The organism is Pseudomonas sp. GW823-FHT02C05 (assembly GCF_058797595.1).
The window spans coordinates 666,463-722,458 of record NZ_JBXAJU010000004.1; the positions used below are offsets into that span (position 1 = coordinate 666,463).

Consider the following 55,996-nt stretch of genomic DNA (forward strand, 5'->3'; position numbering starts at 1 on the left):
CAACTCGTCAACGCTCACTTCGCCCTGTTCATTGAGCAAGGCGAGGATATTGTGGCGACGTTGAGGTGTGTTGCGTTTTGACATGATGGCTTTAAGTTTCGATTCGAAAGATAACGGAAGCAATAAAAACCCAAGATCGAAACTTCGTCAAGCGCGCAGGTGAAAAAAATCGCCGGCAAGCCGGCTCCTACAGATGGGTGTAAGAGCCAGCTTGCCGGCGAACAGGGTTCCGCGGTTGTGGATAACCTCAGTCCTTCTTGATCTTCTCCGGCCGTTTCCAGCCATCGATGTTCTTCTGCCGGGCGCGGCCGACCGCCAGTTGAGCCGGGGCCACATCCTGGGTGATGGTGGAACCGGCAGCCGTGGTGGCGCCGGAGGAGATATCCACAGGTGCTACCAACGAGTTGTTGGAGCCGATGAACACGTCTTCGCCCATGATCGTCTTGTGCTTGTTCACCCCATCGTAGTTGCAGGTGATGGTGCCGGCGCCAATGTTGGTGCGCGCACCGATCACCGCGTCGCCCAGGTAGGTCAGGTGGCCGGCCTTGGCACCCTGGCCCAGGTGGGCATTCTTCAGTTCGACGAAGTTACCCACATGAGCCCTGGCTTCCAGCACGGTACCGGGACGCAGCCGAGCGAACGGACCGGCATCGCTGCCCTCGCCCATCACCGCGCCATCGAGGTGGCTGTTGGCCTTGATCACCGCGCCCTTGCGCAGGGTGCTGTCCTTGATCACGCAGTTGGGGCCGATGATCACGTCGTCCTCGATCACTACCCGGCCTTCGAGAATCACGTTGATGTCGATCAGCACATCACGGCCAACAATGACTTCACCACGCACATCAAAACGTGCCGGGTCGCGCAAGGTCACGCCCTGGGCCATCAACCGGCGGCCAGCCCGCAGCTGGTAGTGCCGCTCCAGCTCGGCCAGTTGCTTGCGGTCGTTGGCGCCCTGCACTTCCATGGCGTCGTGGGGCTGCTCGGTGGCGACGATCAGGCCGTCGCTGACCGCCATGGCGATCACGTCGGTGAGGTAGTACTCGCCCTGGGCGTTGTTGTTGGACAGCCGGCCGGTCCAGTCGCCCAGGCGCTTGCCGGGCACTGCGAGAATGCCGGTGTTGCCTTCGGTGATGGCGCGGGTGGCTTCGTCAGCATCCTTCTGCTCGACAATGGCGACGACTTTGCCGTCGGCATCACGAACGATGCGCCCGTAGCCGGTGGGGTCGTCCAGCTCGACGGTAAGCAGGCCCAGTTGCTCCGGCCCCACCTGCTTGAGCAGGCGCTGCAGGGTCTCGACTTCGATCAGCGGCACGTCGCCGTAGAGGATCAGCACCGTGTCAGCAGTGATAAAAGGCACGGCCTGGGCCACCGCATGGCCGGTGCCCAGTTGCTTGTCCTGCAACACGAAATTCAGGTCATCGGCCGCCAAACGCTCACGCACCGCATCCGCACCGTGGCCGATCACCACATGGATACGCTGTGGGTCGAGTTGCCGGGCGCTGTGGATAACATGCCCGAGCATGGAGTTGCCGGCGACCGGGTGAAGAACCTTGGGCAGCGCCGAACGCATGCGGGTGCCCTGGCCTGCGGCGAGGATAACGATTTCGAGAGACATGACTGGCTACCAATCCTGGGTGGTCGGCGACTGCGACCAGAGGGGGTGAATGGCGGAAAATAAAAAGGGTAGCCGAGGCTACCCTTTTTAATCAATCACACAGAAAGCCTGCGGCTTAGCCGCCGAACTTCTTGCGGATCTGCTGGACGGTACGCAGCTGAGCTGCGGCCTCGGCCAGACGTGCAGCAGCAGAACCGTAGTCGAAATCTGCGCCTTTTTCATTCAGGGCCTTCTCAGCAGCCTTGACGGCTTCCTGAGCGGAGGCTTCGTCCAGGTCGGCAGCACGTTGCACGGTGTCGGCAAGAACCTTGACCATGTTCGGCTGAACCTCGAGGAAACCACCGGAGATGTAAAACACCTCGGCTTCCCCGCCCTGCTTGATCAAGCGGATCGGACCTGGCTTCAGGTTGGTGATCAGCGGTGCGTGACCCAGAGCGATACCAAGATCACCCAGTTCACCGTGCGCAACCACCATCTCCACCAGACCGGAGAAGATTTCCCCTTCCGCGCTGACGATATCGCAATGGACTGTCATAGCCATCTGCTTGCCTCAACCTAAATTAGCGCCCGTTGCCGGGCGCCGGGATTACAGTTTCTTGGCTTTCTCGATCGCTTCGTCGATGCCGCCGACCATGTAGAACGCTTGTTCTGGCAGGTGGTCGTAGTCACCGTTGAGGATGCCTTTGAAGCCAGCGATGGTGTCTTTCAGGGAAACGTATTTGCCTGGAGAACCAGTGAAGACTTCAGCCACGAAGAACGGCTGCGACAAGAAGCGCTGGATCTTACGAGCGCGGGATACCAACTGCTTGTCGGTTTCCGACAGCTCGTCCATACCCAGGATCGCAATGATGTCCTTCAGCTCTTTGTAACGCTGCAGTACGTACTGAACGCCGCGAGCGGTCTCGTAGTGTTCGTTGCCGATCACGTTCGGGTCCAGCTGACGGGAAGTCGAGTCCAGTGGGTCTACCGCTGGGTAGATACCCAGGGAAGCGATGTCACGGGACAGAACGACGGTGGCGTCCAAGTGGGCGAAGGTGGTCGCTGGCGACGGGTCGGTCAAGTCGTCCGCAGGTACGTATACCGCTTGGATCGAGGTGATCGAGCCTTGCTTGGTCGAAGTGATACGTTCTTGCAGAACGCCCATCTCTTCAGCCAGGGTCGGCTGGTAGCCTACTGCGGAAGGCATACGGCCCAGCAGTGCGGATACTTCGGTACCGGCCAGGGTGTAACGGTAGATGTTGTCGACGAACAGCAGAACGTCGTTACCTTCGTCACGGAACTTCTCGGCCATGGTCAGGCCGGTCAGGGCTACGCGCAGACGGTTTCCCGGCGGCTCGTTCATCTGGCCGTAGACCAGTGCCACTTTGTCCAGAACGTTGGAGTCCTTCATCTCGTGGTAGAAGTCGTTACCCTCACGAGTACGCTCACCCACACCGGCGAACACGGAATAACCGCTGTGCTCGATGGCGATGTTACGGATCAGTTCCATCATGTTTACGGTCTTGCCTACACCGGCACCACCGAACAGACCGACTTTACCGCCCTTGGCGAACGGGCAAACCAGGTCAATTACCTTGATCCCGGTTTCCAGCAGGTCGTTGCCGCCTGCCTGTTCTGCGAAGGAAGGTGCTGGACGGTGGATGCCCCAACGCTCTTCTTCACCGATAGGACCGGCTTCGTCGATTGGGTTGCCCAGTACGTCCATGATCCGGCCCAGGGTCGCTTTACCGACCGGTACGGAGATGGCTGCGCCAGTGTTGTTGACGTCCAGACCGCGCTTCAAGCCTTCGGTGGAGCCCATCGCAATGGTACGCACCACGCCGTCGCCCAGCTGCTGCTGAACTTCCAGAGTGGTTTCGGCGCCTTGAACCTTCAAGGCGTCGTAGATGCTCGGTACGCTGTCGCGTGGAAATTCCACGTCGATAACGGCGCCGATGATTTGAACGATACGTCCGCTACTCATAGCTGGATCCTCTGAATATTTGAACCGTTAAACCGCGGCAGCGCCGCCGACGATTTCCGAGATCTCTTGGGTGATCGCAGCCTGACGCGCCTTGTTGTAGATCAGCTGCAAATCGCTGATCAAATCACCGGCGTTGTCGGTAGCGTTCTTCATTGCGATCATCCGCGCCGCTTGTTCAGCTGCGTTGTTCTCGACCACCGCCTGGTAGACCTGCGACTCCACGTAACGGACCATCAAGCCGTCCAGCAGCTCCTTGGCATCCGGTTCGTAGAGGTAGTCCCAGTGGTGCTTGAGTTCTTGATCCGGGGTTGCCTCCAGTGGAATCAACTGCTCCACGGTCGGCTGCTGGGTCATGGTGTTGATGAACTTGTTGGATACCACGGACAGGCGGTCAATCCGGCCTTCCAGGTACGCATCCAGCATCACCTTGACGCTGCCGATCAGATCATTGATCGACGGCTCTTCACCCAGATGGCTGATAGCTGCAACGACGTTACCGCCGAAGTTGCGGAAGAAGGCCGCACCCTTGCTACCGACCACACACAGATCGATCTCGACGCCTTGTTCGCGGTTTACCGCCATGTCCTTGACCAGGGCCTTGAACAGGTTGGTGTTCAAGCCACCACACAGACCACGGTCACTGCTCACCACAACGTAACCGACGCGCTTGATAGCACGGTCGATCATGAACGGGTGACGATATTCCGGGTTGGCGTTGGCCAGATGACCAATAACCTGGCGGATGCGCTCCGCATAAGGACGGCTAGCAGCCATGCGCATTTGTGCCTTGCGCATTTTGCTGACCGCCACTTTTTCCATGGCGCTGGTAATTTTTTGCGTGCTTTTGATGCTCGCAATCTTACTGCGAATCTCTTTTGCGCCTGCCATGTAACACCTATCAGGTTAGCAAGCGGGAGCCTTGCGGCTCCCGCTGCGGCTTACCAGGTTTGGGTGGCTTTGAACTTCTCGATACCGGCTTTCAGGCCAGCGTCGATTTCGTCATTGAAGTCACCCTTCACGTTGATCTTCGCCATCAGGTCGGCGTGATCGCGGTTGAAGTAAGCAATCATGGCCTGTTCGAAGCTACCAACTTTGGCAATCTCGACGTCCGTCAGGAAGCCACGTTCAGCGGCGTACAGGGACAAGGACATGTCGGCGATGGACATCGGCGCATATTGCTTCTGCTTCATCAGCTCGGTAACGCGCTGACCATGCTCAAGTTGCTTACGGGTCGCTTCGTCCAGGTCAGAAGCGAACTGGGCGAATGCCGCCAGTTCACGGTACTGAGCCAGAGCGGTACGGATACCACCGGACAGCTTCTTGATGATCTTGGTCTGAGCGGCACCACCCACACGGGATACCGAAACACCGGCGTTCACAGCAGGACGGATCCCGGAGTTGAACATGGCCGATTCCAGGAAGATCTGACCGTCGGTGATGGAGATCACGTTGGTCGGAACGAACGCGGAAACGTCGCCAGCCTGGGTTTCGATGATCGGCAGAGCGGTCAGGGAACCGGTCTTGCCAGTCACTGCGCCGTTGGTGAACTTCTCTACGTACTCTTCGGAAACGCGGGATGCGCGCTCCAGCAGACGGGAGTGGAGATAGAACACGTCACCTGGGTAGGCTTCACGGCCTGGTGGACGGCGCAGTAGCAGGGAAATCTGGCGGTAGGCCACTGCTTGCTTGGACAGATCGTCATAAACGATCAGCGCGTCTTCACCGCGGTCACGGAAGTATTCGCCCATGGTGCAACCGGAGTACGGAGCCAGGAACTGCAGTGCTGCAGATTCCGAAGCGCTCGCTGCAACGATGATGGTGTTAGCCAGTGCACCGTTTTCTTCGAGCTTGCGAACCACGTTGGCGATGGTCGATTGCTTCTGACCGATAGCCACGTAGACGCAGAAAATGCCGCTGTCTTTCTGGTTGATGATCGCGTCGATCGCCAGAGCGGTCTTACCGATCTGACGGTCACCGATGATCAGCTCACGCTGGCCACGGCCGACTGGGATCATGGCATCGACAGCCTTGTAGCCAGTCTGTACAGGCTGGTCTACCGACTTACGCCAGATCACGCCTGGAGCAACTTTCTCGACCGCGTCGGTCTCGGTGTTGTTCAGCGGACCTTTGCCGTCAACGGGGTTACCCAGTGCGTCGACTACGCGACCCAGCAGTTCCTTACCAACCGGAACTTCGAGGATGCGGCCTGTGCACTTGGCGCTCATGCCTTCAGCCAGACTGGTGTACGCGCCCAATACAACGGCACCTACGGAGTCTTGCTCCAGGTTGAGGGCCATACCGTAGACGCCGCCCGGAAACTCGATCATCTCGCCGTACATAACGTCGGCCAGACCGTGAATCCGCACGATGCCGTCAGATACGCTGACGACAGTGCCTTCGTTACGGGCTTGGGAGGTCACATCGAGCTTTTCGATGCGGCCCTTGATAATTTCACTTATTTCGGAAGGATTGAGTTGCTGCATTGCTCTGCTGCCCCTTCAAACTCAAGATTTCAATGCTTCGGCAAGGTTCGCGAGTTTGCCGCGAATCGAGCCATCGATAACCAGGTCGCCGGCGCGGATTACGACGCCACCAATAAGGCTGGCATCCTCCGCAGCGTGCAGTCGCACTTCCCGGCCGAGCCGTGCACTGAGAACCTTGGCGAGTTTGTCTTGCTGTTCTTGGTTCAATGCGAACGCACTGGTCACATCCACATCCACCGATTTCTCTTGTTCGGCCTTGTACAGGTCGAACAGAGCGGAGATCTCCGGCAACAGCAGGAGACGGTCGTTTTCGGCGGCAACGTGAATGAAATTCTGTGCCTGTGCATCAAACTTGTCGCCACACACTTCGATAAAAGTGCTGGCCTTTTCTGCGCTCGTCAGTCGCGGGGCCTTAAGCACGCGCTGCATGGTGTCATCTTGTGACACCGCTGCAGCCAGGCCGAGCATGGCTGACCAAGAGGCCAGCTGCTGGTGGGCCTGAGCGTGCTCGAAGGCCGCCTTAGCGTAAGGTCGGGCCAACGTGGTCAGTTCTGCCATGATCGCCCTCGCTTAAATTTCAGCAGCCAGTTTGTTAACCAGCTCTGCGTGCGCGTTTTGATCGATTGTGGCACCCAGGATCTTCTCTGCGCCGTTGACTGCCAGGCTGCCCAGTTGGGCGCGCAGCGCGTCTTTGACGCCGTTCAGTTCCTGTTCGATCTCGGCCTGAGCCTGAGCCTTCACACGTTCAGCTTCGACACGAGCCTGTTCACGGGCTTCGTCGACGATCTGAGAACCGCGCTTCTTGGCTTGCTCAATGATTTCAGCTGCCTGAGCTTTAGCTTCGCGCAGTTGCTGACCCGCTTTATCTTGGGCCAGTTCCAGGTCACGAGCTGCTCGGCTGGCAGCGTCCAGTCCATCCGCGATCTTCTTTTGACGTTCGTGCAGAGCTGCAATGACCGGAGGCCAAATGAACTTCATGCAGAACAATACAAAAATTAAGAACGCAACGGACTGGCCAATCAGGGTTGCATTAATGTTCACGCCAACACCTCGCTCGTTCGTTGTCCGTCACACCAATCAACTCGAAGAATCGAGTGATTAGCCAGCGAGTTGACCAACGAAGGGGTTTGCGAAGGTGAAGAACAGAGCGATACCAACACCGATCATGGTTACGGCGTCGAGCAGACCGGCAACGATGAACATTTTAACTTGCAGCATTGGAACCATTTCTGGCTGACGCGCTGCGCCTTCCAGGAACTTGCCGCCCAGCAGGCCGAAACCAATTGCGGTACCCAGTGCGCCCAGGCCGATCAACAGTGCAACAGCGATAGCGGTTAGACCAACTACAGTTTCCATCTTTCCTCCCGACTTTTACGTCGTATGGTTTAGGTTTTTTAGATTAAAGCGGTAAAACAAATCGTTTCATTGACCCGAGATGGGCCCCCTCTCGCCGCAACGAGAGGGACATCAGACTAGTCGAGACTGGTCTTAATGGTTCTCTTCGTGCGCCATCGACAGGTAGACGATGGTCAGCATCATGAAGATAAAGGCCTGCAGGGTGATGATCAGGATGTGGAACACAGCCCACGCCCATTGCAGAACCACACCCATGCCGCTGAGCCACAGCAGGCCGCTGCCGAACATCACAGCGATCAAGATGAACACCAGTTCGCCGGCATACATGTTGCCGAACAGACGCAGTGCCAACGAGATCGGCTTGGCAACCAGGGTCACGAATTCAAGCAGGAAGTTCACCGGAATCAGCAGCGCCTGAACCAGGATGTTCTTGCTGCCGAACGGGTGCAGGGTCAGTTCGCCGATGAAGCCGCCGATGCCCTTGACCTTGATGCTGTAGAAAATGATCAGCGCAAACACCGACAGGGCCATGCCCAGGGTGGCGTTCGGGTCAGTGGTGGATACGGCACGGAACGGAATGTGCTGGTCGCCGGAGATCAACATGGCCAGTTGTGGAATCCAGTCCACCGGTACCAGGTCGATGGCGTTCATCAGGAACACCCAGACGAAAATGGTCAGAGCCAACGGTGCGATCACCGGGCTGCGGCCGTGGAAACTGTCCTTCACGCTGCCATCGACGAAGCCAACCATGACTTCAACGAAGTTCTGCAAAGCGCCCGGCACGCCGGAAGTCGCCTTCTTGGCCGCCATGCGGAACAGAAGAATGAAGATCACACCCAGTGCGACAGACCAGCCGAGGGTATCGACGTGGAATGCCCAGAAGCCCATTTCCTTGGCTTCTGCTGCGGAGTGGGCAAAGCCCCAGCTCCCATTGGGTAGCTGACCGAAGGTCAGGTTCTGCAAGTGGTGCTGGATATAGCCCGAAGCGGTTGTTTCTGCTGACATGGTTGCCTCAAACGCCCTAAGGTCTCGAAAGTCTTGTTCTCATTAGCAGGGGAGCGAACCAGCTGACCAGTTGGGTCAGCACGAAGACGCCGAATACAGCCAGCGGCGCCAATGGCTTCACACCTGCAAACGTCAGTGCAAACAGCACCGCCGTCAAAATCAGTTTGCCCGCCTCACCGGCATAAAAAGACCGGACGATGGCTTGGGCCGCTCGGGCGCCGGAAAACCGAAATGCCCTGTGAGCGAAATACACATTGGGTAGCAAGGCTATCAGTCCTCCGCAAAGGCCTGAGTATCCGGCTACGACTCCACGCCATTGCCAGAGCGCCAGAGCGGCTATCAGTAAAATGATCAACTGAGCCATTAAAACCGGAAAAACCGCCAAGCGATGAAACGGCAAGCGGTTTGGCGTGCGGGTTTCCATCGCTCTTGCTCCTCAAGGGTCGGCTGCCAGAATTCATTAACTTGGCATAATTTGTGCCGACAAAATGCGCGCAGAGTATAGGGGCGGTTCAGCCCCTATTCAACTGCCGGGTAGTGATTTCCGACTGCGCGCTACATAAGGAAATGTTTCAGCGGATGTGAGCGAGGACGCCTTGCAGCTCATCCAGGGAGTTGTAGCCGATCACCAGCTGACCTTTACCCTTCTTGCCGTGGCGGATCTGCACCGCAGAGCCCAGGCGCTCGGCCAGACGCTGCTCGAGACGGGCGATATCCGGGTCTGGCTTGACCGGTTCAGCAGGTTCCTGTTTGCCGCTCAGCCACTGGCGAACCAGGGCCTCGGTCTGGCGCACGGTGAGGCCTCGTGCGACAACGTGTCGCGCCCCTTCAACCTGTTGATTTTCCGGCAATCCGAGCAATGCACGGGCATGACCCATTTCCAGGTCGCCGTGGGACAGCATGGTCTTGATCACCTCAGGCAAGGCGATCAGGCGCAGCAGGTTGGCCACGCTAACGCGGGACTTGCCCACGGCTTCGGCGACCTGTTGCTGAGTCAGCTGGAATTCCTGCTGCAGGCGCTGCAGGGCCACCGCCTCCTCGATGGGGTTGAGGTCTTCACGCTGGATGTTCTCGATCAGAGCCATGGCGATGGCGGTTTCATCCGGCACATCGCGGACCATCGCCGGGATGGTTTCCTGACCAGCCTGCTGGCTGGCGCGCCAGCGGCGCTCGCCGGCAATGATCTCGAAACGACCACCACCGATGGGCCGGACCACGATCGGCTGCATCACGCCCTGGCTCTTGATCGAATTCGCCAGTTCTTCCAGCGCTTGCGGGTCCATGTCCCGACGCGGCTGGTACTTGCCGCGCTGGATCAGGTCCAGGGGCAAGTGTTGCAGCTCACGCTGGTCGGCCTGCACCGCTTGTTCTTCCAGTGCGCTGACAGTCGGACCACTCAACAGTGCATCCAGTCCACGTCCGAGACCTCTTTTCTTGACGGCCATGGGGATTCCTTAAGTTGGCTGGGCGGCTGCGACGCGCGATTGTTTACGTTGCCGGCGAACCATCTCGCCCGCCAGGGCCAGGTAGGCCAGCGCGCCACGGGATTGTTTGTCGTACGCCAACGCCGGCATACCGTAGCTCGGCGCTTCGGCCAAACGGATGTTGCGCGGAATCACGGTGTCATACAGCTGATCGCCGAAGTGTTCCTTGAGCTGCGCGGAAACATCGTTCATCAGGCTCAGGCGCGGGTCGAACATGGTGCGCAGCAAGCCTTCGATCTTCAGCTCCGGGTTGAGCAGTTCGGCGATGCGCTTGATGTTATCCACAAGGTCGCTCAAACCTTCCAGCGCGTAGTACTCGCACTGCATGGGGATAATGACCCCATCGGCGGCGACCAGGGCGTTGAGGGTGAGCATCGACAGCGACGGCGGGCAGTCGATCAGGATGTAGTCGTAGTTTTCACGGATTGGCGCCAGGGCGCTGCGCAGACGGCTTTCCTTCATCTGCATTTCCAGCAGCACCACCTCCGCGGCCGTCAGGTCGCGGTTGGCCGGCAGCAACTGGTAACCGCCGTGCTCGGAGAAATGCATGGCCTGGGCCAGGTCGCACTCACCGATCAGCAGGTCATAGACCGAGTTTTCCAAACCGTGTTTATCCACACCGCTACCCATGGTGGCGTTGCCCTGTGGATCAAGATCGATCAACAGCACCCGGCGCTTGGTCGCTACCAGGGATGCTGCGAGGTTGATGCAGGTGGTGGTCTTGCCCACGCCACCTTTCTGGTTCGCTATCGCGAATACCTTAGCCATTCTTGCTTGTGTTCCCAATCATGCCGTGCGGCGCAGTATCAGCAGATGGCGTTGGCCTTGGCAACCGGGTACGGCCAAGGCGTGTTCGCTATCGAGGTGGAAGTCTGCCGGCAATGCTAACAGCTCATCCGAGGGATGGACGCCCTTCATTGCCAGCCAGCGTGTATCGCGGTCGCCCAGGTGGCGGGTCCAGCTGGTGAAGTTCTCCATGCTGCTGAACGCCCGGGAAATGATCCCGTTGAAAGGCTGCTCAGGGGTGAAGGCTTCGACCCGACTGTGGATAACTTGCAGGTTTTCGAGCTTGAGTTCGAGTTTGACCTGGGTCAGGAAGCGGGTTTTCTTGCCGTTGCTGTCCAGACAGGTGACTTGCGACTCGGGAAACAGGATCGCCAGCGGGATGCCGGGCATGCCGCCACCGCTGCCGACGTCCAGCCAGCGGCCGTTTTCGATGAACGACATCACGCTCAGGCTATCGAGCAGATGGCGGGAGACCATTTCATCGGGATCGCGCACCGCAGTGAGGTTGTAGGCCTTGTTCCACTTGATCAACAGGGCCAGGTAACCCAGCAGCAATTGGTGCTGGGTCTGGCTCAGCTCGACGCCGAGCTGGCGAGCGCCTGTGGATAACTCATCCGCGTGTTGTGGGGTGACCATAGAACTCAAGCGCTTTGCTCCAACTGACGGCCCGCGCCGCGTTTTTTCAAGTGAATCATCAACAGGGAGATCGCTGCCGGGGTCACACCGGGAATCCGCGAGGCCTGGCCCAGGGTTTCCGGGCGGGTCGCGCCGAGCTTGCTCTGGATTTCCTTCGACAGGCCGGAAATACCGCTGTAATCGATATCCACAGGCAATTTGGTGTCTTCACTGGCGCGCAGGCGAGCAATTTCGTCCTGCTGGCGATCGATGTAGCCGGCGTACTTGGTCTTGATCTCGACCTGTTCGGCGACCTGCGGATCTTCAGCGCCCTGCCCGGTCACTTCGACCAGACCAGCGTAGTCGATTTCCGGACGGCTCAGCAGGTTCAGCAGGTTGTATTCGTGGGTCAGCGGCGTGCCGAATTTTTGTGCAATGGCATCACCCTGCTCGGTACCCGGACGAACCCAGGTGGACTTCAAACGTTGTTCTTCCTGGGCAATGCCTTCGCGTTTCTTGCAGAAAGCGGCCCAGCGCACGTCATCCACCAGCCCCAGTTCGCGACCTTTTTCGGTCAGACGCAGGTCGGCGTTGTCTTCACGCAGGATCAAGCGGTATTCCGCCCGGGACGTGAACATCCGGTACGGTTCCTGGGTGCCCAGGGTAATCAGGTCATCCACCAGTACCCCGATATAGGCCTCGTCGCGACGCGGGCACCAGCTGTCTTTGCCCTGAGCACGCAGTGCCGCGTTGGCCCCGGCCAGCAAACCTTGGGCACCGGCTTCTTCATAGCCGGTGGTGCCATTGATCTGGCCTGCGAAGAACAGGCCACCGATGACTTTGGTTTCCAGGCTGTACTTCAAGTCCCGCGGGTCGAAGTAGTCGTACTCGATGGCATAGCCCGGGCGCACGATATGGGCGTTTTCCATGCCGCGAATCGACTGCACGATCTGCAGTTGCACGTCGAATGGCAGGGAGGTGGATATCCCGTTCGGGTACAGCTCGTGGGTGGTCAGGCCTTCGGGCTCGATGAAGACCTGGTGGCTTTCCTTGTCGGCAAAGCGATGGATCTTGTCTTCGATCGACGGGCAGTAACGCGGGCCAATACCTTCGATCACCCCGGAGTACATCGGCGAACGGTCGAGGTTCGAAGCAATGATTTCGTGGGTGCGGGCGTTGGTGTGGGTAATCCAGCAACTGACTTGCGGTGGATGCTGCTCTTTCGACCCCAGGAACGACATCACGGGAATCGGGGTATCGCCGGGTTGCTCGGTCATTACCGAGAAATCCACAGAACGGCCATCAATACGCGGCGGTGTGCCGGTTTTCAGGCGGCCGACACGCAGAGGCAGTTCCCGAAGTCTTTGCGCCAGGGCAATCGAGGGCGGATCACCAGCACGACCGCCGGAGTAGTTCTGCATACCGATGTGGATAAGTCCGCCGAGGAAGGTACCGGTGGTCAACACCACGGATTCGGCGAAGAAACGCAGGCCCATCTGGGTCACAACACCACGGACCTGATCCTGTTCAACGATCAGGTCGTCAGCCGCCTGTTGAAATATCCACAGGTTGGGCTGGTTTTCCAGAATCTCGCGAACAGCTGCCTTATACAGAATGCGGTCGGCCTGGGCGCGGGTAGCGCGCACGGCTGGGCCTTTGCGGCTGTTCAACACGCGAAACTGGATGCCGCCCTTATCTGTAGCCATGGCCATCGCGCCGCCCAGGGCATCGATTTCCTTGACCAGGTGGCTCTTGCCAATGCCGCCGATCGCGGGATTGCAGCTCATGGCACCGAGGGTTTCCACGTTATGCGTCAGCAACAGGGTTTTTGCCCCCATGCGTGCTGATGCAAGTGCTGCCTCGGTACCGGCATGACCGCCGCCGATGACGATCACTTCAAAACGGGAAGGGAAATCCACCACGCACCTCGTGCCTGCTTCAAGTAGGAGTAATTAGGAGTAGTTGTCGGGTTGGTTTCTGGACCAAGGCGGCAAGTATAGGGACTTCGACCTTTCTAAAGAACCCTTTGCACAAAATTTAACCAGCTGTGGATGACTGGCGGACAATAGAAATTAAAAGAGAGAGATTTATTAAAACCTTGTTTTTATGTTTATTCTTATACACCACCCTATCTGTGGATAGATCGCTACACACCGCTATTTACCTTGTGTACAGAGATTTTAAACTCTGTGATTAGGTAGCCATGAGGCCCTTGGATAACCGGTTTAAGCCTGTGGATGAATGGGGTGGTTATCCACAGGGGTGGTTTTCCTCAGTTTTGGAGCCCGGTTATCAACTGAGCTGAAGGGCAGTTATTCACAGGGCTTAATCCACAGAAAAACCTGCTTTCCACTGATAGACGCCCACAGCTACCCCCCTTCGCCCAGGGCAAAGAACGAAAATGGAAGCTGGATAACGCGAAAAGACAGGCCGCGAGCGCGACCTGCCGGTGGATAAATGACCGTTCAGGCCAGGTCGCGAGGCCACAAACGTGGAAACAGCTCATGCTCCAGAGCGGCGCCGGCGGCCAACTGTTCGACCAGGCCGGGGAACTCCGGTGAGGTTCGCCATGGTCTCGGGGCATGGCGCATGTCTTCTCCGAGAAAACGCAGGGAAAACGCCCGTCGCCGTCTATTTCCGCCTACACCGCCGGCCCCATGCAGGGTCAGCATGTGGAAAAACACTGCGTCGCCGGGCTGCAGTTCCCAGCCCAGAATGTTCCATGCTGAACGATCGGCCTCGATGTCCGGAAGATCAGCCAGGCTGCCCTCGGGGAACCACCTGGCCTGGTTGTCGAGAAAGGTTCGCGGCATCAGCCAGGGCCCCAGGTGCGAGCCGGCAATGAACTCCAGGGTCGATTCCCGGGCCACCGGGTCCACCGGCATCCACATGCTGCAGTTCTGACGGCCTTCGACGTTGTAGTACGGCTGGTCCTGGTGCCAGGGCGTGCGTTGCCGGGTATTGGGTTCCTTGACCAGCAGGTGGTCGTGATACAGGCGAGCCTGATCGCTGCCCATCAGTTGCGCAGCCACATGGCCAACCCGGCTCTGGAAGATGAACTGCCGATAGGCCGGGTTCTCTTGCCAGTTGCAGAAGTCCTCGAAGAACCAGCCAGGGTCGTCCGGACGGCTGGCGACCTTGGCCCGTTCGCTGGGAAACGCCAGGTTGTGCTCGATCCCCTGCTCCAGCAGGCCGACTTCATCGCTGCTGAACAGTTGGCGAATGCACACAGCGCCATCGCGCTGAAAGGCTTCAATGGTTGTAGGCGGCAACTCGAACGATCCCATGGGTTATCCCTTTTCCTGAGTTCCGATACCGGGCTCGGCGGCGGCCGAGCCGGTGGTATCCGGCTTGATCCATATCCAATAGGCCAGCGACAGCAGCGCCAACCAGCCCAGCCCCACATACAGAGCCAGGCGCGTATCGGCAAATGCGCCCAGCACACCGAAGATGAACAACATGAAAACCACGGCACAGGCCTGACCCGCAGTGCCCAGGGGCACCGGGAACTTCAGTTCGTGGATTTCCCTGGTACTCATGCCACGACGCATGGCCATTTGTGACAGCAGGATCATCAGCCAGACCCAGACCACGGAAAAGGTCACCAGCGAGGCAAAGATCAGGAACAGTTCCTGCGGGATCCAGTAGTTGAGCAGCACCCCCAGCAGCAATGCCACCGACATGACCAACACCGTCATCCAGGGCACGCCGAACCGGGAGGTCCTGGCGAACACTGCCGGCGCCTGCCCGATCGCCGCCATGCCATACATCATTCGCCCGGCACTGAAGATATCGCTGTTGATGGCCGAGACCACGGCGGAAATCACTACGATATTCAGCACCGTGGCCGCCGAACTGATCCCCAGGCTGCTGAAAATCTGCACGAACGGGCTGCCATGGCTACCGATGCTCGACCAGGGAGCCAGGGTCAACAGAATCAGCAAGGTCAGTACGTAGAAGATCAGGATCCGCAGCGGTACCGAGTTGATGGCCTTGGGGATCATGCGCTGCGGGTCCTTGGCCTCGCCGGCGGTGATGCCGATGACTTCGATTCCACCAAAGGCGAACATGACGATGGTGAAGGAGGCGATCATGCCCTCCACGCCATTAGGGAAAAAGCCGCCATATTCCCAGAGATTGGCCAGCCCTCCCCGGCTTTGTTCCTCCCCAAGCTGGATGCCGAAGAACAGCAGGGTAAAGCCGCCGACGATCATGGCCACAATGGCACCAACCTTGAGCAGCGACAGCCAGAACTCCAGCTCGCCGAACACCTTTACGCTGCACAGGTTCAAGGCGCCAATGCCCAGGACAATGCTCAGCACCCAGATCCAGCGGGGAGTATCGGGAAACCACAGGCCCATGTAGACGCCAAATGCGGTGACGTCAGCCAGGCACACCATGAGCATGGAAAAGGCGTAGCTCCAGCCGGTGAGAAACCCCGCAAAACGTCCCAGATAACTGCTGGCGTAATGTCCGAAAGAGCCTGAAACAGGGGTCCTGACTGCCATCTCTCCCAGGGCGCGCATGGTCAGGTAGATGGCTGCGCCGCCAATCAGATAGGCCAGCAGGACCGAAGGCCCCGCCCGTTGAATGGCGGCCGCCGAACCGTAGAACAAGCCTGTGCCGATGGCAGAGCCCAGGGCGATGAAGCGGATGTGCCGGGTGCTCAGGCCACGCTGTAGAACAGTGCCCGCGTCAGCCATTTCAGCTCCTTGAATGCAGGTTCATGAAGACCAGCCGGCTTCCAACCGTCGGCCCAGGCGACGCATGCCGGGGAATTTCCCGAGATGTATAAACCTGTACAAGAAATGGATGCAAATAGGGAACCAAGTCGGCGTTTATGCGAACTTCTGCGATATGACGGCTATTGGCTGATTAACCGGGGGATAAAGCGCTGATTTTCAGGCAGGCGCTGTTACTCAATGTCGCAGCGGGCTTGGATGGGGGATAAAGGTAACGCCCGCAGACGGAATCCCAGAGGGAGTTGTCCACAGGCGCTTGCTCGGAAGGATGATTACTTGCCGATGCAGAAGCTGGAGAAGATCCGCCCCAGCAGGTCATCGGAACTGAAGGCCCCGGTGATTTCCCCCAGCGATTGCTGGGCCTGGCGCAAGTCCTCGGCCAGCAGTTCGCCGGCACCTGCCAGGGTCAACTGTGCCCGGCCATGTTCCAGGGCGGCACTGGCGTAGCGCAATGCCTCCAAGTGCCGGCGGCGCGCACTGAAGCTGCTTTCGGACGTCTGTTCATAGCCCATGCAGGCTTTCAGGTGGTCACGCAGCAGTTCCAGCCCGCTACCCGCGGCCATGGCACTGAGGCTGATGGTGACATGGCCATCGTCACAGGTTTCCAGGGCAATGGGTTCACCGGTCAGATCGGCCTTGTTGCGAATCAGCGTGACCTTGGCCGGGTCTGGTCGCTGTTCGAGAAACTCCGGCCACAGGGCGAAGGGGTCCGCTGCTTCCACCGCGGTGGCGTCCACCACCAGCAACACCCGGTCGGCCTCGCTGATGGCCTTGAGGGCCCGTTCGACACCGATCTTTTCCACCTGGTCCTCGGTGTCCCGCAGCCCTGCGGTGTCCACCACGTGCAACGGCATGCCGTCGAGGTGGATATGTTCGCGCAGGATGTCCCGAGTGGTGCCGGCGATATCGGTGACAATGGCAGCCTCGCGCCCGGCCAGGGCGTTGAGCAGGCTGGATTTGCCGGCATTTGGGCGCCCGGCGATCACCACGGTCATGCCATCGCGCAGCAAGGCGCCCTGCCCGGCTTCACGCAGTACTGTGGATAACTCGTCACGCACTGCATCGAGCATGCTCAACACATGGCCATCGGCAAGGAAGTCGATTTCTTCCTCGGGAAAATCGATCGCCGCTTCGACATAGATCCGCAGGGCGATCAGTTGCTCGGTCAAGTTATGCACACGCTGGGAGAACGCCCCTTGCAACGAACGCAGGGCATTGCGCGCAGCCTGTGCCGAACTGGCCTCGATCAGGTCGGCAATGGCTTCGGCCTGGGCCAGGTCCAGTTTGTCGTTGAGGAACGCACGCTCGCTGAATTCTCCCGGCCGAGCCAGGCGGCAGCCCAGTTCCAGGCAGCGCTGCAGCAGCATGTCGAGAACAATCGGGCCGCCGTGGCCCTGCAGTTCCAGCACGTCTTCGCCGGTGAAGGAGTTCGGCCCGGGGAAATACAGGGCAATCCCCTCATCCAGGACTTCTTCTTGCTCACTGAGAAACGGCCCGTAATGGGCAAACCGCGGCTTCAGCTCACGGCCGCTGATGGCTTTGGCTGCCGCGCCCGCCAGGGGCCCGGAAATCCGTACGATACCCACGCCGCCGCGGCCCTGGGCGGTAGCAATGGCAGCGATGGTTTCACGAGGGACATTCATAACCCGACATCCAGACAAAAGTGACAGATAGCAAAACGCCCCACTAGGGGGCGTCTTGTGTGGTTATCCACAGCGTAGGTCAGGCAGCTGCTTTCTTGGTAGCCGCTTCGATCTTACGAGTGATGTACCACTGTTGAGCGATCGACAGGCAGTTGTTCACTACCCAGTACAGCACCAGACCCGCCGGGAACCACAGGAAGAAGAAGGTGAAGATGATCGGCATCATTTTCATCACCTTGGCCTGCATCGGATCCGGAGGCGTCGGGTTCAGCTGCTGCTGGATGAACATGGTGGCGCCCATGATGATCGGCAGGATGAAGAACGGATCCTTGATCGACAGGTCGGTAATCCACAGCATGAACGGTGCCTGGCGCATTTCCACGCTTTCCAGGAGTACCCAGTACAGGGACAGGAAGACCGGCATCTGCACCAGGATCGGCAAGCAGCCGCCCAGCGGATTGATCTTCTCTTTCTTGTACAGCTCCATCATCGCCTGGGACATTTTCTGACGATCGTCGCCGAATTTTTCCTTCAGCGCGGCCAGTTTCGGAGCCACTGCACGCATGCGTGCCATGGACTTGTAGCTGGCAGCCGACAGTGGGAAGAAGATCCCCTTGATCAGCATGGTCAGGAAGATGATCGACCAACCCCAGTTACCCACCAGGCTGTGGATATGTTGCAGCAGCCAGAAGATCGGCTGGGCAATGAACCACAGGAAGCCGTAGTCCACGGTCAGTTCCAGGCCTGGGGACAACTCTTTCAGCACGGCCTGGCTTTTCGGGCCGGCATACAGAATGGCACTGGTTTCAGCCTTGGCACCCGGAGCAACGGTCATCGAAGGGCCGGTGTAGCCGATGATGTAGTTGCCTTTGCTGTCTTTACGCGCCAGAACCTGGTTGTTCTCGCCTTTTGGCGGAATCCAGGCGGTTACGAAGTAGTGCTGCAGCCAGGCAACCCAACCACCCTGAACATTTTCAGTGATGGGTGCCTTGGATTTGTCCTCGTTCACCTTGTCCATGTCTTTCATGGACACTTTTTTGTACGGCTCGGAACTTGTCCACAGGGCGGCGCCCAGGTAAGTCGCGGTGCCGGTGGCGGTGCTGGAGGATGGATCGGAACTGGCGTCGCGCTTGAGCTGGGCGAACATCGCACCGGTCCAGGGCTGCGCGCTTTCGTTGTCGATCAGGTAGGAAACGGTGATGTCATACAGGCCACGCTTCAGGGTGAAGCGCTTGATGTAGTTGACGCCGTCCTTGCTGAACTTCAGGTCGACCACCAATTGGTCCTGACCGTCAGCCAGTTGATAACTTTTCTTCTCGGCCGAGTAGATCGGGCGACCGGCCGGGCTTGCGTCCGGGCCGTTGCTGCCAATCAGGCCACTTTGTGCCAGATAAGTCCGCTCGTTGCCGTTATCGAACAGCTGGAACGGGATTTCCGGGTGGTCCTGACGACGTGGATACAGTGGCAAACGCAGTTGCGCGATATCCCCACCTTGTGGATCGACAGCCAGGTCGAGCACATCCGTTTTGATCTGAATGAGATCTTTGCTTGCCGCTACAGGCGCTTCAGCGGGTGCGGTGGTGTCGCTTGCCGCGCGCGGAATGTCGTCGTTGGCAGCGGAAGTGCCTGTTGGCGCATCCGGCAAGCCCGGGGCGGTCGTGCTGGAAGCAACATTCTGAGTCGGCAGGGCAGCTTGGCCATAATCCTGGTTCCATTTAAGAACCATGACATAGGACACGATTGCCAGGGCGACGATCAGGATCGTGCGTTTGATATCCATGATTACTCGGCCATCGAAGAAGAACGGGAGGTAGGGATAGGTGGAACCGGGTCATAACCACCGGGATTCCACGGATGACAGCGACCTAAACGACGAAAGGTCAGCCAGCCACCGCGCAGAAGGCCATGATTTTCGATGGCTTCCAACGCGTAGCAGGAACAACTGGGGTAGAAACGACAGTGATTGGCCATCAGAGGACTAATGGCATAGCGGTAAAACTGGATCGGAACGAGTGCCAGTTTACGCATCGGGACTGTCTACCCCTACAGTTTCGGAGTTGGCTGCTGGTACCGGCTTGTTGCGTGCCAGGCGTTTCCAGAGTTTGCCGAAATGCTGAATCAATTCGGGGTTTTCTACATCGCCCAAACCTTTGCGCGCGACGATAACGATATCCCATCCGACCAGTGAGTCCTGGTGGAGACGAAACGATTCGCGCATCAGACGCTTGAGGCGATTGCGCTCAACGGAGAGTTTTACGCTCTTTTTCCCGATCACGAGCCCCAGACGGGGATGATCAAGATCGTTGTTGCGCGCAAGGAGCAGGAGATTTTTCCCCGGAACCTTGCCGGTAGGGGAGTCAAAGACCGCCTTGAAGTGCCGGGGAGTAAGCAGACGCTTTTCCCGACTGAAGTCCTGACTCACCTCCAGTGCCGGATTATCAAACTGCCAGACGCGCACGACCTTTGGCGCGACGACGCGACAGGACGGCACGACCGTTCTTGGTAGCCATGCGAGCACGGAAACCGTGGGTACGAGCGCGTTTGATAGTGCTTGGTTGGAAAGTACGTTTCATGTCGTGTTACCTGGTTCGTCCACAACGGGCCGGAATGGCCCCCGTTTTAAGAGATCGGCGATTCTAGAGAAAGCAAGCCTCTAGGTCAATTTCCAACCAGCTTTTCCTTTATCTATGTATGTCCGGGTACGGGGTTGTGAGCCAGGGTCGGCTAGATATAAAAATAAAGAAGGAAAGTATTTAAAGCTTTTCTGTAAAGCTTATAAAGACTAGGGACGTCCTCATCTGTGGATAACTGACTCAAGCCCTTCTAGTCCGTACTGTACAGAGAATGACAACACGGTTGAGAAACGGTGTCCTGCCTGTGCTGCGCCATCGGAAAACCTGTGTGTGGAACCGTCGGTTATCCACAGGCGAGTTACCCACAGAGTTTCGCCCCGAGTTGTGCAATGGCCTCAAGTGGGGTTATCCACAGAGCTTATGCACATACCGCTGGTCGTGTTTATTCGGGGTAAGGCGTTGATTCTTAGTGTCCTGAGGACACGCTACATGTGGATAAGTGGGCGGCTGATCGCTACAATGGCCGCTTGTTTTTGCCTCACCGGCTTTCAACTTAGGGGATATCCGTGTCAGTGGAACTTTGGCAGCAGTGCGTGGAGCTTCTGCGTGATGAGCTGCCTGCCCAGCAATTCAACACTTGGATCCGTCCGCTACAGGTCGAAGCCGAAGGCGACGAGTTGCGTGTATACGCACCGAATCGTTTTGTTCTCGATTGGGTCAATGAAAAGTACCTGGGGCGCGTGCTCGAGCTGCTGGATGAACACGGCAACGGCATGGCACCGGTTCTTTCCTTATTAATAGGCAGCAAACGCAGTTCGGCGCCTCGCGCCGCACCTAACGCGCCACTGGCCGCTGCCGCTTCGCAAGCCCTGCAAGCCGCAGCAGCCAATGCTGCCCCGGCTGCTGCTCCCGCGCCCGCTCCGGCACCCACTTCTGCCCCGGCCAAGAAAGCCGCCGCGCAGAAGGCTGCCGAAGTCAGCGAAGAACCCTCTCGTGACAGCTTCGACCCGATGGCGGGCGCCAGCTCGCAGCAGGCACCGGTACGCGCCGAACAGCGTACCGTCCAGGTAGAAGGCGCGCTCAAGCACACCAGCTACCTGAACCGCACTTTCACCTTTGAGAATTTCGTCGAGGGTAAATCCAACCAGCTGGCCCGCGCGGCGGCCTGGCAGGTGGCGGACAACCCCAAGCATGGCTACAACCCGCTGTTCCTTTATGGCGGCGTCGGCCTGGGTAAGACCCACTTGATGCACGCTGTGGGTAACCACCTATTAAAGAAGAACCCGAATGCCAAGGTCGTGTACCTGCATTCCGAGCGCTTCGTGGCGGACATGGTCAAGGCGTTGCAGCTCAACGCCATCAACGAATTCAAGCGTTTCTACCGTTCGGTCGATGCGCTGCTGATCGATGACATTCAATTCTTCGCCCGCAAGGAGCGTTCCCAGGAAGAGTTCTTCCACACCTTCAACGCCCTCCTCGAAGGCGGCCAGCAGGTGATTCTCACCAGCGACCGCTACCCGAAGGAGATCGAAGGCCTGGAAGAGCGCCTCAAGTCGCGCTTCGGCTGGGGCCTGACGGTGGCCGTCGAACCGCCTGAGCTGGAAACCCGGGTGGCGATCCTGATGAAGAAGGCCGACCAGGCCAAGGTCGAGCTGCCTCATGATGCAGCGTTCTTCATTGCCCAGCGCATTCGCTCCAACGTCCGTGAACTGGAAGGTGCCCTGAAACGGGTCATCGCCCACTCGCACTTCATGGGCCGCGATATCACCATCGAGCTGATTCGCGAATCGTTGAAGGACCTGCTGGCGCTGCAGGACAAGCTGGTGTCTGTGGATAACATCCAGCGCACCGTCGCCGAGTACTACAAGATCAAGATTTCCGATCTGCTGTCCAAGCGGCGTTCCCGTTCGGTGGCCCGCCCGCGCCAGGTGGCCATGGCCCTGTCCAAGGAACTGACCAACCACAGCCTTCCGGAAATCGGCGATGTGTTCGGCGGTCGCGACCACACCACGGTTCTGCACGCCTGCCGCAAGATCAATGAACTTAAGGAATCCGACGCGGACATCCGCGAGGACTACAAGAACCTGCTGCGTACTCTGACCACTTGATGACTCCAACGCAGCTTATTAAGGCAAGGGACTAGACCATGCATTTCACCATTCAACGCGAAGCCCTGTTGAAACCCCTGCAACTGGTCGCCGGCGTCGTCGAACGCCGCCAGACCTTGCCGGTGCTTTCCAACGTGCTGCTGGTTGTCGAAGGCCAGCAACTGTCGCTGACCGGTACCGACCTGGAAGTCGAGCTGGTCGGTCGTGTGCAACTTGAAGAGCCAGCCGAGCCGGGGGAAATCACCGTTCCCGCGCGCAAGCTGATGGACATCTGCAAGAGCCTGCCCAACGATGCCCTGATCGACATCAAGGTCGACGAGCAGAAGCTGGTGGTGAAGGCCGGGCGTAGCCGCTTCACCCTGTCGACCCTGCCGGCCAACGACTTCCCGACCGTGGAAGAAGGCCCGGGCTCGCTGACCTGCCAGCTGGAGCAGAGCCGACTGCGCCGCCTGATCGAACGCACCAGCTTCGCCATGGCCCAGCAGGATGTGCGCTACTACCTCAATGGCATGCTGCTGGAAGTGTCCGCCGGGATCATCCGCGCCGTGGCCACCGACGGTCACCGTCTGGCCATGTGCTCGATGCAGGCGGACATCGGCCAGCCGGATCGCCACCAGGTGATCGTGCCGCGCAAAGGCATCCTGGAACTGGCGCGCCTGCTCACCGAGCCCGATGGCAACGTCAGCATTGTCCTGGGCCAGCACCACATTCGTGCCACCACCGGCGAATTCACCTTCACCTCCAAGCTGGTGGACGGCAAGTTCCCGGATTACGAGCGCGTGCTGCCAAAAGGCGGTGACAAGCTGGTACTGGGTGATCGCCAGGCGCTGCGCGAAGCCTTCAGCCGTACCGCGATCCTGTCCAACGAGAAGTACCGCGGCATCCGTCTGCAACTGGCCAATGGTCAGCTGAAGATCCAGGCCAACAACCCGGAGCAGGAAGAGGCGGAAGAGGAAGTGGGCGTGGAATACAACGGCGGTTCCCTGGAAATCGGTTTCAACGTCAGCTACCTGCTGGACGTTCTGGGCGTGATGACCACCGAACAGGTTCGCCTGATCCTGTCCGATTCCAACAGCAGTGCGCTGGTGCAGGAATCCGACAACGACGACTCGGCTTACGTTGTCATGCCGATGCGCCTGTAATCATGCTCAGCAGAAGCTAGATGTCCCTCAGTCGCGTCTCGGTCACCGCGGTGCGCAATCTGCACCCGGTGACCTTCTCCCCCTCCCCCCGCATCAACCTTCTCTACGGCGCCAACGGCAGTGGCAAGACCAGTGTGCTGGAAGCCATCCACCTGCTGGGGCTTGCCCGCTCGTTCCGCAGTGCCCGCCTGTTGCCGGTGATCCAGTACGAGCAGCTGGCTTGCACGGTGTTCGGCCAGGTGGAGTTGGCCCAGGGCGGCCATAGCAGCCTGGGGATATCCCGTGATCGCCAGGGGGAATTCCAGATCCGCATCGACGGTCAGAATGCCCGCAGCGCGGCGCAGTTGGCCGAGATCCTGCCGCTGCAGTTGATCAACCCGGACAGCTTCCGCCTGCTGGAGGGCGCACCGAAGATCCGTCGGCAGTTCCTGGATTGGGGAGTGTTCCATGTGGAACCACGCTTCATGTCCACCTGGCAGCGCTTGCAGAAGGCCCTGCGGCAGCGGAACTCATGGCTGCGGCATGGTACACTTGACGCCGCTTCGCAAGCGGCCTGGGACCGGGAACTGTGTCAGGCCAGCGCTGAAATCGATGAATACCGCCGCGCTTATATCAAAGCCTTGAAACCAGTCTTTGAGCGGACCTTGGGCGAACTGTTGCAGCTCGAGGGCCTGACGCTTAGCTATTACCGTGGTTGGGACAAGGACCGGGAGCTCAGTGAAGTGCTCGCGACCGCCCTCCACCGTGACCAGCAAATGGGTCATACCCAGGCCGGCCCACAACGTGCTGATTTGCGTCTGCGCTTAGGCGGACACAACGCCGCGGACATCTTGTCCCGTGGCCAGCAGAAGTTGGTGGTCTGTGCCTTGCGCATTGCCCAGGGGCACCTGGTGAGCCAGGCCCGCCGCGGTCAGTGTATTTATCTGGTGGATGACTTGCCGTCCGAGCTGGACGAGCAGCATCGCCGCGCACTTTGTCGCTTGTTGGAAGACTTACGCTGCCAGGTGTTTATCACCTGTGTAGACCACGAATTATTGAGGGAAGGCTGGCAGACGGAAACGCCAGTCGCTTTGTTCCACGTGGAACAAGGCCGTATCACCCAGACCCACGACCATCGGGAGTGAAGGCATGAGCGAAGAAAATACGTACGACTCGACCAGCATCAAGGTGCTGAAAGGTTTGGATGCCGTACGCAAACGTCCCGGTATGTACATTGGCGACACCGATGACGGCAGCGGTCTGCACCACATGGTGTTCGAGGTGGTCGATAACTCCATCGACGAAGCGCTGGCCGGCCATTGCGACGACATCAGCATCATCATCCACCCGGATGAATCCATCACCGTGCGCGACAACGGTCGCGGCATCCCGGTAGATGTGCATAAAGAAGAAGGCGTTTCGGCGGCAGAGGTCATCATGACCGTGCTCCACGCCGGCGGTAAGTTCGACGACAACTCCTACAAGGTCTCCGGCGGTCTGCACGGCGTAGGTGTATCGGTAGTGAACGCCCTGTCCGAGGAGCTGATCCTCACCGTGCGCCGTAGCGGCAAGATCTGGGAACAGACCTATGTCCACGGTGTTCCGCAAGAGCGGATGAAAATCGTTGGTGACAGCGAAACCACCGGTACCCAGATCCACTTCAAGCCTTCGGCTGAAACCTTCAAGAACATCCACTTCAGCTGGGACGTCCTGGCCAAGCGGATTCGTGAGCTGTCGTTCCTCAACTCCGGTGTCGGCATCGTCCTCAAGGACGAGCGCAGCGGCAAGGAAGAGCTGTTCAAGTACGAAGGCGGCCTGCGTGCATTCGTTGAATACCTGAACACCAACAAGACTGCGGTCAACCAGGTGTTCCACTTCAACATCCAGCGTGAAGACGGCATCGGCGTGGAAATCGCCTTGCAGTGGAACGACAGCTTCAACGAGAACCTGTTGTGCTTCACCAACAATATTCCTCAGCGCGACGGCGGTACCCACCTGGTGGGCTTCCGTTCGGCCCTGACCCGTAACCTGAACAACTACATCGAGCAGGAAGGCCTGGCCAAGAAACACAAGGTCGCCACCACTGGTGACGACGCTCGTGAAGGCCTGACCGCGATCATCTCGGTGAAGGTGCCGGATCCGAAGTTCAGCTCCCAGACCAAGGACAAGCTGGTTTCTTCCGAAGTGAAGACCGCGGTCGAACAGGAAATGGGCAAGTACTTCTCCGACTTCCTGCTGGAAAACCCCAACGAAGCCAAGTTGGTGGTGGGCAAGATGATCGACGCTGCCCGCGCTCGTGAAGCGGCGCGTAAAGCCCGTGAAATGACTCGCCGCAAAGGCGCGCTGGATATCGCCGGCCTGCCGGGCAAACTGGCGGACTGCCAGGAAAAGGACCCGGCCCTGTCCGAACTCTACCTGGTGGAAGGTGACTCTGCTGGCGGCTCCGCCAAGCAGGGACGCAACCGCAAGACCCAGGCGATCCTGCCGCTCAAAGGCAAGATCCTCAACGTCGAGAAGGCGCGCTTCGACAAGATGATCTCCTCGCAAGAGGTGGGCACCCTGATCACCGCGCTGGGCTGCGGCATCGGTCGCGAAGAGTACAACATCGACAAGCTGCGTTATCACAACATCATCATCATGACCGATGCTGACGTGGACGGTTCGCACATCCGTACCTTGCTGCTGACCTTCTTCTTCCGTCAGTTGCCGGAGCTGATCGAGCGCGGCTACATCTACATCGCCCAGCCGCCGTTGTACAAGGTCAAGAAAGGCAAGCAAGAGCAATACATCAAAGACGACGACGCCATGGAAGACTACATGACCCAGTCGGCTCTGGAAGATGCCAGCCTGCACCTGAACGACGAAGCACCGGGTATCTCCGGCGCTGCGCTAGAGGCTCTGGTCAACGACTTCCGCATGGTGATGAAGACCCTCAAGCGCCTGTCGCGCCTGTACCCACAGGAGCTGACCGAGCACTTCATCTACCTGCCGGCCGTGACCATGGAGCAACTGTCCGACCACGCCGCCATGCAGGATTGGCTGGCCAAGTACGACGCCCGCCTGCGCACTTCCGAGAAGTCCGGCCTGGTCTACAAGGCCAGCCTGCGCGAAGACCGTGAACGCAATGTGTGGCTGCCAGAGGTCGAACTGATCTCCCACGGGCTGTCCAACTACGTCACCTTCAACCGCGACTTCTTCGGCAGCAACGACTACAAGACCGTGGTTTCCCTGGGCGCGCAACTGAGCACCCTGCTGGACGAAGGCGCTTATGTTCAGCGCGGCGAGCGCAAGAAAGCGGTTACCGAGTTCAAGGAAGCCCTGGACTGGCTGATGGCGGAAAGCACCAAGCGCCACACCATCCAGCGATACAAAGGTCTGGGCGAGATGAACCCTGACCAGCTGTGGGAAACCACCATGGACCCAAGCATGCGCCGCATGCTCAAGGTGACCATCGAAGACGCTATCGGCGCCGACCAGATCTTCAACACCCTGATGGGTGATGCGGTCGAGCCTCGTCGCGACTTCATCGAAAGCAACGCCTTGGCGGTGTCCAACCTGGACTTCTGATCCGGTTACGCAGCTGAAAATAAAAAAGGCCGACGCTTTGCGTTGGCCTTTTTTATTGGCAGATTGTTCAATCCCTCATCCCTAACAATTGACGTTTTTATCCGGCCCAAGGTGGTCATGGCGAATGCTCAAGAAAATCATCGAAGATGAATATGCCGGTAATCATTGCCACCCCCATGAGCGGTTAAACCCCGACTCGATGCAGGTGCTGGCCGCGTTCGATCGTCTTGATGGAAAGGCTTTCAGCTCGACGGTTTTTTTCTTCAGCGACGAGACCCTGATGCACATCGGGGGCGGTGCGGCCGATCAGTATGTCGTCTTCATTGCCCAGGACATCGATCAATCGTTGCAGACCCTGCTCAGTACAGACGGCCCTGACGATCAGCGGGTTGAATTGGTCGCGGGCGGCCAATCCGGCAGTTACCCTCGGTATCAGTGTGTGACTAAGGAACGAGCGAGGCAGGCCCTGGCTTATTTCTCGGCCTATGGCTCGGCTGATCCCGATCTGGTCTGGGAAGTGGAAGGCTAACGGACAACAAGTACGTGGACCTTGGCAGATACGAGCCGCCACCTATTCGATGAAGCACGCTTCCTCGGCGCCTGGCGTTTCAACGCTCCAGATTTGAAGGCAAGCAACGTGTCGCACGACTTTTTCTATCCGTCGGATGAGAATACGGCCCAGGTCATGCCCGATAGCGCCAGAGGTCATTTTTCCTTCGGGAAAACTTCTTTTCCGGACAGTTCATGAGGCCCCTGGCGGCGCCTCTGTGAGATGGAATGGATAACTCGACAGCACAGCTTCACAAGATCATTTTCAAGCTCACCATCGACGCCGACGGTTATCCACCGGCGGAGTATGAGTCGATGTGGGGCATTCAACGGGGGGCAGATGTCTACCAGTTGGATAACACGCCCTACTATCTCTATGGCGTGAGCAAGGGGGACTGGGTGCTGACTCGCGCTGAGACCCATGAGCGGATCGCTACCGGCGTGGTGCGGCAATCCGGGCACTCGACGCTGCGGGTTTTTGCCGAGCGCGAGTCAGAGCGCACGGGGATTGTGCAGCACCTGCGCAGCCTCGGCGCCAGCTGTACGGTTACCCGGGGCCTGTCGCTGTTCACTGTGGATATCGCGCCCGAGGTCAGTTTTTGCGCCATCGACCAATACCTGGCCTCCATCACCGACGATCAACAGGTCGCCTATGAAGATGCCTGTTTACAGCACGGGGCCATTGAGCCTGCGCGCCTGAGCGAGTGCTCTTCACTGGCCTCACTTGAGTGCGTCACCTGGCGGGATCACTAGGTGCTGTGCTGGCACCTGAGCTGCGAGACGATCCGGCCATCGAACAGGCGCGTTCGAGATGTGTTTATCGATCAGTTGACCCCGCTACGCGGCTGGGCCGGTTCGGCTCATTTCACCCTTTGTAGAAACAGCAATCGCACGGAAATGGGTTATGGATGATGAAAACCAGGAAATATCGATTCGGGTTGTCGCGGGGCGCAACAGCCGCGGCCCGGTCTATGAGCCACTGCATGTCCGGCGGATGGATGAGGACAGTTACCAGATTCTCTATTCACCAGGGCTGGCGCTGAACCTGGCCAAGGGTGACATCATCTCGATCAAGGATCCACAGGCCCCTGCCGTGGTGCTCAAGCGTGGCGGCAACTTCTGCATCCATATCTATTCGGATCACATCCCGGAAGAACACATCATGGCCCTGGCGACGGATGTGGCGAGCGAATTGGGTGGCATGCTCGACGGGCGCTACAAAGGCAATCTGACATTGTCGGTGCCGGCGCGGAACGGCATGGACAACATCGCCCTGTTCTTCAACCGCTTTCGCGAGACCACGGGCAGCGAGTGGTACTACGCCAACATCTATAAAAACCTCGATGACACCGATGACGAGACCTTGCTCGATTGGTGGCTGGCCCTATGAACGAAAGACAGCAGCTTATCTGTGAACGCTACGACCTTGCTCCCCAGGCTCCTGAGCCGATGATTGCGCTGGCCATAGGCTCCCTTGCGCAATCGCCCATCTATGGCACCCGGGTCGAGTTGCCGGAAAACGGCACGGTCAGTTGGTTTATCCACTGCGGCGAACATTCCACTGCGGTGGATTTCTACCAGCCTCTGTGTGCCGAGCATCTGCTCGAGCTGTTGCCGGAGGTGATCGATTACCTGTACCTGCCGAGCGGGACGCGTTTCATCATCGACCGCGCCGGCTATGAAGATGTCTGGCGGGACCCGGAATGATATCAAGCCGCTTTTGAAGGCAAGCAGTCAGTTGCCCTGTTCTTCAGGCGACGCGACACTTTCCAGGCGGTAGCCATAGCCGTAGATCGTCAACAGTTGCCAGCCGCGATCCGCGGTCAGCCCGAGTTTGTTGCGCAAGCGGTAGATGTGGGTATCCAGGGGCCGTGAGGAAACGATTTCCTCATGGGTCCAGAACCGTTCGTACAGGTACTCCCGGGACAGCGGCCGGCCCAGGTTGGCGAACAGGCAGCGGGCCAGGCGGTACTCGCGCTCGGTAAGGCTGATGGGAGCGCCGGCGCGGGTGACGGTCAGTTCCGCATCATCGAAGCTCAGGTCGTTGAAACTCTGCACTTCTTCACTATGGTTGCGCTGCAAGCCATGGCGGCGCAGTACCGCGTTGACCCGGGCCTTGAGTTCGTTGGGGCGAAACGGCTTGCTCAGGTAGTCGTCGGCACCGGTGTTCAGGGCCTGGACGATATCGCTCTCGGCATCGCGGCTGGTGAGCATGATGGCCGCGGGCGGCGAATCCATGTGTTCCCGGGTCCAGCGCAACAGGGACAGGCCGCTGAGGTCCGGCACTTGCCAGTCGAGGATCAGCAGGTCGAAGGTTTCCCGGCGCAACTGGCGCAGCAGGTCTTCTCCGCGCTCAAAGCTGTGCAAGGTCCAGGGCTGTTCGCCGGGGCCGGGAATCTCTCGCAGTGTCTGTTCCACCCGCGCCAGTTCCGCAGGTTCGTCATCCAGTATCGCGACACGCATGCGAGGCAGTTCCTTATGGTTCCAAGAGCGTCCGGGGCCGTGGCTGCCGGGCTCGGACTGAGGGGAAGTTTAGGCACCTGACCTGAATCTGAACAATTGTGGCGAATTGCTCTTGAGCCCCGGGTCCCTCGGTACGCTGATATCAAATAGCCGGTAAGGCGCCCGGAGCACGGGCCGTCGGGCTATTGAGCAGCACGATACCGGCTCGTACAAACAAGGAAAAGAACCATGGGGAACCTGCTCAGGAAAGGCCAGGTCGCGCTTGTCAGAATATTCAGCGGCGATGATCCGGTGCGTCTTCTCAGTTTGATGCTGGCGGCTTATCTGGGAATCAGTGCCTGTACCGTGCCAGCGTCCACAGCGGGCTGCTGTCAGCCCTCCGGCATCGGGCAATACCCGGCGTCTGCCCTGTCCGCTGGCAGTGACTCCAACCTGACCCTGGACGCCGAGCCCGTGATCGGTCGGACAGCGCTACCCACGAACCTGCAGCCACCGGCCCCGCGCTGGGTGTTCTAGAGGCCGCGGCAATGATTCTGAACAAATATTGCAAATCCGTCGCAGCTTTGCGGCCAGCGTTACATTGCTTCCCGCTGAGTGGCACACGGGGGCACCTGGAAGTGCTCCGACACAGGGAGTGTCAACCGCCAGGCTGGCGGGACAACGCGCGCTCGCGTGCGTCGTTGAAGGGGAATACAGGGAGTGCCTCCTCAGGACTTTGGGCCGGGCGACCTGTCGCTCCGGTTCCGACACAGGGACGTGTCACTTTCTTCTCGCCCTGTCCTGTTTCCGCCCTCGCCCGACCGGGTTCCTGTCTTTGGGCGACATCCCGCAGCGTTCGGCTTTCTGCCAACGATCTGCCTCAGGTATGGTGCGTAGGATTTCGCCGCGGTTTTCCCAAAGGCTCTAAGCACATCCATGAATGACCTCTGCCCTTTTCCGTCCACCGGCCGGCCTCAGGTCGCGCGTGTCGCCCTGCTGTTGGCCGGGCTGATTCTGCCGTTGTGTGCGGCACAGGCGGCTGCGCCACGGCTGCCCTATATCGATGACAACCAGCAGTGTCGTGGCCAGCCCCTGCCGGCGACGGTGGAACACCTGACCGGCGAAGCCTGGAAACTGGACGCCAAGGGACGCGAGGTGCTCCTGCAGGAAGGCATGAGCATTGATGAGAAGGAAGGGGTCAGGACCTCGCCGTCGGCCTTTGTCAGCCTGTCCCTGGGAGACGGTTCGCGGGTGGTGCTGCCTTCCAGTTCCCAAGTCACCCTGCAACTCAATAACCAATACGCCATCCCTCAGGTTGTGTTGGAGCAGGGCCAGATCGAGTCCTACGTGATCAAGCGCACCAGTGATCACGACCGCTTCCAGATCGTTACGCCGGTGGGCGTGCTGGGGGTTCGCGGTACTCACTTCCGGGTACGCAATGACGATCAGCAATCTCTGGTGGAGGTGCTCAATGGCCAGGTGGCGGTGAATCGCGAAGAGGACGCGCCGCAGCCGGGACCGCGGCGTCCGCGTCAGCGCCCTGTGGATAAACCGGCAGGCCCGGTGCCGGGTGAAGTCCAGGTCATGGCGCGCCAGGGGCTGCGGATCCAGAAACAGGGCGAGCTCAAGCCGGTGGAACTGCTGTCCGCGCCGAGGCTGCTGGGGCAGGCCGGACAGACCGGTGCCCTGCCCGTCTGGCAACTGATCCTGCAACCTTTGCCCGGGGCCAGCCGCTACCGGGCCCAGGTCGCCACCGACAAGGACTTCCTGAACATCAAGCAGGAGCAGTTCTCCAGCACCCCGCAGGTCAACTTCACCGGCTTGCAGGCATTTTTTTATCACGTGCGTCTTTCGGCGTTCGATGAGCACGGCCTGGAAGGCGAAACCGGGGTCTATGACATCTTTTATTACCCCAGGACCACCCGTGTTGAATAACGCTCCGGTGGGCCGTCCATGAGCGTGTGGCGCCGTCGGGCCGAAGGCCGTGAACCGACCCAGGCTCAGCGCCTGTTCCGCGGGCTGGTGCGGGAGTGGCTGTGGGTCAGCCTGATTCTTCTGCCGCTGACTGCGGTGTTGTCCCTGAGCCACGGCCTGGCCCTGAACAATCTGTTCTACGACAACCTGCGGCGCTTCACCCCGCTACCGGTGGACCCGCGCATCCTGCTGGTGACCATCGACGACTACAGCTTGCAGCAACTGGGGCGCTGGCCCTGGCCGCGGGCCATTCATGGCCAACTGCTGGACCGGCTGAGCGCGGCCGAGGCCAAAGGGGTGCTGTTCGATGTGATCCTCAGTGAACCCGGCAGCACGGTGGAAAACGACACCCGCCTGGCTGCCGCCCTGTGCCGGGCCGGCAATGTGTTCCTGCCGGTGCTGCGCCAGGGCGTTGCCCGCTATGGCCAGGACATTGAGGAAATCCCGCCGGTGCCGCTGCTGCGCAATTGCGCCCGCGGCCTGGGCCATATCAATGCCGAAGCGGATGCCGATGGCACGGTGCGCAGCGTGTACCTGCGCGAAGGCCCGATGCTGGCTCCCCGGGCGCAACTGACATGGCTGCTGTACCAACTGACCGAAGCCGAGCCGGCATTTCCCCATATGCCCGGGCCCGGTGAACCTCGCGTGGCCCAGGGGTGGCTGCGGTCCAACCCGGTGCGCATTCCCTTTATCAGCGCCGACGCCGGCTTTCCCAGCGTGCCCTATGTCAGCGTGCTGCGGGGCGAAGTGCCGCCGGAGCTGCTGCGCGACCGGCTGATCCTGGTGGGCTCCACGGCCCCGGGGCTGGGGGACCGCTACGTGACCCCGCAATCCGGCAGCCAGGGCACCACCCCGGGGGTGGAGATCCAGGCCAACCTGCTCAACGGCCTGCTCCAGCATCGCAGCGTGGTTGCCCTGGGCCAGTGGTCGGGGATGCTGCTGTCCATGGCCCTGACCGCTGTGTTGCTGGGCCTGTTGCTGTGGCGGCCGCGCCACGCGCTGTGGATAACCCTGGGTTGCATGGGGCTGGGCCTGGCGGGCTCGGTATTGATGCTGCGGCTGGGCTACTGGTGGTCGCCGGTGGCCAGCCTGCTGGGCATGCTGCTGGCCTACCTGATCTGGAACTGGCGCCGGCTGAGCGTGATCCTGGCCTACTTCGGCTGGGAACTGGCGCGCCTGGACAGCGAGCCCAAGGTGTTGCCGGAACGCCGGCGCAGCCAGGCCCCGGCCGGGGATGTGCTGCAGGGGCAGATCGTCGCTCTGGAGCAGGCCCTGAGCCGCACCCGGGACACCCGGCGTTTTATCGCCGATGGCCTGGAGTACCTGCCGGTGGCGACCCTGATCAGCGACCCCGACGGCAAGATCCTGCTGGCCAACCGCAATGCACGGGAAGTGTTTGCCCATTCCCTGGTGGGTGAAGGGCTGATTGCCCAGTTGGCTGCCCTGGGTTACCCGGGCCTGACGGAACCGGCCTTGTACCCCCGGCTGGAACAACTGCCGGCGGTGGAGTTCCGTGATGTTCAGCAGCGCAGCCTGCGCATGGAACTGGCGCCGCTGCTGCCGGTGGACAGCGATACCGCCATTGGCTGGCTGCTGAGCCTCACCGACCTCAGCGTCGAGCGCGACGCCGAACAGCAACGCAGCGTGCTGTTGCGCTTTCTGTCCCATGATCTGCGCGCGCCCCATTCGGCGATCCTGGCCTTGCTGGATGTGCAGCGCCATCAGCCGGCGACGCCCCGGCAGGTGTACGGCCAGATCGAACAGCAGGTACGCCGGGCCTTGGCTCTGACCGAGGCCTTCGTGCAGTTGGCCAAGGCCGAGTCGGAGGCCTACCAGTTCGAACCGAGCATGTTCGCCATGCTGGTCCTGGACGCCTTCGATCAGGCCACGACCCTAGCCCAGTTGAAGGACATTCACCTGGAGCATGACCTGGACGACGAGGCCGAAGGCCTGGTGCTGGCGGACCAGTCGCTACTGACCCGGGCGCTGTTCAACCTGCTGGAAAACGCCATCAAGTACAGCCCGGTGGAGTCCAGGGTGAGTGTTCGGGTCAGTTGTACCCCAGGCTGGCTGCGCTGCGAGATCAGCGATGAAGGCCGGGGTATCGATGCCGCGGATCTGCCCCAGCTGTTCGGCCAGTACCAGCGTTTTGCTTCGGCCAAGGGCATTGATGGCCTGGGCCTGGGCTTGTCCATGGTCAAGGCGGTGGTGGACCGGCATCAGGGCCGTATCAGTTGCCAGAGCGTGGTGGGTCGGGGCTCTTGCTTCATCCTCGAACTGCCTTTGCTGGAGGAATGAAGGGCCGGGAATATCCCAGGTGAAAAAAACCGGCTCCAAGGCCGGTTTTTTTGTCTGCTGAAAAACTTATGCACGTTTTTCCACATTTTATGAGCTTGGGAAATATATATATAAATCAGTGATTTATAATTCGATTTCAAGCCTTGTAGGAAAAGTCGTACACAGGTTATCCACAGAAGCTCATACAGCAACCTTATCCGTAGAAGTGGCCAATGGTGGCAATGAGCCCATATCCCGTTGAGCCTGTTCATTCCAGGCCGCCACCCGGTCATTGAGCTCGGCGATGGCCCGCGGGCCGCTGCCTTCGGCATACATCGGCGCGCCGATGGTCACGGTGATGGTGCCGGGGCGCTTGGCCCAGCCGGTCTTCGGCCAGAACTTGCCCGCGTTGTGGGCCACCGGCAGCACCGGGAGGTCGGCATTCACCGCCAGGGCGCTGCCGCTGCGGGAAAACTTGCCGATCTGGCCGTGGGGCACACGGGTGCCTTCAGGGAAGATCAGTACCCAGACATTGTCCTTGAGCAACTCGTCGCCCTTGCTCGCCACCTGCTTGAGGGCAGCCTTGGGGTTGTCCCGGTCAATGGCGATGGGCCGCAGCATGGCCATGGCCCAGCCGAAAAACGGCACATACAGCAGCTCGCGCTTGAGCACCTGGCTCAGGGGCTCGAAGTAGGCCGAGAGAAAGAAGGTTTCCCAGGTGCTCTGGTGATTGGAAACGATCACGCAAGGCCGCTCGGGGACGTTTTCCGCGCCCTTCACTTCCACGCGGATATTGAGGAATACCTTGGTCAGCCACAGCGCGCAGCGACACCAGTAGACGTTGATAAAGCGATAGCGCGCCTTGAATGGGAGGAACGGCGCGATAAAAAAGCTCAGGGAGCACCACAGCAAGGAACTGGTGCCCAGTAGCAGGTAAAAGAAAAAGGTTCTGATGGCCTGCAGGATCGACATAGCGGCATTTACCATTGCGGGCATTGCCCGCCTGTTAAAAAGCGCTCTCCCGAACAGTCCTTGGTCAGGATGCCAGAAGGGGCCTAATTGTGGATAAGTTCAGCGGCAACGGCCGCCAGGTCGTCAAAAATCAAGGTGCCTACCGGCAGGGTTTTCCCCAGAGTCTTTTCGCCTTTCCCGGTCTTTACCAATACTGGCTGAGAGTCGACGGCTTTTGCGGCTTCCAGGTCACCGAGACTGTCACCGACAAACCATAGACCTGTCAGTTCTGCCTGGTAATGCTCGGCAATGGTTCGCAGCATGCCCGGTTTCGGTTTGCGGCAGGCGCACCCTTCGTCGGGCCCATGGGGGCAATAGACTATCAGCCCGACTTCGCCGCCCTGCTCCGCCACCAGTTCGCGCAGGCGCGCGTGCATGGCATCGAGGGTGGCCAGGTCGTAGTAGCCGCGAGCGATGCCGGACTGGTTGGTGGCGATCGCCACCGTCCAGCCGGCCTTGCTCAACTGCGCAATGGCTTCGATCGCGCCGGGGAGCGGAATCCACTCCTGCACCGATTTGATGTAGGCATCGGAGTCGTGATTGATCACGCCGTCACGATCGAGTATCAGCAGTTTCACAGCAGTTCCCTACCTGATCAGCTCAGTACCGAAATGTCGGCCACGCCCAGGAACAGGCCCCGCAGCCGCGCCAGCAGCGCGTAGCGGTTGGCCCGTACATTGGCGTCCTCGGCATTGACCATCACCGCCTCGAAGAAGGCGTCCACCGGCTCGCGCAGGGCAGCCAGGCGGGCCAGGGTCTCGCTGTACTGGCGGGCAGCGGCCATGGGCTGTACAGCCTGGTCCGCTTGCTGGATCGCCGAGTACAGGGAGAACTCGTTGGCGTTGTCGAAGTACTTGGCTTCGATGGTGGTCGGCACATTGCCTTCGATCTTGCTCAGCAGGTTCGACACGCGCTTGTTCACCGCAGCCAGGGCGGCGGCTTCCGGCAGTTTGCGGAAGGCCTGCACGGCTTGCACGCGCTGGTCGAAGTCCAGGGCCGAACCCGGCTTCAGGGCACGCACCGAGAGGTAGGTGGCCACATCCACGCCTTCGTCTTCGTAACGGGCACGCAGGCGGTCGAAGATGAACTCCAGCACCTGGTCGGCCAGGCCGGCGGCCTTGACCTTGCTGCCGAAGGCGCTGACGGCGAAGGCCACGGCGTCGTTCAGGTCGAGGTCGAACTTCTTCTCGATCAGGATCCGCAGCACGCCCAGTGCCGCGCGACGCAGGGCGTAGGGGTCCTTGCTGCCGGTGGGCAGCATGCCGATGCCGAAGATCCCCACCAGGGTGTCCAGCTTGTCGGCGATGGCCACGGCGGCACCGGTCACGGTGCTGGGCAGCTCGGCGCCGGCGCCACGTGGCATGTACTGCTCGTTCAGGGCCAGGGCGACATCTTCCGGCTCGCCGTCATTGAGGGCGTAGTAGTAGCCGGCGATACCTTGCATCTCCGGGAACTCGCCGACCATCTCGGTGGCCAGGTCGCACTTGGACAGCAGGCCGGCGCGTGCGGCGCGCTGGGCGTCGCCGCCGATGCGCGGGGCAATGAAGGCGGCCAGCTTGGAGATCCGCTCGGCCTTGTCGTAGACGCTGCCGAGTTTTTCCTGGAAGACCACGTTCTGCAGGCGCAGGTTGAAGTCTTCGAGCTTCTGCTTCTTGTCCTGCTTGAAGAAGAACTCGGCGTCGGTCAGGCGTGGGCGCACGACTTTCTCGTTGCCCTCGATGATCTGGCGCGGGTCCTTGCTCTCGATGTTGGCCACGGTGATGAAGCGCGGCAGCAGCTTGCCGTCCACGTCCAGCAGGCAGAAGTACTTCTGGTTGTCCTGCATGGTGGTGATCAGGGCTTCCTGGGGTACTTCGAGGAAGCGTTCCTCGAACGAGCACACCAGTGGCACCGGCCATTCGACCAGGGCAGTCACTTCGTCCAGCAGGTCCGCCGGGACGATCGCCGTGCCTTCCTGCAGGGTCGCCAGTTCCGCGGTGCGCTTGCTGATCAGCTCGCGACGCTCGTTGGCGTCGGCCAGCACGTAGGCGGCACGCAGGTCGGCCAGGTAGTTGGCCGGCGCGGTGATGCGCACGCTTTGCGGGTGGTGGAAGCGGTGGCCGCGGGAGTCGCGACCGGCCTTCTGGGCGAGGATGGTGCAGTCGATGACCTCATCGCCCAGCAGCATCACCAGCCATTGAGTCGGGCGCACGAACTCTTCCTTGCGCGCGGCCCAGCGCATGCGCTTGGGAATCGGCAGGTCGTTCAGCGAATCTTCGACGATGGTCGGCAGCAGGCTGGCGGTCGGCTTGCCCTTGATGCTCTGGCTGTAGCGCAGTTTCGGGCCGCTCTGGTCGATCTCGCTGAGTTCGACGCCGCACTTCTTGGCAAAGCCCAGGGCCGCCTGGGTCGGGTTGCCTTCAGCATCGAAGGCTGCCTGGCGTGGCGGGCCGTCGAGGTTGATGCTGCGATCCGGCTGCTGGGTGGCCAGTTGGGTGATCAGCACCGCCAGGCGCCGTGGCGCGGCGTATACGTGCTTGGCCTGGAAGCTCAGGCCGGCGCTCTGCAGGCCTTTTTCGATGCCGGCCAGAAAGGCTTCGGCCAGGGTGTTCAGGGCTTTGGGTGGCAGTTCTTCAGTGCCCAGTTCAACCAGAAAATCTTGCGCACTCATTGTGCCGCCTCCAACTTAGCCAACACTTCATCACGCAGGTCCGGGGTTGCCATCGGGAAGCCCAGCTTGGCACGGGCCAGCAGGTAGGCTTGCGCAACGGAACGCGCCAGGGTGCGCACACGCAGGATGTACTGCTGGCGTGCGGTGACCGAGATAGCCCGGCGTGCATCCAGCAGGTTGAAGGTGTGCGAGGCCTTGAGGACCATTTCATAGCTCGGCAGCGGCAGTGGCTGATCCAGCTCGATCAGGCGCTTGGCTTCGCTTTCGTAGAAATCGAACAGTTCGAACAGCTTCTCGACGTTGGCGTGTTCGAAGTTGTAGGTCGACTGCTCCACTTCGTTCTGGTGGAACACATCGCCATAGGTGACCTTGCCGAACGGGCCGTCGGCCCAGACCAGGTCGTACACCGAATCCACGCCCTGCAGGTACATGGCCAGGCGTTCCAGGCCGTAGGTGATTTCACCGGTCACCGGGTAGCACTCGATGCCACCGGCTTGCTGGAAGTAGGTGAACTGAGTCACTTCCATGCCGTTGAGCCAGACTTCCCAGCCCAGGCCCCAGGCGCCCAGGGTCGGCGATTCCCAGTTGTCCTCGACGAAGCGGATGTCGTGCACCAGCGGGTCCAGGCCCACGTGCTTCAGGGAACCCAGGTACAGCTCCTGGAAGTTCTCCGGGTTGGGCTTCAAGACCACCTGGAACTGATAGTAGTGCTGCAGGCGGTTGGGGTTTTCGCCGTAGCGGCCGTCAGTCGGGCGACGACTGGGCTGCACATAAGCGGCGTTCCAGGTTTCCGGGCCGATGGCCCGCAGGAAGGTAGCGGTGTGGAAAGTGCCGGCGCCTACTTCCATATCGTAGGGCTGAAGTACCACACAACCTTGCTCGGCCCAGTACTGCTGGAGGGCGAGGATCAAGTCTTGGAAGGTACGCACGGCTGGCGTAGGCTGGCTCACGAAATTCACCTGTTACTTGGGCTGCGATTTAAGGAGCGGGAGTATACCCGATTCAGTCCTGCGCACGCCCCCTGGAGCCTTATGCCACGCTGCTTTTGGTGTTCCGAAGATCCGCTGTACATGGCTTATCACGATCAGGAGTGGGGCGTGCCGCTGCGCGATGGGCAGCGCTTGTTCGAGTTGTTATTGCTCGAAGGGTTCCAGGCCGGGCTGTCATGGATCACCGTGCTGAAGAAGCGCGAGCATTATCGCCAGGTGCTGTTCGGCTTCGATGTGCAGCGTGTGGCGCAGATGAGCGATGCCGAGATCGACGACCTGATGCAGGACCCGGGCATCATCCGCAACCGCCTCAAGCTCAACGCCGCGCGGCGCAATGCCCAGGCCTGGCTGGAGCTGGAAGACCCGGTGGCCTTTCTCTGGGCCTTCGTCGGTGGCGTGCCGAAGATCAACCATTTCAACGACCGCAGCGAAGTGCCGGCGGTGACGCCGGAGGCCGAAGCCATGAGCCGCGGCCTGCGCAAGGCCGGCTTCACTTTCGTCGGCCCGACCATCTGTTATGCGCTGATGCAGGCCTCGGGGATGGTCATGGACCACACCCTGGACTGTGATCGGTACGCCATCCTGGCCGATGCGCGGTTAGAATAGCCGGCTGGCGACACGCTTCATGACCAAGATCAGGAGTCATTTGTGGATAAGTTCAAAGGCGCCCTGCTGGTGGGTGCTCTGCGGTTGTTTGCCCTGCTGCCCTGGCGCGCGGTGCAGGCGGTCGGCGCAGCCATCGGCTGGATCATGTGGAAGACGCCCAATCGTTCCCGCGAGGTGGTGCGCATCAACCTGGCCAAGTGTTTTCCACAGATGGACCCGGCGGAACGCGAGCGCCTGGTGGGCCAGAGCCTGAAGGACATCGGCAAGTCCCTGACTGAAAGCGCCTGCGCCTGGATCTGGCCGGCCGAGCGTTCCATTGCCCTGGTGCGTGAAGTCGAGGGCCTGGAAGTACTCAAGGACGCCCTGGCCTCGGGCAAGGGCGTGGTTGGCATCACCAGCCACCTGGGCAACTGGGAAGTGCTCAACCACTTCTATTGCAGCCAGTGCAAACCGATCATTTTCTACCGTCCGCCCAAGCTCAAGGCAGTGGACGAACTGCTGCGCAAGCAGCGGGTGCAACTGGGCAACCGCGTGGCGGCTTCCACCAAGGAAGGCATCCTCAGCGTCATCAAGGAAGTGCGCAAAGGGGGGGCAGTGGGCATCCCCGCCGACCCGGAACCGGCCGAATCCGCCGGGATCTTCGTGCCCTTCTTCGCCACCCAGGCCCTGACCAGCAAGTTCGTGCCGAACATGCTGGCCGGCGGCAAGGCGGTCGGCGTGTTCCTCCATGCCCTGCGCCTGCCCGACGGCTCGGGCTACAAGGTGATCCTCGAAGCGGCGCCGGAAGACATGTACAGCACCGATACCGAAACCTCCTGCGCGGCCATGAGCAAGGTGGTCGAGCGTTATGTGGGGGCCTATCCGAGCCAGTACATGTGGAGCATGAAACGCTTCAAGAAGCGCCCGCCTGGCGAGGCGCGCTGGTACTGAGGGAGCTGGCACGATCTGTGGATAACCCCGCATCGGGAGTTATCCACAGCACACCGAACAAGGGCGCAGAAGATGTCCGATCATCGCAAGTCGTTCCGCATCAAGATTTCCCACGAAAGCATCGGCGAATGCCTGGGGCAGACCCGCAACCTGTCCGCCAGCGGCGTCTATGTACAGAGCCCGGCCCTGGCAAGACTGCCCAAGGGCGCGGTGGTCTACGGCCAGGTCCAGGGCCTGCCGGTGACGGCGCCGCGGGTGCGCATGGAAGTGGTGCAAGTGGACGCGGAAGGGATCGCCCTGCGCTACCTGTGAAATAGCCCTGTAGCCGTTGCCGAGCCCGCGAGGCTGCGAAAAGGACCAAAGGGCCTTGCTTGGCGCTCTCTTGTCGAGCCTGTGCGGGTCTTCAGAGCTAGCGAGCAGTGCATCGGAGTGCCGCCCAGCTCGTTCGCAGCCTGCAGCAGCGGCTACCGAGGAGGGGTGGGGTCAGCCTTGAGACTGGCGGTCGAGTTTTTTCAGGAACACCGTCATTTCCTTTTCCGCCTGCTTGTCGCCGTGGCCCCGGGCCGCTTCCAGGCCCTGTTCCCAGGCCTGGCGCGCTGCCGGCAGGTCGCCCTGCCCCTGGCAGGCCTTGCCCAGCAACTTCCACGCCGCGGAATACTTGGGGTCGAAGGCCACGCAACGTTGCAGGTGCTCGGCGGCCTTGGCGAAATCGCCCTGATCCAGGTAACCCTTGCCCAGGCCGAAGCGCAGCAGGGCGTTATCCACACCCTTGGCGAGCATTTTTTCCAGGGATTCAAGCATCGTTGTCACTCCTGTGGGCTCATGTAGCCGCCGCAGGTTGCGATCAGGCCCGCAGGGCCTTCGCAAGGGCAGCGCCTGCTGCGCAGTCGATCGCAGCCTTCGGCAGCGGCTACAGAGTTGTTGATCAGAAGAAGCTCAGGCCGACGTGGAACAGTTTCTCCACGTCGCGGATGTGTTTTTTATCCACAAGGAACAGGATCACGTGGTCGCCGGCTTCGATCACCGTGTCGTCGTGGGCGATCAGCACTTCTTCGTCGCGAATGATCGCGCCGATGGTGGTGCCCGGCGGCAGGCCGATGTTCTCGATGGCACGGCCGATCACCTTGCTCGACTTGGCGTCGCCGTGGGCGATGGCCTCGATGGCTTCCGCCGCGCCCCGGCGCAGGGAGTGCACGCTGACGATATCGCCGCGGCGCACGTGGGCCAGCAGCGTGCCGATGGTGGCCAGCTGCGGGCTGATGGCGATGTCGATATCGCCACCCTGGATCAGGTCGACGTAGGCCGGGTTGTTGATGATGGTCATCACCTTCTTCGCTCCCAGGCGCTTGGCCAGCAGCGAGGACATGATGTTGGCTTCGTCGTCGTTGGTCAGGGCCAGGAAGATATCGGCGTCGGCGATGTTCTCTTCCAGCAGCAGGTCGCGGTCCGAGGCGCTGCCCTGCAGCACCACGGTGCTGTCCAGGGTGTCGGAGAGGTAGCGGCAGCGGGCCGGGTTCATCTCGATGATCTTCACCTGGTAGCGGCTTTCGATGGCCTCGGCCAGGCGCTCGCCGATCTGCCCGCCACCGGCGATGACGATGCGCTTGTAGGATTCCTCCAGGCGGCGCATCTCGCTCATCACCGCGCGGATGTGGGCCTTGGCGGCGATGAAGAACACTTCGTCGTCGGCCTCGATCACCGTATCGCCCTTGGGCATGATCGGCCGGTCGCGACGGAAGATCGCCGCCACCCGGGTGTCGACGTTGGGCATGTGCTCGCGCAGCTGGCGCAGTTGCTGGCCCACCAGCGGGCCACCGTAGTAGGCCTTGACCGCCACCAGTTGCGCCTTGCCTTCGGCGAAGTCGATCACCTGCAGCGCACCGGGGTGCTCGATCAGGCGCTTGATGTAGTTGGTCACCACCTGCTCGGGGCTGATCAGCACGTCCACCGGGATCGCATCGTTGTCGAACAGCCCGGCGCGGGTCAGGTAGGCGGCTTCGCGCACCCGGGCGATCTTGGTCGGGGTGTGGAACAGGGTGTGGGCCACTTGGCAGGCGACCATGTTGGTCTCGTCGCTGTTGGTTACCGCCACCAGCATGTCGGCGTCGTCGGCGCCGGCCTGGCGCAGCACCGTCGGGAACGAGGCGCGGCCCTGCACGGTGCGGATGTCCAGGCGGTCGCCGAGGTCGCGCAGGCGTTCGCCGTCGGTGTCGACCACGGTGATATCGTTGGCTTCGCTGGCCAGGTGTTCCGCCAGCGTGCCACCCACTTGCCCGGCGCCGAGGATGATGATTTTCATCCAGTCACTCCCTTAAAACCGTTTAGCCGCGAGCTGCGGCGATCTTGATCAGCTTGGCGTAGTAGAAGCCGTCGTGGCCGCCCTCTTGCGCCAGCAACTGGCGTCCGTGGGGCTGCTTGAGGCCGGCGGCAGGCTGCCCCAGTTGGCCGCCGATGTCCAATTCACGAGCCCCCGGGGTGCGGGCCAGGAAGGCCTCGATGACCTCGGTGTTCTCGGTGGGCAGGGTCGAGCAGGTGGCGTAGAGCAGGATGCCGCCCACTTCCAGGGCCTGCCACATGGCATCCAGCAGTTCGCCTTGCAGTTGCGCCAGGGCGGCGATGTCTTCGGGCTGGCGGGTCAGCTTGATATCCGGATGGCGGCGGATCACCCCGGTGGCCGAGCATGGCGCGTCCAGCAGGATCCGCTGGAACGGCTTGCCGTCCCACCAGGCCTGGGTGTCGCGGCCATCGGCGGCGATCAATTGGGCGTCGAGCCCCAGGCGGTCGAGGTTTTCCCGTACCCGCACCAGGCGCTTGGCCTCCAGGTCCACCGCCACTACGCCGGCCAGGGCCGGTTGCACTTCGAGGATGTGGCAGGTCTTGCCGCCCGGGGCGCAGCAGGCGTCCAGCACCCGTTGCCCCGGCGCCAGTTCCAGCAGCTCGGCGGCCAGTTGCGCGGCCTCGTCCTGCACACTGATCCAGCCTTCGGCAAAGCCCGGCAGGCTGCGTACATCCAAGGCTTCGTCGAGGACGATGCCGTCCTGGCTATAGACGCAAGCCTTGGCCGCAACCCCCGCTTCGCTCAACAGCTTCAGGTAGGCATCGCGGGAGTGATGCCGGCGGTTGACCCGCAGGATCATCGGCGGGTGGGCGTTGTTGGCGGCGCAGATGGCTTCCCACTGCTCGGGCCAGAACGCCTTGAGGGATTTCTGCAACCAGCGCGGGTGTGCGGTGCGCACCACCGGGTCGTGCTCCAACTCGGCCAGCAGCGTTTCGCTTTCGCGTTGGGCGCGCCGCAGCACGGCATTGAGCAGGGCCTTGGCCCAGGGCTTTTTCAGCTTGTCGGCGCAGCCCACGGTTTCACCGATGGCGGCGTGGGCCGGAACCCGGGCGTAGAGCAACTGATAGAGGCCCACCAGCAGCAATGCTTCGACATCGGCGTCGGCTGCCTTGAACGGCTTCTGCAGCAGCTTGGCCGCCAGCGCCGACAGCCGCGGCTGCCAGCGTGCGGTGCCGAAGGCCAGGTCCTGGGTGAAGCCGCGATCACGGGCCTCGACCTTGTCCAGCTGGATCGGCAGCGAGCTGTTGAGCGAGGCCTTGCCGTTGAGCACGGCAGTCAGCGCCTTTGCGGCGGCCAGGCGCGGGTTCATTGGGCGTCCGCCGTCTGGCCGAGGACGGTGCCGATGGCGAATTTCTCGCGGCGGCTGTTGAACAGGTCGCTGAAGTTCAGCGCCTTGCCCCCGGGCAGTTGCAGGCGGGTCAGGCACAGCGCCTGCTCACCGCAGGCAACGATCAGGCCGTCCTTGCTGGCGCCGAGGATTTCCCCCGGCGCGCCCTTGCCTTCGGCCAGGGTGGCGGCCAGCACTTTCAGCGCTTCGCCATTCAAGCTGCTGTGGCAGATCGGCCAGGGGTTGAAGGCCCGCACCAGGCGCTCCAGTTCCACGGCCGGGCGGCTCCAGTCGATGCGCGCCTCGTCCTTGTTCAGCTTGTGGGCGTAAGTGGCCAGGCTGTCGTCCTGGACTTCGCCTTCCAGGGTGCCGGCGGCCAGGCCTTCGATGGCTTGCAGCACTGCGGGCGGGCCCATCTCGGCCAGGCGGTCGTGGAGGCTGCCGCCGGTATCTTCGGCGCTGATCGGGGTGCTGACCTTGAGTAGCATCGGCCCGGTATCCAGGCCGGCTTCCATGCGCATCACGGTCACCCCGCTTTGCGCGTCACCGGCTTGCACCGCACGCTGGATCGGCGCGGCACCGCGCCAGCGTGGCAACAGCGAAGCGTGGCTGTTGATGCAACCCAGGCGCGGAATATCCAGCACCGCCTGGGGCAGGATCAGGCCGTAGGCCACCACCACCATCAGGTCCGGCTTGAGCGCTGCCAGTTCGGCTTGAGCCTCGGCATTGCGCAAGGTCGGCGGTTGCAGCACGGGGATGTCGTTTTCCAGAGCAAGCTGCTTGACCGGACTGGGCATCAGCTTCTGCCCGCGCCCCGCCGGACGGTCCGGCTGGGTGTAGACCGCAACGATCTGGTAAGGGCTGTCGAGCAGGGCCTTGAGGTGTTCGGCGGCGAATTCGGGGGTGCCGGCAAAGACGATGCGCAGTGGCTCAGTCATGGGAATTCTCGATGTTAAACATTCGGAAAAGAAAAAGGCTTGCCGTGCAGGCTGAGTGAAAACTGCTGCGTTCGGCAAGACTGCGTTAAAAACAGGCTCGGAATGCTCATTTAGGGGCCTAAACTCCGCTTCCTCGCCTGTTTTTGCCTTGTCTTGCTCTCACTCGCGACGTTTTCACTCAGCCTGCTTGGCAAGCCTTTGCAAGACGGTCATCAAGCCTGCTGGCGATGCTGCTTTTCCAGCTTCTTCTTGATCCGGTCACGCTTGAGCGTGGACAGGTAGTCGACGAACAACTTGCCGTTCAGGTGGTCGCATTCGTGCTGGATGCACACGGCGAGCAAACCTTCGGCGATCAGTTCGTAGGGCTGGCCGTCGCGGTCCAGGGCCTTGATCTTGACCCGTTGCGGGCGGTCGACGTTTTCGTAGAAGCCCGGTACCGAAAGGCAGCCTTCCTGGTACTGGTCCATCTCGTCGGTCAGGGCTTCGAACTCGGGGTTGATGAACACCCGTGGTTCGCTGCGGTCTTCGGACAGGTCCATGACCACCACGCGTTTGTGCACGTTGACCTGGGTCGCCGCCAGACCGATGCCTGGGGCCTCATACATTGTTTCAAACATGTCGTCGACCAACTGACGCACTTCGTCGTCCACTACGGCCACTGGTTTGGCGATAGTGCGCAGGCGCGGATCAGGGAATTCGAGGATGTTTAAAATGGCCATAAGCGTAATTGCTACACGTGTGAAGTAAGGGCGGAGTCGGCGTCCGCGCAGGTTCTGGACCTGGGCCGCCGGTGCAAAACGTGCTCTGGGATGGAGCGAGCCGTGCAGGCTCTGGCGTTTCACGCGAACGCACATAATAAAGGGATTCAGCCCATGAGGAAATCACTGTTCGCCCTGCTGCTGGCGGGCTGGACCGCCATCGGCCAGGCCCAGGTGCAACTGCGGGACAGTTATCCACAGCACTATCGGGTGCAGCCGGGCGATACCCTGTGGAGCGTCGCCAGCCTGTATCTGCAGCAGCCCTGGCAATGGCGCGAGCTCTGGCCGGCGGGCTTCGCCGGGCAGATCTTCCCCGGCGACCGCCTGCAACTGGTGCGCAATGACGGCCCGCCACGCCTGCAGCTGGAGCGACCAGCGGCGCCGCCGACGGTCAAGCTCGCGCCCCAGGCCCGGCGCCTGCCCCCTGCCCCGATTCCGAGCATCCCCCTGCAAGCGATCAGCAGCTTCTTGCTGGACAACCGCATCGTCGATCAGCCCGGGGCCCTGGAGCAGGCGCCGTATATCGTGGCCGGCGAGGGCGAGCGGGTGCTGGGTGGCATGGGCGACCGGCTTTTCGCCCGTGGCCGGCTGGACCCAGAGCAGCCGGTCTATGAGCTGTTCCGCCAGGGCAAGGTCTACCGCGACCCCCTGAGCCAGGAACTGCTGGGGGTCAACGCCGACGCCATTGGCAGCGCCCGGGTGGTGGCGAGCGAAGGTGACCTGGCCACCCTCGCCTTGCAGAGCAGCAACCAGGAAGTGCGCCTGGGTGATCGCTTGCTGGCCGCCGATACCTCGGGGTTGCCGGGCTCCTTCAGCCCCAGTGCCCCGCAACGGCCGGTGGAAGGGCTAATCATCGACGTGCCCCGAGGGGTCACCCAGATCGGCGCCCTGGATGTGGTGACCCTCAACCGCGGGCGCCGCGACGGGCTGCTGGAGGGCAACGTGCTGGCGGTGATCAAGACCGGGGAAACCGTACGCGACCGGCAAACCGGCGAGCCGCTGAAAATCCCCGACGAGGCGGCCGGCTGGCTGATGGTGTTCCGCAGCTACGACAGGCTCAGCTACGGATTGGTACTCAAGGCCACGCGTTCGCTGGCGGTGCTGGACAAGGTCCGCAACCCCTGAGGAAGATCTTTCCTCAACAAGTTACCAACAGAGTTATCCACAGCTTGTTCCAGCTCAGGCTGGAGCCCTGACGATCAAGGATGATCCATGTCGAACTCGATGAGCGGCAGCATTTCCCCGGCAGAACTGGAAGCTCGATTGCGCTTGCACGTCCTGCCCGAACTCGGGCCGATGCGTTTTCAGCGCCTGCTTCAGGCATTCGGTTGCGCTTCTAAAGCACTCCGTGCCCCGGCCAGTGCCTGGCGTTCCCTGGACCTGCCGCCGGCCTGCAGCGAGGCCCGGCGCAGCCCCCAGGTGCGCGACGGCGCCCGTCGCGCATTGGCCTGGATAGATAGCCAGGCCCAGCATTTGCTGATGTGGGACCAGCCCGGCTACCCGCCTTTGCTGGCGCAACTCGAGGATGCGCCACCGCTGCTGTTCGTGGCCGGCGACCCCTCGATTCTCGAACGGCCGCAGTTGGCGATGGTGGGCAGCCGTCGTGCATCGCGACCGGGGCTGGACACCGCCGGGGCCTTTTCCCGCAGCCTGGCCCGTGCCGGTTTTGTCATCACCAGCGGTCTGGCCCTGGGCGTCGATGGCGCTGCCCATCAGGCGGCCCTGGATGTTGGCGGGCGTACCGTGGGCGTGCTGGGCACTGGCCTGGAAAATTTTTATCCACAGCGGCACCGGGCCCTGGCCAGGGCCATGATCGACCAGGGCAGCGCGGTGGTTTCCGAGTTCCCTCTGGACACCCCGGCGCGTGCGGAACACTTCCCCCGGCGCAATCGAATCATCAGTGGCCTGGCCCTGGGCGTGCTGGTGGTGGAGGCCAGCGTCGCCAGCGGTTCGCTGATTACCGCGCGGCTGGCGGCGGAGCAAGGCCGCGAGGTGTATGCCATCCCCGGTTCTATCCACCACCCCGGTGCCCGGGGCTGCCACCAGTTGATCCGCGACGGCGCGGTGCTGGTGGAAAGCGTGCAGCACATCCTGGAGACCCTGGCCGGCTGGCAGAACCTGCCGCCCAGCGCCTCGCTGCCGACAGCGGCCTGTACCCACCCGTTGCTGGCCTTGCTGCATGCGGCGCCCCACAGCAGCGAAGCCTTGGCCAGCGCCAGCGGCTGGCCCCTGCCCCGGGTGCTGGCGGCCCTGACCGAGCTGGAGATCGAAGGCCGTGCGGTCCATGAAAATGGGCGTTGGTATGCGCGTCTGAGCTAGGTTTTATAAGCAGGATGGGTAAACTGCGCACAGCTTTTATCTGGAGAGTCGGCAATGGTCAGCAGTTGGCGCGTGCAGCAAGCCGCACGAGAGATTCGCGCAGGGGCGGTGATTGCCTATCCAACCGAAGCGGTCTGGGGCCTGGGGTGCGATCCGTGGAATGAAGAGGCGGTGGATCGTCTGCTGGCGATCAAGTCACGGTCGGTGGACAAGGGCCTGATCCTGATCGCTGACAACATCCATCAGTTCGATTTCCTCTTCGAGGACTTCCCGGACACCTGGATCGATCGCATGTCCAGCACCTGGCCGGGGCCCAATACCTGGTTGGTGCCCCATCAGAACCTGTTGCCCGAGTGGGTCACCGGGGTCCATGACACGGTGGCGCTGCGGGTCAGCGACCATCCGCTGGTGCGTGAACTGTGCTCCCTGGTGGGCCCGCTGATTTCCACCTCGGCCAACCCCCAGGGGCGCCCGGCGGCGCGCACGCGGCTGCGCATCGAGCAGTATTTCCGTGGGCAACTGGATCTGGTCCTCAGTGGCAGCCTGGGCGGGCGCAAGAACCCGAGCCTGATCCGTGACCTGGCTACCGGCAAGGTAGTTCGGCCTTCCTGAAGCGCTTCGCCGGCAAGCCGGCTCCTACGATACTCGGTAGGAACCGGCTTGCCGGCGAAGGCGTTCAAGGCAGCAGCACAGTCGAGCCAGTCGTGCGTCGCGCCGACAGTTCGATATGGGCCTTGGCCGCATCCGCCAGGGCGAAGCGCTGGCCAATCTCGATCTTCAGCTTGCCGCTGGCAATCATGCCGAACAGGTCGTCGGCCATGCGCTGCAGGTTCTCGGCATTGTTGGCGTAGCTGGCCAGGGTCGGCCGGGTCACGTACAGCGAGCCCTTGGCCGAGAGAATCCCCAGGTTGACCCCGTCCACTGCGCCAGAGGCGTTGCCGAAGCTGACCATCAGCCCGCGTGGGGCCAGGCAATCCAGGGAGGTCAGCCAGGTGTCCTTGCCCACGCCGTCGTAGACCACCGGGCACTTCTTCCCGCCGGTCAGTTCCAGCACTCGCTGGGCCACGTCTTCATGGCTGTAGTCGATGGTTTCCCAGGCGCCCAGGGCCTTGGCGATGGCGGCCTTTTCCGGCGAGCTGACGGTGCCGATCAGCTTTACCCCGAGGGCCTTGGCCCACTGGCAGGCCAGGGAGCCGACACCGCCGGCAGCGGCGTGGAACAGCACGGTTTCGCCGCCCTGGAGTTCATAGGTCTGGCGCAGCAGGTACTGCACGGTCAGGCCCTTGAGCATGACCCCGGCGGCCTGTTCGAAGCTGATGGCGTCCGGCAGGCGTACCAGGTTGGCTTCGGGCAGCACATGCACATCGCTGTAGGCCCCCAGTGGGCCGCTGCCGTAAGCCACGCGGTCGCCGACCTTGAAACGGGTCACGGCACTGCCTACGGCCTCGACCACGCCCGCGCCTTCGGCCCCCAGGCCTGAAGGCAGGGCGGGCGGTGCGTAGAGACCGCTGCGGAAATAGGTGTCGATGAAGTTCAGGCCGATGGCCTTGTTGCTGACGCGAACCTGTTGCGGGCCCGGTTCCGCCGGTTGGTAATCCACATATTCGAGCACTTCGGGGCCGCCATGGGCGCGGAACTGGATACGTTTGGCCATCTGCATTCTCTCCTCGGACGTGTCGTGAAAGTGCTCTATCGGACTCCTCTGCTTGACCTTCGTCAACTGCGGAGCGCCCCGGCGCGGTGTTATGCTACGCGCCCATTTGCGCCGGCCCGTGCTCCATCCCTAGCGCCGCGTAGCTTTGCCCGATTCAAGGTGATGCCATGACTACCCGCACCGAGGCCGTGAAAGCCTACCTGCTCGACCTGCAAGACCGCATTTGCGCTGCACTGGAAACCGAAGACGGTGGCGCACGCTTCATCGAGGACGCCTGGACCCGGCCTGCCGGTGGTGGCGGGCGTACCCGGGTGATCGGCGACGGTGCAGTGATCGAAAAGGGTGGGGTGAACTTCTCCCATGTATTCGGCAGCGGCCTGCCGCCATCGGCCAGTGCCCACCGGCCCGAGCTGGCCGGCCGTGGCTTCGAGGCCCTGGGCGTGTCCCTGGTGATCCACCCGCACAACCCCCATGTGCCGACTTCCCACGCCAACGTGCGGTTCTTCATCGCCGAGAAGGAAGGCGAAGAGCCGGTCTGGTGGTTCGGCGGCGGTTTCGACCTGACCCCCTACTACGGCAACATCGATGACTGCGTGCACTGGCACCGGGTTGCCGAGCGGGCCTGCGCGCCCTTCGGTGCCGATGTCTACCCGCGCTACAAGGCCTGGTGCGACAGCTATTTCCACATCAAGCACCGCAATGAACCGCGGGGCATCGGCGGCCTGTTCTTCGACGATCTGAACGAATGGGACTTCGACACCAGTTTCGCCTTCATGCGCGCCATCGGCGACGCCTACATCGAGGCCTACCTGCCCATCGTCCAGCGCCGCAAGGCCGCGGCCTACACCGCGCAGCAGCGGGAATTCCAGGAATTCCGCCGGGGCCGCTACGTGGAGTTCAACCTGGTCTACGACCGTGGCACCCTGTTCGGCCTGCAATCGGGCGGGCGCACCGAGTCGATCCTCATGTCGCTGCCGCCACAAGTGCGCTGGGGCTATGACTGGAAGGCCGAGCCGGGCAGCGAAGAAGCGCGCCTGACCGAATACTTCCTGCAGGATCGCGACTGGCTGGCAGCCAGCAACTAAACCGCACGCCACTGTGTAGAAGCCGGCTTGCCGGCGAAAAGGCCTTCAGGCGGATGCGGTTCCTACCCCTGTGTTGAGCAAATGGGATGAGAGATGGATCAGTACGTTGTCTTTGGTAACCCGATCGGCCACAGCAAGTCGCCGCTGATCCATCGGCTGTTCGCCCAGCAGACTGGCCAGCAGCTGGAGTACAACACCCTGCTGGCGCCCCTGGATGATTTCGCCGGCACCGCTCGCAGTTTCTTCGCCCACGGGCGTGGGGCCAATGTCACGGTGCCGTTCAAGGAAGAGGCCTATCGCCTGTGCGACAGCCTGACCGAACGGGCCCAGCGCGCCGGCGCGGTGAACACCCTGAGCAAGCAGGCCGACGGCCGCCTGCTGGGGGACAACACCGACGGCGCCGGGCTGGTGCGCGACCTGAAGGTGAACGCCGGGGTCAGCCTCAAGGGCAAGCGCATCCTTGTGCTGGGGGCTGGCGGCGCGGTCCGTGGTGCCCTGGAGCCGTTGCTGGCCGAGCAGCCGGAGGCCTTGGTAATCGCCAATCGCACCGTGGAAAAGGCTGAGCTGCTGGCGGAGTTGTTCGCCGACCTGGGGCCGGTATCGGCCAGCGGCTTCGACTGGCTGCAGGAATCGGTGGACCTGATCATCAATGCCACCTCCGCCAGCCTTTCGGGCGAGCTGCCGCCGATTGCCGGCAGCCTGATCGAGGCGGGCAAGACCGTGTGCTACGACATGATGTACGCCAAGGAGCCGACGCCGTTCTGCCGCTGGGCCAGTGAACAGGGCGCGGCCCTGGTGCTGGATGGCCTGGGCATGCTGGCCGAGCAAGCGGCGGAAGCCTTCTACCTATGGCGCGGCGTGCGCCCCGACAGTGCCCCGGTGCTGGCTGAACTGCGTCGTCAGCTGGCCCTGTAACCCCCCGTAGGAGCTGGCTTGCCAGCGAAGGCGGCTTCAAGGCTGGGCCAGGCTCAAGGGCCTCTTCGCCGGCAAGCCGGCTCTCACGTCGGGTGTGGGCAAGGCGCCTGCGGGTTCAGTCTTCGAAGTGGATCGGGCAGCGTTCCGGGCCTTCGAGCTTGATCAACTCTTCTTTCACCGCCTGCCGTGCCCGGCGCAGGATCAGGCTGCGCCCCTGGCGCCTGAGGCGGCGTGCTTCCTGGTGCAGCATCTCCACCCCTGAATAGTCGATGAAGTTGATCTGCCGTGCGTCGATCACCAGCCTGGGCGCGTGGCAGCGCTGCATGCGCACCTGCAGGTAATGGCTGGCGCCGAAGAAAATCGAACCGCCGACCCGCAGGATGTCTTCATCGCCTTCGCTGGACTGCTGCACCCGCGGTTGCGAAGTGCGCTTGAGGTAGAAGAACAGCGACGCCAGGACCCCGGCATAGATCGCGGTCTGCAACTCCAGGAGCAGGGTGGCGACGCAGGTCAGGCTCATCACCACGAACTCGGCGCGGCTGACCCGGAACAGCGCGCGAATGCCCCGATGGTCCACCAGCCCCCAGCAGATCAGCAGGATGCTGCCGGCCATGGCCGGGATCGGGATATGGGCGATCAGCCCGGCGCCGGCCACGGCGAACAGCGCCACCCACAGCGCCGAGAACACCCCGGCCAGGGGCGAGCAGGCGCCGGCCTCGTAGCTCAACCCGGAGCGGGTGAAGGAGCCCGAGGACAGGTAGCCGGAGAAAAACGCCCCGACCATGTTCGACAGGCCCTGGGCGCGGACTTCCTGGTTGGCGTCCAGCAACTGTTCCGAACGTGCTGACAGCGAGCGGGCAATCGACAGGCTGGTGACCAGCCCGAGCATGCCCACCGCCACTGCGCTGGGCAGCAACCGCAGGATCAGTTCCAGGTCCAGGGGCAATGGGCTAAACGGCGGCAGCCGGCCGACGAAGGCGCTGACCAGTTGCACATGGCCAAACACCCCCGGCAGCAGCCACACCACCAGGGCACTGAACACCAGGCTCAGCAGCAGGCCGGGCCAGCGCGGCGCCAGCAGCTTGAAGGCGACCCCCAGCGCCAGGGTGCCCAGCCCCAGCAGCAGCGAAGGCCGGTCCACCTCGCCCAGGTGCTGCAGCAACTGGCTCAGGCTGTTGAGGGCGGTGGCCTGGTTCGGCAGTTCCAGCCCCAGCAGGTTGGGCAATTGGCCCAGGGCGATGACCACCGCCGCGCCGAGGGTGAAGCCCAGCACCACCGAGTGCGAGACGAAGTTCACCAGGGCGCCGAAGCGCAGCATTCCCAGCAGCCACTGGAAGACCCCAGCCAACAGCGTCAGGAGCAGGATCAGGGTGATGTAGTCCTCGGAGGCCGGCACTGCCAGGGGGCTGACGCTGGCATAGAGAACGATGGAAATTGCCGCCGTGGGGCCGCAGATCAGGTGCCACGATGAACCCCACAGGCAGGCGATCAGCACCGGGACTATGGCCGCGTACAGCCCGTACTCCGGGGGCAGGCCGGCGATCAGGGCATAGGCGATGGATTGCGGCAGAGCGAGGATCGCGCCGCTCAGGCCCACCAGCAGGTCACGGCCGACGCTGGCCCGGGTCTGGCGCGGCAGCCAGCTCAGCAAAGGCAGGAGAGATTGGCGGTCGGGCCAGGCCATGGTTCCTCACGGGTGGGTTGATTCGGTGGGCCAGGGTAAAGCATTGCCAGGCTTTGAGTGTAGGAGCCGGCTTGCCGGCGAATGGCCGGCACACCTCGGGCTACAACCTGCTCTTCACCGCTGCCAGGGCCTCTTTGTCATCAATGGTCCGCACTCCCTCCAGCCATTGCTCCAGCACTGCCGGGTGAGCCTTGATCCAGGCCTTGGCGGCCTCGGTGTTGCTGAGTTTGCTGTTGACCACTGCGGCCATGATGCTGTTCTCCATCTCCTGGGTGAACCGCAGGTTGTCCAGCAGTTTGCCGACGTTCGGGCAAGCCTGTGCATAACCCTTGCGGGTCAGGGTGTAGACGCTGCCGCTGGCGCCGAAGTACTTTTCGCCACCGGTCAGGTAGCGCATCTTCAACTGCACGTTCATCGGGTGTGGGGTCCAGCCGAGGAAGGTGATGAAGCGCTGCTTTTTCGTGGCCCGGGACACTTCGGCGAGCATTGCCTGTTCACTGGACTCGATCAGCTTCCACTGGCCCAGGTTGAACTGGTTGCTCTTGATGATTTCCTGCAGCGACAGGTTGGCCGGCGCGCCGGAGCCGATGCCGTAGAGCTTTTTGTCGAACTTGTCGGCGAACTTGTCCAGGTCGGCAAAATCATGCACTCCGGCCTCCCACACATAGTCCGGCACCGCCAGCGTGAACTCGGTCCCTTCCAGGTTCTTGGCCAGCTGGGTGACGTCGCCATTGGCCACGAACTTGTCATGGAAGCCTTGCTGCGCCGGCATCCAGTTACCCAGGAATACATCCACCCGGCCATCCTTCAGACCCCCGAAGGTGATGGGCACGGCCAGGGTGTCGATCTTCGCCTTGTAGCCCATGCCGTCCAGCAGGAAGCCGGTGATGGCATTGGTGGCGGCGATATCGCTCCACCCCGGGTCGGCCATCTTCACGGTCTCGCACGAGTCGGCCCAAGCGGATGCGCTGCCCAGGGCCAGAAGCCCGAGCGTCAGTGCTGTGGATAACCTTTGCATGCATTTCCCCTTACGTTTTATTGGTTTTGGCAGGGTTGTGGATAACGGGCCTTGCGCTCCAGGTCATCGAGGTCGATGTGGTTGCGCATGTACTGCTGGCTGGCGTCTACCAGCGGCTGGTGGTCCCAGCTCTTGAGTTTGCCCCGGCTCAGCGCCTCGGCCACCAGCCGGCGGCGGCGCTGGCTGGCCAGGACCTGTTGGTGAATGCGCGGAATGTCCCACTTGGCCCGGGCCTCTGCCAGGAACGCGGCGAACAGCGGCCGATGCTCGGGCGACTGGCCAAGGTCGAAGCGCTCTTGCGGGTCGTGGTGCAGGTCGAAGAGTAGGCAGGGGTCGTCTTCGCTGTAGATGAACTTGTAGGCACCGCGGCGAATCATCATCAGCGGGCCGATGGTGCCTTCGGCCATGTATTCGCCGAACACCTCGTCGTGCCCGCCCTGCCCTTGCAAGTGCGGGACCAGGGAGCGGCCATCCAGCGGCAGGTCGGGCTCGACCCGGCCGCCGGCCAGCTCCACCAGGGTCGGCAGCAGGTCGGCGGTGGAGACAGCGGCGCTGACCCGGCTGGCAGTGAACTGCCCCGGTGCACAGATCAGCAGCGGTACCCGGGCGGCCATTTCAAACCAGTGCATTTTGTACCAGAGGCCGCGCTCGCCGAGCATGTCGCCGTGGTCGCCGGAAAACACGATCAGCGTGTCGTCCGCCAGCCCGGTGTCTTCCAGGGTCTGCAGCAGCTTGCCGACGTTGCTGTCGATGTAGCTGCAGGCGCCGAAGTAGGCGCGTCGCGCGTCGCGGATCTTATCCACAGGCAAGGGCTTGTCCCACAGGTCGTAGACCTTGAGCAGGCGCTGGGAATGCGGATCCAGCTCGCTTTGGGGCGGGGTCTGCGGCAGTGGAATCTGGTCGTCGCGGTACAGGTCCCAGAAGGCCCTGGGAATGGTGTACGGATCGTGGGGGTGGGTCATGGAGACGGTGAGGCAGAACGGCTGGTCGCCGGCCTCGCGCACATGGTCGAACAGGTATTGCTGGGCCTTGAACACCACCTCCTCGTCGAAATCCAGCTGGTTGGTGCGTACACAGGGGCCGGCCTGCAGTACCGAGGACATATTGTGGTACCAGCTGGGGCGCACATCGGGCTGGTCCCAGTTCACCGCCCAGCCATAGTCGGCGGGGTAGATATCGCTGGTCAGGCGCTCTTCATAGCCGTGCAACTGGTCCGGGCCGCAGAAGTGCATCTTGCCCGAGAGCGCAGTGCGGTAGCCCAGGCGCCGAAGGTAGTGGGCGTAGGTAGGCACGTCGGCGGGGAAGTCCGCGGCGTTGTCGTAGGCGCCGATCCGGCTGGGCAACTGGCCGCTGACCAAAGTGAAGCGCGAGGGTGCGCACAAGGGGCTGTTGCAGTAGGCGGCGTCGAAGACCACGCCCTGGGCGGCCAGCCGGCTGAGGTGAGGCAGCTTGATCGGCGAGGGTCCGTAGA

General features: G+C 61.5%; 55 protein-coding genes (2 of these 55 running past the window's edge). 19 read left to right on the forward strand and 36 right to left on the reverse strand.

Annotated features, from left to right (window positions below):
• From AC1RGE_RS24485 to rpmH, 22 genes are all read right to left on the reverse strand, one after another.
• Positions 1–87: the start of a DeoR/GlpR family DNA-binding transcription regulator gene (locus AC1RGE_RS24485; protein WP_169892547.1), read on the reverse strand. 684 nt of this gene lie to the left of the window's left edge; only the first 87 of its 771 coding nucleotides appear in the window; it begins with the start codon at positions 85–87; its stop codon lies beyond the left edge, outside the window.
• 160 nt (positions 88–247) lie between these two features.
• Positions 248–1,615: a bifunctional UDP-N-acetylglucosamine diphosphorylase/glucosamine-1-phosphate N-acetyltransferase GlmU gene (gene glmU, locus AC1RGE_RS24490; RefSeq protein WP_019093019.1), complete on the reverse strand. Its 1,368-nt coding sequence runs from the start codon at positions 1,613–1,615 to the stop codon at positions 248–250.
• A gap of 115 nt (positions 1,616–1,730) precedes the next feature.
• Positions 1,731–2,156, reverse strand: a complete 426-nt coding sequence (locus AC1RGE_RS24495; RefSeq protein WP_011064380.1) for a F0F1 ATP synthase subunit epsilon — start codon at positions 2,154–2,156, stop codon at positions 1,731–1,733.
• 45 nt (positions 2,157–2,201) lie between these two features.
• Complete coding sequence (gene atpD, locus AC1RGE_RS24500; protein ID WP_011064381.1) at positions 2,202–3,578, reverse strand: F0F1 ATP synthase subunit beta; 1,377 nt, start codon at positions 3,576–3,578, stop codon at positions 2,202–2,204.
• Positions 3,579–3,605: 27 nt separating this feature from the next.
• The gene (atpG, locus tag AC1RGE_RS24505; protein WP_011064382.1) at positions 3,606–4,466 is read right to left on the reverse strand and encodes a F0F1 ATP synthase subunit gamma; all 861 of its coding nucleotides are present in this window, start codon (positions 4,464–4,466) and stop codon (positions 3,606–3,608) included.
• Positions 4,467–4,516: 50 nt separating this feature from the next.
• Positions 4,517–6,061: a F0F1 ATP synthase subunit alpha gene (gene atpA, locus AC1RGE_RS24510; RefSeq protein ID WP_011064383.1), complete on the reverse strand. Its 1,545-nt coding sequence runs from the start codon at positions 6,059–6,061 to the stop codon at positions 4,517–4,519.
• Between the two features lie 21 nt (positions 6,062–6,082).
• Complete coding sequence (locus tag AC1RGE_RS24515) at positions 6,083–6,619, reverse strand: F0F1 ATP synthase subunit delta (protein WP_011064384.1); 537 nt, start codon at positions 6,617–6,619, stop codon at positions 6,083–6,085.
• Between the two features lie 12 nt (positions 6,620–6,631).
• Positions 6,632–7,102, reverse strand: coding sequence for a F0F1 ATP synthase subunit B (locus tag AC1RGE_RS24520; RefSeq protein WP_011064385.1), 471 nt, complete (start codon positions 7,100–7,102; stop codon positions 6,632–6,634).
• A 57-nt stretch (positions 7,103–7,159) separates the two neighbouring features.
• Positions 7,160–7,417 carry a F0F1 ATP synthase subunit C gene (atpE, locus tag AC1RGE_RS24525; RefSeq protein ID WP_002555987.1) on the reverse strand — a complete coding sequence of 86 codons (258 nt, stop codon included), beginning with the start codon at positions 7,415–7,417 and terminating at the stop codon, positions 7,160–7,162.
• Positions 7,418–7,549: 132 nt separating this feature from the next.
• Positions 7,550–8,422 (reverse strand): F0F1 ATP synthase subunit A, encoded by an 873-nt coding sequence (gene atpB / locus AC1RGE_RS24530; protein WP_011064386.1) that lies wholly within the window; start codon positions 8,420–8,422, stop codon positions 7,550–7,552.
• Positions 8,423–8,438: 16 nt separating this feature from the next.
• Entirely contained in the window at positions 8,439–8,846 is a 408-nt protein-coding gene (locus tag AC1RGE_RS24535; protein ID WP_492585167.1) for a F0F1 ATP synthase subunit I, read from the reverse strand.
• 148 nt (positions 8,847–8,994) lie between these two features.
• Complete coding sequence (locus tag AC1RGE_RS24540) at positions 8,995–9,867, reverse strand: ParB/RepB/Spo0J family partition protein (RefSeq protein ID WP_011064387.1); 873 nt, start codon at positions 9,865–9,867, stop codon at positions 8,995–8,997.
• 9 nt (positions 9,868–9,876) lie between these two features.
• Complete coding sequence (locus tag AC1RGE_RS24545) at positions 9,877–10,674, reverse strand: ParA family protein (RefSeq protein WP_011064388.1); 798 nt, start codon at positions 10,672–10,674, stop codon at positions 9,877–9,879.
• An 18-nt stretch (positions 10,675–10,692) separates the two neighbouring features.
• On the reverse strand, positions 10,693–11,328 hold the full coding sequence (gene rsmG / locus AC1RGE_RS24550; RefSeq protein WP_177190984.1) for a 16S rRNA (guanine(527)-N(7))-methyltransferase RsmG: 636 nt from the start codon (positions 11,326–11,328) through the stop codon (positions 10,693–10,695).
• Positions 11,329–11,333: 5 nt separating this feature from the next.
• Positions 11,334–13,226 carry a tRNA uridine-5-carboxymethylaminomethyl(34) synthesis enzyme MnmG gene (gene mnmG, locus AC1RGE_RS24555; protein WP_011064390.1) on the reverse strand — a complete coding sequence of 631 codons (1,893 nt, stop codon included), beginning with the start codon at positions 13,224–13,226 and terminating at the stop codon, positions 11,334–11,336.
• A 546-nt stretch (positions 13,227–13,772) separates the two neighbouring features.
• Positions 13,773–14,594 carry a phytanoyl-CoA dioxygenase family protein gene (locus tag AC1RGE_RS24560; RefSeq protein ID WP_072443371.1) on the reverse strand — a complete coding sequence of 274 codons (822 nt, stop codon included), beginning with the start codon at positions 14,592–14,594 and terminating at the stop codon, positions 13,773–13,775.
• A 3-nt stretch (positions 14,595–14,597) separates the two neighbouring features.
• Positions 14,598–16,010: an amino acid permease gene (locus AC1RGE_RS24565; RefSeq protein ID WP_072443369.1), complete on the reverse strand. Its 1,413-nt coding sequence runs from the start codon at positions 16,008–16,010 to the stop codon at positions 14,598–14,600.
• A 311-nt stretch (positions 16,011–16,321) separates the two neighbouring features.
• On the reverse strand, positions 16,322–17,692 hold the full coding sequence (gene mnmE, locus AC1RGE_RS24570) for a tRNA uridine-5-carboxymethylaminomethyl(34) synthesis GTPase MnmE (RefSeq protein WP_492585169.1): 1,371 nt from the start codon (positions 17,690–17,692) through the stop codon (positions 16,322–16,324).
• A 79-nt stretch (positions 17,693–17,771) separates the two neighbouring features.
• On the reverse strand, positions 17,772–19,472 hold the full coding sequence (yidC, locus tag AC1RGE_RS24575) for a membrane protein insertase YidC (protein WP_011064394.1): 1,701 nt from the start codon (positions 19,470–19,472) through the stop codon (positions 17,772–17,774).
• Positions 19,473–19,474: 2 nt separating this feature from the next.
• Entirely contained in the window at positions 19,475–19,720 is a 246-nt protein-coding gene (gene yidD / locus AC1RGE_RS24580) for a membrane protein insertion efficiency factor YidD (RefSeq protein ID WP_003213574.1), read from the reverse strand.
• The gene (gene rnpA / locus AC1RGE_RS24585) at positions 19,713–20,114 is read right to left on the reverse strand and encodes a ribonuclease P protein component (RefSeq protein ID WP_026020269.1); all 402 of its coding nucleotides are present in this window, start codon (positions 20,112–20,114) and stop codon (positions 19,713–19,715) included. Before rnpA ends, yidD begins: the two co-directional genes overlap by 8 nt.
• Positions 20,115–20,130: 16 nt before the next feature.
• On the reverse strand, positions 20,131–20,265 hold the full coding sequence (gene rpmH / locus AC1RGE_RS24590) for a 50S ribosomal protein L34 (protein ID WP_003213577.1): 135 nt from the start codon (positions 20,263–20,265) through the stop codon (positions 20,131–20,133).
• 566 nt (positions 20,266–20,831) lie between these two features.
• On the opposite strand from rpmH, the gene dnaA reads away from it, so the two are divergent.
• The 8 genes from dnaA (at position 20,832) to AC1RGE_RS24630 (ending at position 29,317) form a co-directional block, all read left to right on the forward strand.
• Complete coding sequence (gene dnaA, locus AC1RGE_RS24595; protein WP_011058391.1) at positions 20,832–22,373, forward strand: chromosomal replication initiator protein DnaA; 1,542 nt, start codon at positions 20,832–20,834, stop codon at positions 22,371–22,373.
• Positions 22,374–22,411: 38 nt separating this feature from the next.
• A complete protein-coding gene (gene dnaN / locus AC1RGE_RS24600) occupies positions 22,412–23,515 on the forward strand; it encodes a DNA polymerase III subunit beta (protein WP_011058392.1) in 1,104 nt (367 codons plus the stop codon).
• Between the two features lie 20 nt (positions 23,516–23,535).
• Entirely contained in the window at positions 23,536–24,639 is a 1,104-nt protein-coding gene (recF, locus tag AC1RGE_RS24605) for a DNA replication/repair protein RecF (RefSeq protein ID WP_011058393.1), read from the forward strand.
• 4 nt (positions 24,640–24,643) lie between these two features.
• Positions 24,644–27,061, forward strand: a complete 2,418-nt coding sequence (gyrB, locus tag AC1RGE_RS24610; RefSeq protein ID WP_492585171.1) for a DNA topoisomerase (ATP-hydrolyzing) subunit B — start codon at positions 24,644–24,646, stop codon at positions 27,059–27,061.
• Between the two features lie 124 nt (positions 27,062–27,185).
• Positions 27,186–27,590 (forward strand): Imm1 family immunity protein, encoded by a 405-nt coding sequence (locus AC1RGE_RS24615; protein WP_492585173.1) that lies wholly within the window; start codon positions 27,186–27,188, stop codon positions 27,588–27,590.
• A 248-nt stretch (positions 27,591–27,838) separates the two neighbouring features.
• Complete coding sequence (locus AC1RGE_RS24620) at positions 27,839–28,363, forward strand: DUF4265 domain-containing protein (RefSeq protein WP_492585175.1); 525 nt, start codon at positions 27,839–27,841, stop codon at positions 28,361–28,363.
• Positions 28,364–28,514: 151 nt separating this feature from the next.
• Positions 28,515–29,000: a DUF4265 domain-containing protein gene (locus AC1RGE_RS24625; protein ID WP_492585176.1), complete on the forward strand. Its 486-nt coding sequence runs from the start codon at positions 28,515–28,517 to the stop codon at positions 28,998–29,000.
• Positions 28,997–29,317 carry an immunity protein Imm33 domain-containing protein gene (locus AC1RGE_RS24630; RefSeq protein WP_169892327.1) on the forward strand — a complete coding sequence of 107 codons (321 nt, stop codon included), beginning with the start codon at positions 28,997–28,999 and terminating at the stop codon, positions 29,315–29,317. Before AC1RGE_RS24625 ends, AC1RGE_RS24630 begins: the two co-directional genes overlap by 4 nt.
• Positions 29,318–29,344: 27 nt before the next feature.
• Here the strand turns inward: AC1RGE_RS24630 and AC1RGE_RS24635 are convergent, their stop codons facing one another.
• On the reverse strand, positions 29,345–30,073 hold the full coding sequence (locus AC1RGE_RS24635; RefSeq protein ID WP_492585178.1) for a response regulator transcription factor: 729 nt from the start codon (positions 30,071–30,073) through the stop codon (positions 29,345–29,347).
• Between the two features lie 228 nt (positions 30,074–30,301).
• Here AC1RGE_RS24635 and AC1RGE_RS24640 point away from each other — a divergent pair, with 228 nt between their 5' ends.
• The 3 genes from AC1RGE_RS24640 (at position 30,302) to AC1RGE_RS24650 (ending at position 34,324) form a co-directional block, all read left to right on the forward strand.
• Positions 30,302–30,589 (forward strand): hypothetical protein, encoded by a 288-nt coding sequence (locus AC1RGE_RS24640; protein WP_492585180.1) that lies wholly within the window; start codon positions 30,302–30,304, stop codon positions 30,587–30,589.
• A gap of 399 nt (positions 30,590–30,988) precedes the next feature.
• Positions 30,989–31,987, forward strand: coding sequence for a FecR family protein (locus tag AC1RGE_RS24645; protein WP_011058399.1), 999 nt, complete (start codon positions 30,989–30,991; stop codon positions 31,985–31,987).
• Between the two features lie 18 nt (positions 31,988–32,005).
• Positions 32,006–34,324, forward strand: coding sequence for a CHASE2 domain-containing protein (locus AC1RGE_RS24650; protein WP_011058400.1), 2,319 nt, complete (start codon positions 32,006–32,008; stop codon positions 34,322–34,324).
• A gap of 180 nt (positions 34,325–34,504) precedes the next feature.
• Here the strand turns inward: AC1RGE_RS24650 and AC1RGE_RS24655 are convergent, their stop codons facing one another.
• The 4 genes from AC1RGE_RS24655 to glyQ form a co-directional block, all read right to left on the reverse strand.
• The gene (locus AC1RGE_RS24655; RefSeq protein ID WP_011058401.1) at positions 34,505–35,275 is read right to left on the reverse strand and encodes a lysophospholipid acyltransferase family protein; all 771 of its coding nucleotides are present in this window, start codon (positions 35,273–35,275) and stop codon (positions 34,505–34,507) included.
• An 83-nt stretch (positions 35,276–35,358) separates the two neighbouring features.
• Positions 35,359–35,892: a D-glycero-beta-D-manno-heptose 1,7-bisphosphate 7-phosphatase gene (gmhB, locus tag AC1RGE_RS24660; RefSeq protein WP_011058402.1), complete on the reverse strand. Its 534-nt coding sequence runs from the start codon at positions 35,890–35,892 to the stop codon at positions 35,359–35,361.
• Between the two features lie 17 nt (positions 35,893–35,909).
• Positions 35,910–37,964: a glycine--tRNA ligase subunit beta gene (gene glyS / locus AC1RGE_RS24665; protein ID WP_015633612.1), complete on the reverse strand. Its 2,055-nt coding sequence runs from the start codon at positions 37,962–37,964 to the stop codon at positions 35,910–35,912.
• The gene (gene glyQ, locus AC1RGE_RS24670; protein ID WP_003177094.1) at positions 37,961–38,914 is read right to left on the reverse strand and encodes a glycine--tRNA ligase subunit alpha; all 954 of its coding nucleotides are present in this window, start codon (positions 38,912–38,914) and stop codon (positions 37,961–37,963) included. Before glyQ ends, glyS begins: the two co-directional genes overlap by 4 nt.
• 81 nt (positions 38,915–38,995) lie before the next feature.
• On the opposite strand from glyQ, the gene AC1RGE_RS24675 reads away from it, so the two are divergent.
• The 3 genes from AC1RGE_RS24675 (at position 38,996) to AC1RGE_RS24685 (ending at position 40,801) form a co-directional block, all read left to right on the forward strand.
• Positions 38,996–39,559: a DNA-3-methyladenine glycosylase I gene (locus tag AC1RGE_RS24675; protein WP_011058404.1), complete on the forward strand. Its 564-nt coding sequence runs from the start codon at positions 38,996–38,998 to the stop codon at positions 39,557–39,559.
• A 42-nt stretch (positions 39,560–39,601) separates the two neighbouring features.
• Entirely contained in the window at positions 39,602–40,489 is an 888-nt protein-coding gene (locus AC1RGE_RS24680) for a lysophospholipid acyltransferase (protein WP_011058405.1), read from the forward strand.
• A 72-nt stretch (positions 40,490–40,561) separates the two neighbouring features.
• The gene (locus AC1RGE_RS24685) at positions 40,562–40,801 is read left to right on the forward strand and encodes a PilZ domain-containing protein (protein WP_011058406.1); all 240 of its coding nucleotides are present in this window, start codon (positions 40,562–40,564) and stop codon (positions 40,799–40,801) included.
• A 171-nt stretch (positions 40,802–40,972) separates the two neighbouring features.
• Here the strand turns inward: AC1RGE_RS24685 and AC1RGE_RS24690 are convergent, their stop codons facing one another.
• The 5 genes from AC1RGE_RS24690 to def form a co-directional block, all read right to left on the reverse strand.
• Positions 40,973–41,290 (reverse strand): tetratricopeptide repeat protein, encoded by a 318-nt coding sequence (locus tag AC1RGE_RS24690; RefSeq protein ID WP_011058407.1) that lies wholly within the window; start codon positions 41,288–41,290, stop codon positions 40,973–40,975.
• Between the two features lie 124 nt (positions 41,291–41,414).
• Entirely contained in the window at positions 41,415–42,788 is a 1,374-nt protein-coding gene (gene trkA / locus AC1RGE_RS24695) for a Trk system potassium transporter TrkA (RefSeq protein WP_011058408.1), read from the reverse strand.
• A 22-nt stretch (positions 42,789–42,810) separates the two neighbouring features.
• Positions 42,811–44,136 carry a 16S rRNA (cytosine(967)-C(5))-methyltransferase RsmB gene (rsmB, locus tag AC1RGE_RS24700; protein WP_011058409.1) on the reverse strand — a complete coding sequence of 442 codons (1,326 nt, stop codon included), beginning with the start codon at positions 44,134–44,136 and terminating at the stop codon, positions 42,811–42,813.
• Entirely contained in the window at positions 44,133–45,092 is a 960-nt protein-coding gene (gene fmt, locus AC1RGE_RS24705; protein ID WP_011058410.1) for a methionyl-tRNA formyltransferase, read from the reverse strand. The genes rsmB and fmt overlap by 4 nt, the downstream gene beginning before the upstream one ends.
• A gap of 212 nt (positions 45,093–45,304) precedes the next feature.
• Complete coding sequence (gene def / locus AC1RGE_RS24710; RefSeq protein WP_011058411.1) at positions 45,305–45,811, reverse strand: peptide deformylase; 507 nt, start codon at positions 45,809–45,811, stop codon at positions 45,305–45,307.
• Between the two features lie 153 nt (positions 45,812–45,964).
• Between def and AC1RGE_RS24715 the strand changes: the two genes are divergently transcribed.
• The 3 genes from AC1RGE_RS24715 to tsaC all read left to right on the forward strand — a co-directional run bounded on the left by AC1RGE_RS24715 (position 45,965) and on the right by tsaC (position 48,781).
• Positions 45,965–46,975: a LysM peptidoglycan-binding domain-containing protein gene (locus AC1RGE_RS24715; protein WP_072443353.1), complete on the forward strand. Its 1,011-nt coding sequence runs from the start codon at positions 45,965–45,967 to the stop codon at positions 46,973–46,975.
• A gap of 87 nt (positions 46,976–47,062) precedes the next feature.
• Positions 47,063–48,169, forward strand: a complete 1,107-nt coding sequence (dprA, locus tag AC1RGE_RS24720) for a DNA-processing protein DprA (RefSeq protein WP_346625137.1) — start codon at positions 47,063–47,065, stop codon at positions 48,167–48,169.
• Between the two features lie 54 nt (positions 48,170–48,223).
• Positions 48,224–48,781 carry an L-threonylcarbamoyladenylate synthase type 1 TsaC gene (tsaC, locus tag AC1RGE_RS24725; protein WP_011058414.1) on the forward strand — a complete coding sequence of 186 codons (558 nt, stop codon included), beginning with the start codon at positions 48,224–48,226 and terminating at the stop codon, positions 48,779–48,781.
• Between the two features lie 64 nt (positions 48,782–48,845).
• On the opposite strand, the gene AC1RGE_RS24730 is transcribed toward tsaC, so the two are convergent.
• A complete protein-coding gene (locus AC1RGE_RS24730; RefSeq protein WP_026020270.1) occupies positions 48,846–49,823 on the reverse strand; it encodes an NADPH:quinone reductase in 978 nt (325 codons plus the stop codon).
• A 167-nt stretch (positions 49,824–49,990) separates the two neighbouring features.
• Between AC1RGE_RS24730 and hemF the strand changes: the two genes are divergently transcribed.
• Complete coding sequence (gene hemF, locus AC1RGE_RS24735; protein WP_011058416.1) at positions 49,991–50,908, forward strand: oxygen-dependent coproporphyrinogen oxidase; 918 nt, start codon at positions 49,991–49,993, stop codon at positions 50,906–50,908.
• Positions 50,909–51,001: 93 nt separating this feature from the next.
• On the forward strand, positions 51,002–51,823 hold the full coding sequence (gene aroE, locus AC1RGE_RS24740) for a shikimate dehydrogenase (protein ID WP_065364973.1): 822 nt from the start codon (positions 51,002–51,004) through the stop codon (positions 51,821–51,823).
• Between the two features lie 115 nt (positions 51,824–51,938).
• Here the strand turns inward: aroE and AC1RGE_RS24745 are convergent, their stop codons facing one another.
• The 3 genes from AC1RGE_RS24745 to betC all read right to left on the reverse strand — a co-directional run.
• Entirely contained in the window at positions 51,939–53,507 is a 1,569-nt protein-coding gene (locus AC1RGE_RS24745; RefSeq protein WP_047290178.1) for a SulP family inorganic anion transporter, read from the reverse strand.
• 100 nt (positions 53,508–53,607) lie between these two features.
• Positions 53,608–54,525 carry a choline ABC transporter substrate-binding protein gene (choX, locus tag AC1RGE_RS24750; protein ID WP_492585182.1) on the reverse strand — a complete coding sequence of 306 codons (918 nt, stop codon included), beginning with the start codon at positions 54,523–54,525 and terminating at the stop codon, positions 53,608–53,610.
• 17 nt (positions 54,526–54,542) lie between these two features.
• Positions 54,543–55,996 carry the 3' portion of a choline-sulfatase gene (gene betC / locus AC1RGE_RS24755; protein ID WP_011058420.1) on the reverse strand. Its footprint extends 61 nt past the window's final position, so only the last 1,454 of its 1,515 coding nucleotides appear in the window; its start codon lies off the right edge, out of view — the gene reads right to left on this strand; the stop codon is at positions 54,543–54,545.

Coding starts and splice junctions, on each gene's coding strand:
- glmU (WP_019093019.1), bottom strand. CDS start 1,615: ATGTCTCTCGAAATCGTTATCCTCGCCGCAGGCCAGGGCACCCGCATG.
- AC1RGE_RS24495 (WP_011064380.1), bottom strand. CDS start 2,156: ATGGCTATGACAGTCCATTGCGATATCGTCAGCGCGGAAGGGGAAATC.
- atpD (WP_011064381.1), bottom strand. CDS start 3,578: ATGAGTAGCGGACGTATCGTTCAAATCATCGGCGCCGTTATCGACGTG.
- atpG (WP_011064382.1), bottom strand. CDS start 4,466: ATGGCAGGCGCAAAAGAGATTCGCAGTAAGATTGCGAGCATCAAAAGC.
- atpA (WP_011064383.1), bottom strand. CDS start 6,061: ATGCAGCAACTCAATCCTTCCGAAATAAGTGAAATTATCAAGGGCCGC.
- AC1RGE_RS24515 (WP_011064384.1), bottom strand. CDS start 6,619: ATGGCAGAACTGACCACGTTGGCCCGACCTTACGCTAAGGCGGCCTTC.
- atpE (WP_002555987.1), bottom strand. CDS start 7,417: ATGGAAACTGTAGTTGGTCTAACCGCTATCGCTGTTGCACTGTTGATC.
- atpB (WP_011064386.1), bottom strand. CDS start 8,422: ATGTCAGCAGAAACAACCGCTTCGGGCTATATCCAGCACCACTTGCAG.
- AC1RGE_RS24535 (WP_492585167.1), bottom strand. CDS start 8,846: ATGGAAACCCGCACGCCAAACCGCTTGCCGTTTCATCGCTTGGCGGTT.
- AC1RGE_RS24540 (WP_011064387.1), bottom strand. CDS start 9,867: ATGGCCGTCAAGAAAAGAGGTCTCGGACGTGGACTGGATGCACTGTTG.
- AC1RGE_RS24545 (WP_011064388.1), bottom strand. CDS start 10,674: ATGGCTAAGGTATTCGCGATAGCGAACCAGAAAGGTGGCGTGGGCAAG.
- rsmG (WP_177190984.1), bottom strand. CDS start 11,328: ATGGTCACCCCACAACACGCGGATGAGTTATCCACAGGCGCTCGCCAG.
- AC1RGE_RS24560 (WP_072443371.1), bottom strand. CDS start 14,594: ATGGGATCGTTCGAGTTGCCGCCTACAACCATTGAAGCCTTTCAGCGC.
- AC1RGE_RS24565 (WP_072443369.1), bottom strand. CDS start 16,010: ATGGCTGACGCGGGCACTGTTCTACAGCGTGGCCTGAGCACCCGGCAC.
- mnmE (WP_492585169.1), bottom strand. CDS start 17,692: ATGAATGTCCCTCGTGAAACCATCGCTGCCATTGCTACCGCCCAGGGC.
- yidC (WP_011064394.1), bottom strand. CDS start 19,472: ATGGATATCAAACGCACGATCCTGATCGTCGCCCTGGCAATCGTGTCC.
- yidD (WP_003213574.1), bottom strand. CDS start 19,720: ATGCGTAAACTGGCACTCGTTCCGATCCAGTTTTACCGCTATGCCATT.
- rpmH (WP_003213577.1), bottom strand. CDS start 20,265: ATGAAACGTACTTTCCAACCAAGCACTATCAAACGCGCTCGTACCCAC.
- dnaN (WP_011058392.1), top strand. CDS start 22,412: ATGCATTTCACCATTCAACGCGAAGCCCTGTTGAAACCCCTGCAACTG.
- recF (WP_011058393.1), top strand. CDS start 23,536: ATGTCCCTCAGTCGCGTCTCGGTCACCGCGGTGCGCAATCTGCACCCG.
- gyrB (WP_492585171.1), top strand. CDS start 24,644: ATGAGCGAAGAAAATACGTACGACTCGACCAGCATCAAGGTGCTGAAA.
- AC1RGE_RS24615 (WP_492585173.1), top strand. CDS start 27,186: ATGCTCAAGAAAATCATCGAAGATGAATATGCCGGTAATCATTGCCAC.
- AC1RGE_RS24620 (WP_492585175.1), top strand. CDS start 27,839: ATGGATAACTCGACAGCACAGCTTCACAAGATCATTTTCAAGCTCACC.
- AC1RGE_RS24625 (WP_492585176.1), top strand. CDS start 28,515: ATGGATGATGAAAACCAGGAAATATCGATTCGGGTTGTCGCGGGGCGC.
- AC1RGE_RS24630 (WP_169892327.1), top strand. CDS start 28,997: ATGAACGAAAGACAGCAGCTTATCTGTGAACGCTACGACCTTGCTCCC.
- AC1RGE_RS24635 (WP_492585178.1), bottom strand. CDS start 30,073: ATGCGTGTCGCGATACTGGATGACGAACCTGCGGAACTGGCGCGGGTG.
- AC1RGE_RS24640 (WP_492585180.1), top strand. CDS start 30,302: ATGGGGAACCTGCTCAGGAAAGGCCAGGTCGCGCTTGTCAGAATATTC.
- AC1RGE_RS24645 (WP_011058399.1), top strand. CDS start 30,989: ATGAATGACCTCTGCCCTTTTCCGTCCACCGGCCGGCCTCAGGTCGCG.
- AC1RGE_RS24650 (WP_011058400.1), top strand. CDS start 32,006: ATGAGCGTGTGGCGCCGTCGGGCCGAAGGCCGTGAACCGACCCAGGCT.
- AC1RGE_RS24655 (WP_011058401.1), bottom strand. CDS start 35,275: ATGTCGATCCTGCAGGCCATCAGAACCTTTTTCTTTTACCTGCTACTG.
- glyS (WP_015633612.1), bottom strand. CDS start 37,964: ATGAGTGCGCAAGATTTTCTGGTTGAACTGGGCACTGAAGAACTGCCA.
- AC1RGE_RS24675 (WP_011058404.1), top strand. CDS start 38,996: ATGCCACGCTGCTTTTGGTGTTCCGAAGATCCGCTGTACATGGCTTAT.
- AC1RGE_RS24685 (WP_011058406.1), top strand. CDS start 40,562: ATGTCCGATCATCGCAAGTCGTTCCGCATCAAGATTTCCCACGAAAGC.
- AC1RGE_RS24690 (WP_011058407.1), bottom strand. CDS start 41,290: ATGCTTGAATCCCTGGAAAAAATGCTCGCCAAGGGTGTGGATAACGCC.
- trkA (WP_011058408.1), bottom strand. CDS start 42,788: ATGAAAATCATCATCCTCGGCGCCGGGCAAGTGGGTGGCACGCTGGCG.
- rsmB (WP_011058409.1), bottom strand. CDS start 44,136: ATGAACCCGCGCCTGGCCGCCGCAAAGGCGCTGACTGCCGTGCTCAAC.
- fmt (WP_011058410.1), bottom strand. CDS start 45,092: ATGACTGAGCCACTGCGCATCGTCTTTGCCGGCACCCCCGAATTCGCC.
- def (WP_011058411.1), bottom strand. CDS start 45,811: ATGGCCATTTTAAACATCCTCGAATTCCCTGATCCGCGCCTGCGCACT.
- AC1RGE_RS24715 (WP_072443353.1), top strand. CDS start 45,965: ATGAGGAAATCACTGTTCGCCCTGCTGCTGGCGGGCTGGACCGCCATC.
- dprA (WP_346625137.1), top strand. CDS start 47,063: ATGTCGAACTCGATGAGCGGCAGCATTTCCCCGGCAGAACTGGAAGCT.
- tsaC (WP_011058414.1), top strand. CDS start 48,224: ATGGTCAGCAGTTGGCGCGTGCAGCAAGCCGCACGAGAGATTCGCGCA.
- AC1RGE_RS24730 (WP_026020270.1), bottom strand. CDS start 49,823: ATGGCCAAACGTATCCAGTTCCGCGCCCATGGCGGCCCCGAAGTGCTC.
- hemF (WP_011058416.1), top strand. CDS start 49,991: ATGACTACCCGCACCGAGGCCGTGAAAGCCTACCTGCTCGACCTGCAA.
- aroE (WP_065364973.1), top strand. CDS start 51,002: ATGGATCAGTACGTTGTCTTTGGTAACCCGATCGGCCACAGCAAGTCG.
- AC1RGE_RS24745 (WP_047290178.1), bottom strand. CDS start 53,507: ATGGCCTGGCCCGACCGCCAATCTCTCCTGCCTTTGCTGAGCTGGCTG.
- choX (WP_492585182.1), bottom strand. CDS start 54,525: ATGCAAAGGTTATCCACAGCACTGACGCTCGGGCTTCTGGCCCTGGGC.